The sequence below is a fragment of the Sellimonas caecigallum genome, from assembly GCF_019754295.1.
GTDB classification, from domain to species: Bacteria; Bacillota; Clostridia; order Lachnospirales; family Lachnospiraceae; genus Sellimonas; species Sellimonas caecigallum.
Genome location: NZ_VIRV01000005.1, coordinates 57,672 through 113,111, shown reverse-complemented (window position 1 = coordinate 113,111; position 55,440 = coordinate 57,672). Strand labels below are relative to the sequence as shown.

Below are 55,440 nucleotides of genomic sequence, written 5' to 3'. Positions count from 1 at the left end.
ACGATGTGGCGCGGGTTTATCTTGGAAATACAGGACTGTTATATGCAGGAGTTGATGCGGAATGTTGACGAACACTGACATCACGATCTATAACCGAAAATATGATCCGGAATCCAGGCTTGATACCTGGAACCGGGTCTATGTCCCGGAAGCGTGGTGGTATAAGAATGAGAAAGCGTCTATCACTACAGAAGGATTGAAACAGGCAGATGTCTTTACGATCCGAATTCCGGACACGAGCATTGCTTTGAAAAAGGATGATTATATCGTAAAAGGAAACTGTGATGTGGCAATGGAGACAGTAAAGGATCTTGGCGGCCTGGAGAAGACCCGTGTCACATCCGTAAACTACAATACTTTTGGCGGGAATCCGCACATCAAGGTGGTGGGAGCGTAATGGCAAAGTCAAAAAAGAAATTTGTGATAAAAACTCCAAGAGGGACAATCTATACTCAGGCATCCAAAGGGGGAAAAGTGACAGCAAGGCTGGAATGGAATCCGGGATTTGAGCCGAGCATGGAAAAGGGATTTGAAAATGCCCAGGCGTTTGTTGACTCTGAATGCATCCGCCGGATGAACCCGGAGACCCCGCGCCGGACTGGAGCACTGATCAAGTCAGCTACGCTCGGCACTGTGATCGGTAGCGGAGAGATCAACCAGATCGCGCCATATGCCCGCCGGCAGTATTACGAGCATAAAGAGAAATCCTACTGGTTCGAGAGAATGAAGAACAGGCACAAGGATTCGATTTTGAAAGGAGCAGCGAAGTATGTCAAATCTCATTGACAGTATCCGGAAATTTATCCTGACATGTCCTTTCCTTCAGGATGGGCGCGTGAATGTAGATTACATCGGGGAAGAGATGGGATATTCCATTGATCCGCTTCCGTGCGATCCGATTGTACAGCGATACACGGACGGAGGAGCAAAGAAGCAATTCCAGTTTGCATTTACCAGCCAAGAGGAATATGACCAGGATGCCCGGATCAACATCGAAAACAGTGGGTTCTTCCAGGCTTTTGATGAATGGCTGGAAGAACAAAGCTTTATGGGGAATTTCCCGGATTTAGACGATGGGAAGATCCCTGTTTTGATGGAAACTTTAAACAGCGGCTATCTATACGATATAAATGAAATCAATGCCAAATATCGTATAGAATGCCGCTTGATTTATGTACAGGAGGTATAAATCATGGCAGATACAAAACCGAAAATTGTAAGACGTTCTCAGGTAGTAGCTTTCATGGATGCGGATAAAACTGGCAGCACTCCGAAGCTGGAACGAATGACAGGATTCACGACTATGACAAGCAGCAAGAATCCAAAAGAGTATTCCAGACAGTATGTGGATGAGGATGCGGAACGCTCGGATGTGGTTGGTTATGCACCGTCTATTGAGTTTGCTTATGACAGGCATACAAACACGCCAGTTCATGACAGGTTGTCCGAGATTCACGATAAGGAGCTTCTGGGGGATGATGCTCATGTAGATATTGTGAGAGTGGAACTTTTTACTGAGGATGAGCAGAATCGATGCCTGGCAACAAAACGTACTTATGCGGTCATTCCTGATACAGATGGAGACGGAACAGATGCGATGATCTATTCTGGCACGTTTAAATCTGTGTCTGAGATTGAGGAGGGATATGCTACCTCGGAGGATAACTGGAAGACAGCAACTTATACAAAGGGTGCAATTCCGGAAGCTTAAAAAGAAAAGGAGATGAGCCTATGAGCCTTTGGGAATGGAATGATGTGGAGCTGGAAATCGATATGGATGATGTTGATTTCCTCGAAAAATATGAAAATGCGTTTGCCAATATGGAAGTAAAAGAAAACGAGCTGATGAAAACAGGGAAAAAATCGGAGATTGCACGAGAATATTGCGGAATGTTTTACAGGCTTTTTAATGAAATATTTGGCCCAGGCACAGGAGAGAAACTTTTAGGAGAAAAAATGAATGTCCGGAATTGCGAAGAATGTTATACCTCTTTTATTGCGGAGTGCCAGAAAAATGTTATGGAATCCAATAAAAGAAAAAATGCAATGATGAATAAGTTCAGGCCAAACAGAGCGCAGCGGAGAGCGGCTGGAAAGAAGTGATTTGATGAACTTATTTTATGAGGCATTTCCGGACTCAGTAAAAGTCCATGGCGAAGAGATTGATATTATTACGGATTTCCGGGAGTATATCCGGCTTTTGGATATGCTGAAATGCAAGGAACTGAATGACACCCAAAGAATTATGATTCTTAAGGAATACTTTCTTGCTGATATTTCTATTGACTCGGAAGCTATTCATGCTTTAACCGGTTTCGTCACTATGGACATGAAAGAAAAAGAAAGGGATCCGAATAGTGAAGAGGAAGAAGAAGGGGTAGAAGAGCAGGAAGGGGCAGGGAAGAAAAATCTATTTTCCTATGAGATTGATTATCCCTATATTCTTTCTGGATTCCTGAGGGATTATGATATCGATCTTGAGACAGTGAATTATCTGCACTGGTGGAAATTCCGGATGCTGTTTGACGGCCTATCGGAGGACACAGAGATCAAGCAGAGGATCATGTACCGCGGAATCAATTTATCCGATATCAAGGATAAAGAGGAAAGAAAACGGATATCAAAAATTCAACGATCTATTCAGCTTCCAGCCGAGGAGTTGACCGATTATGAGATCGGGAATGCATTTGCGTAAGGAGGTGGCGCCTTGGAAAAACTGAAGAAACCACCTTTGGAGAGGAAATGGTACTACTGCCCGTATTGCCATACAAAAATTGTAGTGTATGACAATACTGCAAAGGCAAAAGGATTATACATCAAATGCCGTACATGTAAAAAAGAAATTGAAATCAGAATATAAAGCGCTTTAAAGTGAGCCGAAGAGCCTGCGCTATCTACGAAAGGAAGTGGATAGTATGGCGGGCTATGATGGCTCATTAAAATTTGACACAGAAATATCGGAAAAAGGTTTTAACAGCGGAATAACGAAACTCGGAAGTTTAGCAAAAGGCGGACTGTCTGTTTTGGCTGGTGCAATCGGAACGGTTACGGCTGCATTAGGAGCCGGTGCAGTTGCTGGTTTAAAATACAATGCATCGATAGAGACATATCAGACCTCATTCGAGGTTATGACTGGTTCTGCAGAAAAGGCCGCCGAGGTAATTGACCGATTGAAAAAGGTCGGAGCGGAAACTCCATTTGAACTCCCAGAACTGGCTGATACAACCCAGCTACTGATGAACTATGGCCTCACAGCGGATGAGGCTATGGATAAAATGATGATGCTGGGGGACATTTCTCAGGGATCGGCTGATAAGATGTCACGTATTGCTATGGCATACGGGCAGATGTCTTCTGCTGGAAAGGTACAGCTGGAAGATGTCAAGCAGATGATTGAAGCGGGATTCAATCCACTGCAGGAGATCAGTGAATCAACAGGAGAATCCATGGCATCTCTGTACGACCGAATCAGCGAAGGAACACTGTCTGTTGATGAGATTACAGCTTCTATGCAGCGTGCTACTTCTGAAGGTGGAAAGTATTACCAGTCCATGCAGAAACAGTCACAGACTGTTAGCGGCATGATATCTACGTTAAAGGATAATGCCCAGCAGCTTCTTGGAGAAGTGGTGCAGCCAATATCAGACAGCATGGTAAATACGTTGCTTCCAGCTGCGATTGACTCAATCAATCAGATGGCAAAGGCGTTCCAGACGCAGGGCGTAGACGGATTGATTCAGGCGGGAAGTCAAGTACTAGCAAACCTTTTGACAGGCATTGCACAGGGACTCCCAAACGTGATTACAATGGCGTCACAGATCATAACTTCTATTTTGACTAGTCTTAATGCCAATATTCCGCAAATCGTTACGGCAGGCGGTCAGATATTGCAGTCTCTTTTGATGGGAATGCTTCAGGTTTTGCCGCAGATTGGTCTATTCGCTATTAAACTGATACAAGAGCTGTATACGCAGATAAGTTCGGCAGCACCAGGACTGTTGCAGCAGGGATACGAATTGCTGAACAATATTGTAACCGGATTTGCGCAGGCAATCCCGGAGGCATTGCCGAAAATCCTGGATTTTATACAGGGTATTGGCGAGCAGTTGGCGGCAGCAGCTCCGATTATGGTTCAGAAGGGCTTCGAGCTGCTCAGTAAACTAGCAGAAGGAATCGTATCAGCAATTCCTATTCTTGTAACGCGTGTTCCTGAGATTATATCGACGTTTGCCAATATTATCAATGACAATTTCCCAGCTATCCTAATGAAGGGCGTCGAGCTGATCGGGCAGTTGGTTGCCGGAATTATACAGGCAATACCAACAATTATTGCAAATATCCCGAAGATCATCTCAGCCATTGTTGATACACTGATGGCGTTCCAGTGGGTAAATCTCGGTAGAAATATTATAAAAGGTCTTGGCGATGGGATAGGCGCTATGAAAGACTTTGTAAAGCAAAAAGGTAAGGATATTCTGAATGCGATAAAAGGAGCGATTCAGAATCTACCATCTATTTTGCTGAATATAGGGAAAAGCGCTGTTTCTGATTTAGGAAATGCACTTCGAAGTGGGATAGGCATAGTAAAGAGTGCAGCTTCTGGCCTCGTCTCTGGGATTGTGAATACAATTTCATCAATACCTGGAAAAATGTTGTCTATTGGGAAAAATATCGTTCAGGGACTTTGGAACGGCATTTCCGATATGACAGGATGGATCATCGATAAAATAGGTGGATTTGCAAGCAGTGTAGTAGATTCCATTTGTTCTTTCTTTGGTATCAATTCCCCATCCAAATTGATGCGTGATGAGGTTGGAAAATATCTTGCTCAAGGTGTTGGGGTAGGGTTTGTCGAGAATGTCCCAACAGATGATATGTCGAACGAAATGAAAAGATCTGTGCAGACGCTGAAAACCGCAAGTGTAAAAATCACTGCGGCTCCAGTAACCGGAACATTTGCGCTGGCAGGAGGCGGGACATATCGATATGATGACGAAATAAGCGGTCTAAGAGAAGCTATCCTGAAAGTGGCAAAAGCATCAAATAGACCGGTGGTAGCAACATTTAACATTGACGGGAAAAGAATCGCGAAAGTGATGGCGAAGCCTATGACGGAAGAGCAAGAGAGGCTGGAACGACTAAACAGCAGAAAGAGAGGAATCAAGAAGTGAGCCTGTCTGTAAAGTTTAATGATCAAGAATTGAACACGTATATCAAAGTGCTATCCGGATTTACTCCAAGAGTGGGGGCAGAATGGGAACCCACTTTACTTGACCTTGGAGGAGATAGGCGAGGAAGCATTTTTCAGTATACTACATATAAATCAAAAATAATTCCGATGCCATTTGAAATAAGCGGGGAATCTATCGAAGAAAAATATGATGCGCTTATGAAAATCCTGAATGTGGATGAACCAAAACCCCTTGTTTTTGGATGCACGCCATCCAAAGTATACTATGCGATCCCGACCGGATCTCTGGATATGGAAGAAGTTTTGTACTACGGAAGCGGAGTAATCGAGTGGTTAGTGCCAGAAGGAGTGGCGTACTCTATCGCAGAAGTTACAGCTCAGAATAATGGATCAAAAACAATTACGGTAGAAAATAACGGGACGGAAGCAGTTCCCATCTCTTTTGATGTCATTATGAAATCTGATAACGGCTATTTTGCACTTGTACTGGGAGACCGTTACTATCAAATTGGACATACCGAAGAGGTAGACGGAGAAACATACGATGAGTCCATACAGCTTTTTGATGATCATTTTAACGTCGATCGTGGCTGGCGGCAAAATGTTGGCGTTACGCCTCCGGTCACTCCAAAACGAGATCAGGTCGGAACCATCAAGTACAACCAAGAATCTGAAAATGAGGGTTATGCTTATGTATCCACTTATGCAGCCGGGGACAGTTGGCACGGCGCATCTATCTCTAAGGATCTGGCATCCATGTCTGGAGGGTTGCCGACCAATTGGCGCGCAACCTGGCGATTTGACTTTAACGCAGACGGCGCTTCCTCTCCGGAGGCGGGCGTAGGGCATCAGAGCGTGACCTTTTCGGATGAGGACGACAATATTATTGTGTCTGTAGTTTTTGAGGATAATAATCCAAACAAAAACAGCTCTGATATGGCTGTGTATATTGGGCAGCAGCGCATGTGGACAGTGAAAAACACAGATGATTTTTACGTTACGGGCCGTGGAGACAATGGCCCTTGTGTTGTAGTAGAGAAGATCGGCGCCACGATTACGGTGCGGTTTTCTTATGCCGACATCAACAAGAGCTTCGAGGCAGAACTTCCGGGTGCAAAGTTGGCCAAGATTACATGGTATGCAGCTCAATACGGAGAGCGAGTGGCAATGCGGAATAACTTTTTCCGGGCGATCAATATTGTCCGGCACAATGTAGATAAATGGGAGGATATTCCAAATTACTTTTCTGCAGGAGACGAGCTGGAGATGGAAGGAGAGACTGGCAAGCTGTACATTAATGGCGTGTACAACACTGATGTGGTAGATATGGGGAGCAAGACACTGATGCTGCCGCCAGGGCAGCACACGATTGGAATTTTAACATCCGACTTTGCCCAAATCCCGGATGTTACCATCAAATACAGAGAGAGGTGGATATAAATGATATGGTATATCATCGGACGGGACATGCATGTGCTGTGTACCGCGTCCACAGATCTGATCAAGTCCCTGCCTATTGATGACAGCAGCGGCGGGCAGACCATTGCGATCACAAACGACTGCGCTATCGGAACATACGATTTTTCCGTGGATCCGAGACATCCGGACGCGGTGTATATCACGGAAGGGAATTATATCGCTTTCCGGGACAAGTACGGAAAAGACCGGCTCTATACGATCATGGCCGTGGAAGGGGATGAATCCTGGGATGTCCACTGCGAAGATATTGGGATTGACCTTATCAATGAGACGGCGGTGCCGTGGGACTACACAGGCAATCCAAAGACCATCGCTGATACACTGGCTCCGGTTTTGCTGGACTCTGGCTGGGAGATCGGCGTCAATGAGGTGGCCGGATACCAGCGTTCCACAAAGTATGAGGGTACCACGGACAGCCAGCTTACCCGAATCGGGGACGTATGTAATGCCTTTGACGCGGAGTGCGAGTTTGCCATCGAGATGAAAGGTGGCAAGGTCACAAAACAGGAAATCAACATCTATAAGACACTTGGAGAAGACAAGACGCAGCAGCGCTTTGTGGACGGGATTAACCTGATCTCACTGAGCAAGTCAGGAAGTATCGAGGATCTCATAACCTGTGTACGATGCTACGGAAAAGAGGTAGATGGAGTCCGGACGGATATCTCTACCGTCGAGTATGATGACGGGGATTTCTTTACTCCGAAAGGAGACGTCCGAATTTACAGCCGGGAGGCCCGAAAAAAATGGTCCCGATTTAGGGCGTGGAACTACGAAGGGCAGGGAGAGTTTGACGGCTATATCAACGGCACGTTTGAGTATGATACCGACAATGCACAGGAGTTGTTTAACCGCGGCCTTACCGAATTAAAGAGCCGTTGTGACAAGAAGGTATCCTATGAAGCAAACCTGTACGATCTCAGAGCAGATATCGGGGACACGATCCAGATTGCGGATAACCGGTTCGCGGAAAAGGTCTACTTATCTGCGCGGATCCAGAGTGTGACGAACCACTACTCTGTCAAGGGACAGGATACGGGTGTACTGGCCAATTATAAGATTTTGACGGCCAATCCGGCCGACGATATCAGCAAGATCATGGAGCAAATCAGAGATCAGATTGTATCCGTTAAGGGATCTGTGGTGTCTTACCAGGTTGGAGATTCCGGCACAGAGCCGCCGACAGGGGAATGGTCCTTAGACATCCCGGAGCTGCCGGCCGGAAAATTTTTATGGACCAGGACGGAAACTACCTATTCCGATGGCAGTAAGACTACGGCATACAGTGTAAGCCAAAAGGGCGAGGACGGAAAAGACGGGGAAGACGGAACATCGGTTAGGATCCTTGGAAGCTATGAAACAGAAGAAGAGCTGAATCAGGAGCATCCTACTGGCAATCTAGGGGATGCATACATAGTTTCGGGAGATCTCTACGTGTGGAATGGGTCAAATTGGGAAAACGTTGGAAGCATTCAGGGACCACAAGGGACTCCTGGAAAACCAGGGGAAGACGGACGTACATCTTATATACATGTAAAATACTCTAATGATGGAGGATTTACTTTTACTGGAAACAACGGGGAAGATCCGGGAAGTTGGTTTGGACAGTATACGGACTTTACAGAAATGGACAGCAATAGACCAGAGGATTATACCTGGTCAAAAATTCAAGGAGAACGCGGCCCACAAGGATTGCAAGGATTGCAAGGAGAAAAAGGCGAGCAAGGCTTGCCTGGTAATCCGGGGGCGGATGGAAAGAGCAGCTATACCCATATTGCTTATTCCAACAGCACAGATGGACATACAGATTTTTCGGTTTCTGATTCCAATAGAAGTTATATTGGAATGTATGTGGACGACAACATCATTGATAGTCAAAATCCAGATGACTACAGATGGAGCAAAATCAAAGGTGCAGACGGAGCAAACGGGGAAGATGGTATCCCTGGGAAAAACGGGGCAGATGGAAAAACGCCTTACCTGCATATTGCTTACGCCAATAGTGCAGATGGACGAACGGATTTTTCGACAACGGACAGCGATCGCGACTACATCGGACAGTATACAGATTATATTCAGGCGGACAGTAATGATCCGTCTGATTACGCGTGGAGCAAGATAAAGGGTGCAGATGGGCAGCCTGGAAATGATGGGCAAGATGGTCTTCCAGGGGCAGACGGCGTATCCTACATTATTGAATCTACCGTGCCGAACTTAAAAAGATCCGCAGATGGATTTGAGCCGGACAGGGTGGACTTTACTTTCTATTCCCAGGAAGGCGGAAAGGAAAGAGAGCAAATATCCGCCTATGCGCAGGCAGAGCAATATGTAAACGGAGAATGGGCTGTATTTTGGGAATGGACGTCATCGTCAAACCTAAAAACGCTTATAACATCCAACGCAAACAAGGATGCGGAGTTTGTAAAAATCTCAGCTTACAGGCAATATGATATGGATACAGATGCATTTTCCGGGAAATACCAGGAGATGACATTGCCAGTTACATATAACTCAAAAGAAATACCTGGGACATACAGCTCGGATTCGGAGCCGGAAAAACCATTTGTGGGGATGTTGTGGCGCAACACCGGGACATCCGGAGGATACGTGCAGAACGCCATCTATCAATGGGATGGATCAGAGTGGCAGATGTACTATTTTTCTGCCCGCAACATCGAGGCGGAGACGTTATCAGCTATCACAGCAGTATTAGGGGAAGTCATATCCGGAAAGATCACAAACAAGGTGGACGATAAGAAAGCAATAGAAATCCTAGAAAACCAGATTGATTTTTACGACTATACTAACGAAGTTGAGACATTTGCCGGAAGCCTGAGGGGATCACACATTGGCGGATTATCCTCCCGCACATCGCTGGAGCTTGCGCTTGCATATGCATTTCACATCATTGATAGTCATGGCGATGAAATCATGAATATCTATTCCGACGGCGTGGATATCAACAAGACGCTGTACTACAATGGCCGAAATATGGGTAGGGTGTTTGGCAACTTGCCGGATGATACCAAGCTGCAGATCAGCAATCTTAATGATGCTATCAGTTATTCCGGAGAGGAAGAAATGACTAACAAAATGTGGTTCGGCAGCAGGCTGTACAAGAAAACCATCAATGTAGGAGCGATATCCGGAGCGGACAAGACCATCAATCACGGAATCCAGAACGTAAATGTGATCTGGGTGGATCCGGCCGGTAGCTTTTTAATGGCCAGCAACGGCATGATCGCTCCGTTTCCGCGCGTCGCAAAACTGATCAATGAGCAGGTAAGCTGGATCCTTACTAAGACCCAGCTGATCGTGCAGGCCGGAACAAATGCCAATTTTACGGCGTGTTATGTGACGCTCTTGTATACCAAGACGACAAATCCACAGGAGGCAGAAACGAATGAAACGAATACTGAAATTTAAAGTCGAAGGCCAGACGATGCAGAAAGATGGGGATTTTTCTGGCCTTGTCCGTGGCAGTGTTGGATATCTCAGCGCACAGTTTAATTTTTCCTCCGAGTGGAATGGCTGCAAGATTGCGGCCTCCTTTTGGGCGAACGGAAAGGAGTATGCAGTGATGCTGAGACATGGTATGTGTGAGATACCTCCAGAGGTATTGATGCATAGTCGTTTTTATGTGCAATGCACCGGGATGAAACAGGGGTTCTTGATCAAAACCAATAAAACACTTATAAGACAGGATTGATAAGGAGGGATAACATGACAGCAGAAGAACTACTTGCCACAATGGAAGAACCGATTTCGGAAGATGGCACGTACTGTACGATCGATCCAGAGACCAGATTGATTACAATCCCTCCGGAATATCAGATGCTGGGTGTAGAGAACGATAAAAGAGTCGAAAGATTGTACTTCCGGTGTCCGAAGATTGTAGGAGACAATCAGGATTTATCTCAGGGATATCAGCTCTTTATCAATTACCAAAATGCAAACGGCGATCCGGACGCATACCATATTGGAGACATGGAGATTGACGGAGATGATATTACTTTCTCGTGGTTACTAGAAGAAAATGTCACAAAGTATAAAGGCAGCATCCAGATTGCTTTTGGAGCGATTAAACCAGGGGACGAATCCGAAGACCCGGACAAGAATCGGTGGAATACAACGATCAATACAGACTGTACTTGCCTTGTCGGACTGAAAAGCACACAGATGGTCGCAGAGAGCAATCCCGACGCGCTGGCACAGATCTGGGCGTCGATTGACGAGCTGAAAGCCGGCGGCGGTGGAGGAGGAACACCTGGAAAAGATGGGCGTGAAATCGAAATACAGAACAACGGGACAGCAATCCAGTGGCGGTATAAGGGAGACGAATCATGGACAGATTTGGTGCAGCTGTCAGCCCTGAAAGGAGAAAAGGGTGACAAAGGAGATACCGGAGAAACCGGACCGCAGGGTCCAGCAGGCGAAACCGGACCGCAGGGTCCCGTCGGACCTGCGGGGAAGGACGGAGCGCAGGGACCGAAAGGAGATACTGGCGAGCAAGGTCCTCAGGGACCGAAGGGAGAAAAAGGAGCAACACCTAACATCCAGATCGGAACAGTGCAGACGCTTGAACCCGGGCAGCAGGCAACAGCAAGCATGACCGGGACGGCAGAGAATCCAGTGCTTAATCTGGGGATCCCGAAAGGAGAAAAGGGCGATCCCGGAGAAGATGCTGGCGGCGGAGGCTATACTCTCCCAATCATGTCAAACACACAGCTCGGAGGCGGAAAAGCGATATCAAAAACAGATGAAGACGTACCTGTAGCGGTAGACCCAGAAACAGGGCAACTGTTTGTGCCAACATATCCGGAAAGTACCGGCGGTTCCGCAGACATTCTTCGTCAAGAAATGCAGAACACCGATACAACCGTTACCCTTGATCCAAATAAGCTGTATATATTTCCGGAAATGGCGAGCCTCACTGTGACACTGGCGACTCCGAGCAATTCCAATATTGCGAATGAGTACCATTTCTTCTTCACTTCTGGAGCCACAGCCACAACGCTCACACTGAATGACGTGCTGTCTGATGCGTACAGTATTGAAGCCAATATGAAATACGAGGTCAGTATTTTGGAAGGCGTGGCTTATATCAAGGGGGTGGCTGTCGGTGAGACGTAGGATGATAATGAGACAGGATACGCAGACTGATATTCTATACAAGATTCCGGTTCCAACTGAATTTGATGGAGTGGATGATTATATCGATACGGGGATAAAATTGTTTAATGTGGCAGATGATTGGACAATATATTTTGCGGCTGATATCTCTCATAGTGCGGAGCAAACCGGAAATAATATCCCGGTGTTCCACTGCATTTATGAAGCAAATCCTTGGCCCGGAATAGCGTTTCAAGGCGGAAATGAAAAAGCATATGCTGGAAAATATAATGGAGGGGACTGGACAACAAGAGTAGTTACTAGAGACGAAACATATTATCAAGGATGTATTGTTTGCGAAAATAAATTTGTAAAACATATTTACGATAAACAAACTTCTGCATCAGAAATTAGAGAACTAACAGTAAACAACGCCCCAGCATTTAACGAAAATGCTAATAAAGCTACCTTATTACTTGGATGTTATCAGGATTCAGGTGGAATGAAGGGAAGATTTTGGAAAGGTACGTTTTATAATTTTATTGTTTATAACAGGGTATTGTACGAAGAAGAGATAAATAAATTATTTAATGAAAAGGGTTGACACCAGAAAGGAGAGAAAATAGCATGCTGAGAGCAGAGCAGAGCAGAGCAGAGCAGAGCAGAGCAGAGCAGAGCAGAGCAGAGCAGAGCAGAGCAGAGCAGAGCAGAGCAGAGCAGAGCAGAGCAGAGCAGAGCAGAGCAGAGCGAATTGTAATTTGACTTACATAACCTGTCAAGCCTTGGAGGTGGTTTTATGTCACTTCTGAGGAGACGGGCGATGATGGAACTGAACTGTATTATTTTTTCAAACTTAAATACATCAAAATTAGAAAACCCGTTGAATTTTTTTAATATTCCAGAAGGAGTTCGTACGGAATTTGAAGATAAGAGAGACATATATGCAAAAATAAAAAACGTTGTTCTTAAGGCGGGTAAAAAATATCGAATCGAAATGGATGCTAATATGCAAAAGAATCCGTCTGGCTCGAATATTATTTTGAATGCGTATCCTACAAATAACCAATGGTTTTTTGAACACACGTCCATTAAATATACAAATCCCGGACATTATGTGATTGATGTATTCTCTGAATCAGATATGTATGTGGTACTTATTGGGAATATGTTAGGAAACGGAACAGGATATGCTGAATTTACCAACTTAGTGATATATGAAGAATTATAGTGAGGTGTATTAAAATTTTAGCAAAATTGAAAAACGGGGCCCTCTCATATGCTCCGAGAAAAATCATTGTAGACGGTAGGACAATCTTCAACCCACCGGATGAAACTCTCCGGTCACAGGGCTACAAAGATGTGGAGACAACCGAAGCTCCTACAGTATCCACGCAGACACAACAGGCAGCGCCTACATGGCAGGAGCAGGAAGACAAAATTGTACAGTCCTGGGAAATCAAACCAGCCCAGCCAGACCCAACATCGGCTATACAGGAAATCCAGACGCAGGCGGTACTGGCACAAATTGCAGAGAGCGAAGACAAGACGCTGGGTATTCAGTGCATGGCGTTGATACCGACCTATGTACAAAATAAGCAACACGATGTCGGAGAGATTGCCACACACCCGGAAACAGGATATCCGAAAGAGTGTATCTTGTCTTATGACGGCACTGTACAGCAGGACTGGACGATAGACACACCGACTTGTTGGAAGCCTTGGCATAGCCGGAAAGCGGAATACGCTCTGCCGTGGGAAGCTCCAACCGGGGCACATGACATGTACAAGTCCGGGGAATACATGATATGGACGGACAGGTCTATCCAGAAGTGTGTGCAAGACACCAATTTCAGCCCGGACGAATACCCGCAGGCGTGGGAAGACGCAGAATAGGAGGAACATTATGAAAAGAAAGAAGAGAAAAGGAATCATTGCCGCAGCATTGGCGGTGGTATTAGTAGCAGCTACTCCACTTACCACAAAGGCAGCAGACAGACCACACAGCTGGTTTGGGTGGCGTAGTACATGGGCGCAGTGGTTTAACTGGTCGCACCGTACACAGGAGACGCAGCCAGAAACCGCTCAGAAGTTGGAAACGCCGGAGATTACAGACGCATCCTACCGCCACAATGGCGTATACAGCTTTCTGCCTGATCACTTGAGAGCAAGTTGGACTGAGGTAGAGGGTGCAGACCACTATGATGTGGTCGTAACCAAAAAAGATGGTACAAGCAAGACTTACAGGGAGACGGTTGCCGGCCTTTTGAGATACGGCAAAGATGACGAGTTTTTGGCAAAATGTATTGCTGGCGGAACGGTTAGTGTACGGTCGGTGGATAAGGATGGAAACGTGTCCGACTGGAGTGAACCGGAGGAAATCAGTCACAATCAGTTACATTTGGGATAAAAGGCATATATGGAGATTAGAGCGAGACCGTGAACCGGTCTTATTTTTGTGCATAGATTACTATACTGGAAAGGAAAGTGAGGATATGAAAAAAATGAATTTTGCGGAAACATTTATTGATGCATACAATGTAGTGGTAGGAACAATTGTGGCTATCCTTTCTTATGTTTTAGGAGAACACTGGATTCTTTTTGTGGCATTCTTGCTGCTCAACGTGGCAGATTGGATGACTGGCTGGATGAAAAGCCGAATGGCAGGAAGAGAAAACTCGATGGCCGGATGGAAAGGCGTTTTGAAAAAGCTGGGATACTGGCTGATGATCATGGTTGCGTTTGGAGCATCCGCTGTTTTTATTGAGATTGGGAAGGCGATTGGAATTGATTTAGGCGTGACGACTCTTCTTGGCTGGTTCGTCCTGGCTTCTTTGATTATCAATGAGATTCGATCCATTCTGGAGAATTTTGTGGAAGCAGGATACAATGTGCCGACAATCCTTGTGAAAGGGCTGGAGGTCGCGGATAAAGTAGTGAATCAGGAAAATAAAGACAAGGAGGAGTAATCATGGCAGTCTACAACGTACATGCAGGGCATTGCCCACAGGGGAAAGGGGCTTCCGGAGCCGTGGGCATCCTGAAGGAATCCGTTGAAGATCGGATCGTGAAAGACGAGGTCATCCGGCTTCTCCGGGCCGAAGGACACACGGTTTATGATTGTACTTGTGAAGTCAATACTACAAAAGATGGATGTTTGCAGAAGATTGTTGCAAAATGCAACCAGCACAGCGTGGCGCTTGACATATCCATCCATCTCAACAGCGGCCGAAACGACTACAAAGGGGATAAGAGCACCGGCGGGACAGAAGTCTGGAATTATGATACAAGGACGAAGGCGATTTCCGACCGCATCTGTGCCAATATCGCAAGGGAGCTTGGTATCCGGAACAGGGGAACAAAATATGATACAGATCTCTACGTGCTTGCAAATACAAACTCCCCGGCACTTCTTGTGGAGTGCTGCTTTGTGGATGATAAAGACGATGCGGATCACTGGAATGCGAAGAAATGTGCCAAGGCGATTGTAGAAGGGATCCTGAATAAAGAAATCAAAGAAGACATATCAGAAAGAAAGGAAGAATCAGAAATGAAATGTATGTTTAAAGTTGACGGTAACGCAACGGTATACTACTTTGACGGGAATCGGATTGTAGCACTTACGAATTCGGATCAGATGAGGATTTTGCAGGAAATTTACAAAGACAATAACGGACATGACATGCCGTTTTACAATTGGACATCGAGTGCGCCGTGGTACATGAGGTTGAAGCAGGTTATCGACCTGAAACCGGTCAATAAGCTGCCGTAAGACAGAGGGGCGGGATTTCCTACCCCTTTTCTTTTTGTCTTATTATACCCCTATAGGTATATAAAATAACCGAAAAACACATCCAATTTTTGTCTATTATGTCAATAGACATCATACCCCTACAGGTGTATAATATAGACATAAGATAAAGGACGGAGGAAAACAAAATGAGAGGAACTGAAAAGCAAATCAAATGGGCAGAGGAACTTGTAGAAAGATTTAATGAAGAAATGGAAAGCCTTATCGCAATGATCCCGGAAAAAGAAAAACAGGATATTATCCGAGATCTGATTTTAAACAAATATAACAAGCTTTTTTCCGAAGCATACGCCGGAGACATTATCGACGCAATGAAAAATTTAAACAACTTACACGGTAGGGAATACTATTCCATGCTTACAAGTGCTTTTAGGGTCAGTGCAACCGAACTTAGCATGAAAGTAAAAAATGAAATTTTAAAAAAATAAGTACATTACCCGTCCCCGCCGGGTAAAGCGGGGAGAAAGTGAGGACACTATGACAGGTTATTTTAATGTATTAGATGATTGGAGAAAGGAATATCCGAAAGTTTGTTACACAAACAACGACAGAAAAATGCACGGATTACCTATGAGACGCAAGACAGATAAGAGAAAAAGAACTTACACAAGGAACAAAGCGGACGAAGATTTTAAAAGTTTTCATGATACGTTCTGGAAATAAGGATCATTAATAAATCTGACCTATCGGAAATACGGGGAGAAAGAGAGGAAAACAAAATGTTATACATCATCAATCCAGAAAGCAATCAAATCGTAGTTAATACACCGGAAGAAGTAGAGAAGATCACAGGAATTTCCGCAGAAAGAATTGCAGAAATGAAAGACGGAGATTTCTTGACAGATGGAACTGAAAACGGTTCTTGCCCGGCAGATTGGGAAGTTGTAGCAGAAGAAAATAATTAATTACGGAAATGATAGACAAAATAAGTAAAATATTGGATAGATAAAAACAAATGAGGTAGAAAATATGAGTGAAAACAAGCTCAAAAAAATCAGAACAAATAGAGGTATCACACAATGTGGTCTCGCAAATCTAACAAACGTTAATGTACGGATGATACAAAAATACGAGCAAGGAGAAAGGAACATCAACAAAGCCTCTGGAGAGACGCTGTACAAGCTTTCGAAAGCCCTAAACTGTAATATAGAGGATTTGTTAGACGTTGATCCCCTCCGGTAACTCCGGAGGGGAAATATTGTATCATCTTCGTGTTGCAATTCGTGTTGCATAGCTTTGTTTTTTAGTATAAATGATTGTCTTTACGTAGTAGCATGAAATCAAGAAATTGCGTATTTATAAGGGTGTTCGCATATGTATAGTAATGGTAATACTATATTAATACGAAAGAATCCGGTTCAAATCCGGTCTGCGCCTCTTCTAAACTCAGAAGCGAAAGTTTCTGAGTTTTTTTGTGATTCTGATGCAATATGTCATCAGTCAAATAAGGCAATACAGACAGGGGCGAAGCCAGTGATACAGATACATTGACTGCGCCCCTGTTTTGGGAATCATAAAAATACTAAATAGGCATTTTTTGATATGTTTCAGAGGTATTAGACATTTCAAAAGGTGTTTTTTATAATGAAGGTACAATATGAAAGTCAAATAATGAAGCTGAAGCAGTCTGATTTATCAAACTGCAGAGATTATCAGGAGAAGGAGGAGAGATGATGAAGAAACGATGGATGGCGACACTGCTTGCATCAGCGCTTATAGTATCTTTGGCAGGTTGCAGTGGACGAACAGAAGAATCAACGGATGAAAGTCGTCCTGTTCAGATGCAGGAAGATACAGAAAATGGAAACGAAAGCCAAAATACAGCAGAAACACAGAGGAAAGTTCTCATTGCATATTTTTCATGGGCGGACAATGCAATACTTGAGGAGGATGTGGATGCAACGACATCTCCAAGTGTGATCCCACCTGGGAATGTCCAGCAGCTGGCGGGCTGGGTCCAGGAGGAGACAGGAGGCGATCTTTTTTCTATCCGTGTGGCGGATCCGTACCCAAGTGATTGGGATGAATGTTTGGAACGTGCCAACGATGAGCGGGCGGAGGATGAAAGACCGGAACTTGTGGAAAATGTAGAAAATCTGGATCAGTACGATACAGTTTTTCTGGGATATCCTAACTGGTGGTACGGGGTCCCTATGGCATTGCTATCTTTCCTTGAGGAAAATGATTTTGCGGGAAAACAGATTTACTTATTTTGCTCTCACGGAACAGGAGGACTTGCCGACAGCGTGGAGATCATAACAGATACGGTGCCGGATGCCGAGATTTCAGATCAAATTTTTGACTGCTATGAGGAGGATGCGGCATCTTCCAGGGAAGAGATCGTACGGTGGGTACAGGAGTTGGGATACAAAGCGGATTCCCAGGAAGATGGAGATACACTCAATCTTCAGATCGGCGATGCAACTTTGACAGCAACACTGGAGGACAATTCTTCTGCTCAGGCACTGAAGGAGATGTTGGCCGACGGACCGGTAACGCTTAATATGCAGGACTATGAAAATATGGAGAAAGTGGGAAGTCTGGGACAGAGTCTCCCGACCAACGATGAACAGATCACGACAGAAGCAGGGGACTTGATCTTATATCAGGGGAATTCCTTTGTCATTTATTACGCTCCGAATTCATGGAATTTCACACGTCTTGGAAAGATCAATGACGTTAACGAAGAAGAGCTACGGGCAATTCTTGGAGAAGGGGATGTAACGGTTTCTCTTTCACTGGCAGAGTAAGAGGACATCAGTGTAATAAAGAGTCAAAATGAATGAGGAAAGGGAGCACAGTCAAGGATAATGATATGACTGTGCTCCCTTTTAATGATCATTATTTTTTACTGCAATTTTGAATAAGCTTCGTCATCTACTTCTTCCAGCCATTCGTTGTTTGTCTCTGTGCCCGGAACTTCGAAAGCGATGTGAGAAAACCAGCTGTCAGCCTTCGCGCCATGCCAGTGTTTTACTTCCGGTGGAATTACAATAACAGTTCCCGGTTCCAGACTTACAGCGAGCTTTCCCTCTTCCTGATACCAGCCGCTTCCGGCTGTGCAGATGAGGATCTGTCCACCGCCTGTTTTGGCGTGATGGATATGCCAATTGTTACGGCATCCCGGTTCAAATGTGACATTAGCCAGAGCAATGGTGCTTTCTCCCGGCTTTGTGAGTGGATTTAAATAAGAGTTCCCGATAAAATATTGGGCAAAAGCAGAATTTTCCTGCCCGAGACCAAATACGTTTGCCTTGTCGAATGTTTCTTTGTCCTGAATCTTCATAGTAATCTCTCCTTAAACAATCTGATTTTCTTTTTTGTTTTTACGAATACTATAGCGGAGATAATCCAGATGGGTCAGTTGTTTCTCGCGGAAATGGATCTCGTCCAGAAGATTCTGCCGTTTCAGCTCCAGCATCTGAAGGCGCTGATCTTTGCTGCTTTCATTCTCCAGCAGTAATTTCATATATGTCTCTATTTCTGAGATTTCAAAACCGATCTCGTGGAGTGTCATGATCAGACTCAGGCGCTCCAAATCTGTATCGTCGTACTGCCAGGAACCCATCACTTTTTTGACTGCTCCGCACAGTCCCCAGCGCTCATACTCGTGAAGAATTTCAAGAGGTATGTTGTAACGCTCGCTTGCCTCGTCGATCGTCATTTGTTCCCTCCTCTCTGCATGCCGGTTTTCTGTTCGGCGATATAGGAGATACCGTACAAAATGAGTATTTTTTTGAACAATTCTATTGTAGTCGGTATATGAATCTATGTCTAATGCTTATATTCAATTTCAATAAATGCCTGAAAGGTATTTTTGTTTTGCTCAATCATTGCGAAGAGTTGAAAGATACTGGCGGGTATAGTCAATGAATGCATTGCTGGCGCGGGAGAATACCTGAGCCTTTTTCCAGACAAGAACCGTTCCTGATTCAAGTCTTGGATTAAAAGGAATAAACCGCAGACCGTCATAGGAGCAGTTCATCTCCAAGGTAATGACGCTGCCAAGGCGGCATCTGGCAAGAGCGGCGAGATTGTAGAGAAGATTCCCAGACGCGATATTCTGAAGCTGCTCGGAATAGTCTCCAAACCAGTTTAAAAGCTCGTTTCTTACAATTTCACGCTGTGTCATGATCACGGGAAAGCGGACCAGTTCCTGGGCCGTCACTTCTTTCTTTTCAGCAAGATCAGAATCTTCGTTTACGAGGACTCCCCAGCATTCTTTAAACGGTGTTCGGACAAAATTATATTTTAAAATGTCTACCGGCTCTACCAGAAGCCCCATGTCCAGGAGGCCTCGATCGATCCGTTCTTTGATATTATCCGCATTTCCGCTGTAAATTTCGAACTGTACCTGGGGATGTTCTTTATGAAAAGATGTGATCAGTTCCGCAAGAAACTGTGAGCTTTTGAGTTCGCCGCTCCCAATAGAGATCTTGCCTGTAAGCTGACTTGTCTTGTGATGCATGTCTTCCACCGTTTTTTCGGACAGCGAAACAATCTCTTCTGCACGACGGCGCAGAAGCATTCCGGCCTCGGTAAGGATGATGCGGTGTTTGCTTCTCTGGAACAGTTTTACGCCTAATTCCTCTTCAAGCTGGATCAGCTGTCTGGAAAGAGTAGGCTGTGTGATGTGGAGCAGTTCAGCGGCATGGGTAATGTTTTCCTCACGCGCGACCATCAGAAAATATTTTAGTACACGAATCTCCATATTGATACCTCCTCATGATTCTTTCAGTGTAGCACGGGAAAGAAAAGACGGTCAAGAAAGAAATGCTTAAAGAGCATTTATTAAAATCCAATATAAGTATTAGACATTTCAGGATGAGATCGATACACTGAAAATATAGAAAAAAATACAGAAAGCGGAGGAATGAGACGATGAAGCCCAAAATGCTCATAAAAATGACAGTGGATCTTGTTATGGCAGTACTGCTTCTTTTGCTGATGGCTTATATGCTGGTAGGGGAGGAAGTCCATGAATGGCTTGGTTTAGCGATGTTCCTGCTTTTTGTCCTTCATCATCTGCTGAATTGGAACTGGCACAGGAATCTGACAAAAGGCAGGATTACGGGAGTGAGGATCGTACAGACGACAGTAGATTTTTTGCTGCTCTTATCCATGATCGGTTCTATGATAAGTGGAATCATGATGTCAAGGACTGTATTTGCGTTCCTGCCGATATCGGGAGGGATGGGCTTTGCCAGAACGCTTCATATGCTGTCTGCCTACTGGGGATTTATTTTGATGAATATTCATATAGGCCTGCATTGGGGCATGATCATGGGAATGATGAGAAAAATGACGGGAATCAAAAAGACGTCGGCGATTCGGACCAATGCAGCGCGCATACTGGCACTGTCGGTAAGCGTGTTTGGAATTTATGTATTTGTAAAACAGGATATTGCTTCGTATCTGTTCTTACGGAATATGTTTGTGTTTTTTGATATGAGTCAGCCTCTTGTATTATTTCTGGCAGAATACATCGCTATGATGGGGATGTGGGCGTGCCTTGGGCACTATTTGGCGATTTTGTTGTCCAAGACAGGAAAAAGACGGTCAAAATCAGGGGGCAATGTCATTTAAACCATGGAAAACCGCATAAGTTTTACCTATGTATTTCTATCATATATAAGTATTTGCTGTTTTTGTGCGGCGGTTTTAAACTAAAATAAAAAAGGGATGATAAAAAATGAAGAAACGAGTATTGGTAATTTCTACAAGTTTAAGAAACAACAGTAATTCTGAAATATTGGCAGATGCTTTTCTGGATGGCGCACAAAGTGCAGGACATGAGGCGGAGAAGGTAAGTCTCAAAAACAAAACGCTTGCATTCTGCCGTGGATGTCTTGCATGTCAGAAAACAGGAAACTGCGTGATACATGATGATGCCGAGGAGATTCTGGAAAAGATGTCCCATGCAGATGTACTTGTATTTGCAACGCCAATTTATTACTATGAGATGAGCGGCCAGATGAAAACGCTGATCGACCGGGCAAATCCGCTTTTTACTGCGGACTATGCGTACCGGAAAGTCTACCTTCTGGCAACAGCCGCAGAGGATGACACCCATGCCATGGATGGCGCGCTGAAAGGGCTTCAGGGATTTATTGACTGTTATGAGAAGGCAGAGCTTGCAGGAACTGTGTTTGCCGGGGGCGTAGATGCACCGGGAACAGCGGAGGATCATGCGGCGGTAAAAGAGGCTTATGAAATGGGAAGACAGGTATAAAAATGAATACAGAACAGTTTATTAAAGCTATGAATACGCAAGAAAAAGTAAAGGCGGGTTCAGAGACACACAAAGAGATGACCAGGCTTTCCAATGAGGCAATGAAACTTACCGCACGTCTGAATCAGGGGTATCATGAGCCCCACGAGATCAGGAAAATATTTTCAGAACTTACCGGGCGGGAAATAGATGAGACTTTTGGAATGTTTCCGCCATTTTATACTGACTGCGGAAAAAATATCCACGTAGGCAGGAAGGTATTTATCAATTCCGGATGTCACTTCCAGGATCAGGGAGGAATCTATATCGGGGATGGGACGATGATCGGACACAGTGTCGTGCTGGCGACCTTGAACCATGATTTATGTCCGGAATGCCGGGCGGATATGATCCCGAAACCGATCTTCATTGGGAAAAATGTGTGGATAGGCTCCAACGCAACAATAACACAAGGCGTTTCTATTGGCGACGGCGCCGTTATCGCGGCGGGGGCAGTGGTCACAAAAGATGTTCCGGCAGATACAGTGGTGGCAGGAGTGCCTGCGAAAGTGATCAAGACAGTTCAGGACTGCAAAGAAACTGACCATTAAGAAAAAACAGGTTTTCACATATATGGACGGATAGGAGGATGTCATACTATGAAGAAAGAAATGAAAGAAGTCAATCAGGCATATTTAACAGGGGAGCGCCCGCTGTTCCATGAAAACAACTTAAGAATCAACGAAACCATTTTTGCAGACGGAGAGTCTCCCCTTAAAGAATGCAGTGACATAGAGCTGAAGAACAGCATGTTCAAGTGGAAATATCCGCTCTGGTACAGCAAAAATATTGTGGCAGAAGACTGCACCTGGTTTGAGATGGCGCGTGCGGGAGTATGGTATACGGATCATCTGACAGTGAAAAATGCGGTAATCGAAGCGCCAAAGAATTTCCGCAGGTGCCATGAACTTACACTTAGCAATGTGTCTCTTCCGAATGCGGCCGAAACTCTTTGGAGCTGTGATGGCGTGGAGATGGAACATGTGATGGCAAAAGGAGACTACTTTGCCATGAACAGCCAGAACATGAAAATCAATGATTTTCAGCTGGTGGGAAATTATTCTTTTGACGGAGCAAAAAATGTAGAAATCCACAATGCAAAGATGCTGTCAAAAGACGCATTCTGGAACAGTGAAAATGTGACGGTATATGATTCTTTTATTTCAGGAGAGTATCTTGGATGGAATGCAAAAAATCTGACACTTGTAAACTGTACGATCGAAAGCCTTCAGGGAATGTGTTACATCGAGAACCTTGTCATGAAAAACTGTACGTTGCTGAACACGACTCTGGCATTTGAATATTCTACGGTGGATGTGGATATCCGCGGAAAGGTTGACAGTGTGATGAACCCGACAAGCGGGGTTATCCGGGCTGGAGCGATCGGGGAACTCATTATGGAGAAAGATAAGATCAACCCGCAGGACACAAAGATCATATGTCCGGAAATTGGCCGTGAGCTGGAGCATATGTGTGCATAGCAGAAGGGATGGCTGCGATGTTATTTGGCATGGCATAACGGGAGGAGAGAAAGATCATGGATAGTATATTTGACAGGGAAATAAACCGAAGAAACACAGGGAGTATGAAATGGGATGTGCCGGAAGGAGAGCTTCCGATGTGGGTGGCGGATATGGATTTCCAGACCGCACCGGCAGTCACGGAAGCCATAATAAAAAGAGCAGAGCATGGAGTGTTCGGGTACACATTGATCACGGATGAATGGTATCAGGCTTATCAGAACTGGTGGAAAGAGCGTCACGGATTTGAATTACAAAAAGACTGGCTCCTCTTTTGTACCGGTGTGGTCCCGGCCATATCAAGCATTGTTCGGAAAATGACTACTGTAGGGGAGAAGATCGTAGTCATGACACCTGTTTATAATATTTTCTTCAACTCGATCTTGAACAATGGAAGAAATGTTCTGGAGAGCAGATTACAGTATAAAGGCGGAGTATATGATATAGATTTTGCGGATCTGGAAGAGAAATTGGCTGATCCCCAGACTTCTATGCTTATTTTATGCAACCCGCAAAACCCCGTAGGAAAAATCTGGGGCAGTGAAGAACTCAGGAAGATCGGCGAATTGTGCAGCAGATATCATGTCCTTGTATTGTCCGATGAAATTCATTGTGATATCACAAAACCAGGGCGGAAATATACTCCGTTTGCGTCGGTATCGGAGACTTGCCGGGATATCAGCATTACCTGCGTGGCGCCGACAAAAGCTTTTAATCTGGCGGGAATCCAGACAGCGGCAGTCATCATCCCGGATCCGGTACTAAGACACCGGGTAAACAGAGGACTGAATACCGATGAGGTGGCAGAGCCAAACGTATTTGCGGCTATCGCACCGGCAGCAGCTTTTGGCCACGGAGGGGCATGGCTGGATGAACTAAGAACGTATCTTTGGAAGAATCGAGAGTTTGCGGAGGAGTTTATAAAAGAGCAAATTCCTTATGTCTCTCCAGTAGAAGCAGAAGCTACCTATCTTTTATGGCTGGATTGCCGGAAGCTTCAGACAGATTTATCACAATTGTGTCAATTCATCCGAGAAGACAGCGGACTTTACGTCTCCGACGGAAGAGAATACAGAAACGGCGATGGATTCCTCAGAATGAATCTGGCCTGTCCAAGAGCACGGTTGGAAGATGGATTGAGGAGATTGAAAAAGAGCATCGCAGCAATATAGTTACATCAATTTTACTGCCTGGTCTTGTTTTTATGTGTAAGAGCATATAAAATAAGAACCAGGCAATTTTAATTTCAATCGGTTTTCGAAACCGTCTGCATCATTTCATGTTTTCGTTCGAAGTACGAGTTCCAGTACACTGACGTCATGATATTCAAGTAAATAAAAGTATAAATGAGGAAAGATATGGAGTTTTGTGATATTCTGTTAAAAGTCGGATTTTTTGTGATCCTGCTTTTTTTGTCGTGGAAGGATTGGAAGGAGAAGAGGATTCCCGATCGATATGCGGCTGCGGTTTTTACCCTTGGCATGGCTCGGAGTCTGATGGATCCGGACGGTATTGTGGGCGCAGCGGCGGGAATATTTGCGGTAAGCCTCCCGCTGTTTTTGATCACTGTATGGACAAATGGCGCGTTTGGAGGAGGCGATATCAAGCTGGCAGCGGCCGCCGGGTGCTTTATGGGATGGAGAGCGTGTCTGAATGGATTTATATATGGTCTGATGTTCAGCGCCTTCTATGCGTTGGCTCTCATGGCAGGGAAAAAAGGCAGAAAAAGGGGAAAGAACACGTTTCCGCTGGGGCCGTTTCTGGCAGCAGGTTTTATACTGGTGGAAGTGCTTGAGAAAGAGATCTATTTATTTTGATCCAAGAGACACCTTTGCAAAATAAAAAATTTAAAAAATTTCTATAAAGATCTGTAACGAAAGAATGCGAAATCGGATAGATGGGTACAGGAGGTGAGCAAGAGATGAATATGGATGAGGTATACCGGAAGCATGCCGAGACAGTTTTTCGATTCCTGATGACACTTTGCCATGAGGAGGAGACGGCAAGGGAGCTTACTCAGGAGACTTTTTATCAGGCAATCCGGTCATCCGGGCGGTATGACGGGACGTGCAAAGTTTCCACATGGCTCTGTCAGATCGCAAAGCACCTGTGGTACCGGGAGATTGAGAAAAGGAAGAAGAAGGGAACGCTTCCGCTTGATGAGGATGTTGGACAGCCGACAGAAGGAGTCGAGAGGGAGATCGTCATAAGGGAAGAAAAAATGGAACTGTTCCGGAAAGTGCATCTTCTCGACGAGACGTCAAAAGAGGTTGTGCTGCTCCGGATCACGGGGGAATTTTCATTCCGGGAAATTGGAGAGATTTTTGGAAAACAGGAAAACTGGGCCAGAGTAACATTTTATCGTGCAAAGCAGAAACTTGTGAAAGGAAGGGAAGAATCATGAAGTGTGATATCATAAAAGATTTATTGCCAAGTTATATCGATGGGCTGACGAGCGAAGCCAGCAATGAACTGATCCGGGAGCATCTGGAGAGCTGTTCGGAGTGCCGGTCATACTATGAGGAGATGAAGCGTGAGATTACTGCGCCGGAGATCGTAGCCCGGAATAAAAAAGAGATCCGGCCATTTCGGAAGTGGAAAAGAAGGATATGGAAAGCGGTGGGTATTACGGCGGCAGTTTGTGTTCTTGTGTTCGGCGGATGGATGTATCACTTTGAGAAAACATGGCTTGTAGATTCTGGGGATGTGACATTTGAGTATGAAAAGAATGGAGAGGTCGTAACTCTTAAGATCATACCGAAAAATGAGAAGGTGCATTTGAGCGGTGCATTTTACGATAATAAGGAATTCGAGGCAGATATCCAGGCACAGTGGGACAATCCGCTTAACAGACCGCTGCAGAAAAATGCATATGTGGGATACACGTATGTGGATGAGGACACGATCTTGACAAGGTCTGGAGAAGAGATGGATCTGGATGAGGATGACTGTTTCGAAATCCGGTTTGCAGACAGAACGGTAAAAGTTAATCTGCAGGCGTTCGGAAATGAGGAGACGTGGAGACAAGCGTTTGATCCGGCAATCGTAAAATAGAATTGGAAGAAAGATGGTCTTGATTGAAAAAGAAAAAAATGTCATAATATTCCTTAGCGAAAGATAGTGGAGGAAGAGGATTGTACAAACTAAGAGGAAAAATCATTCACGGAAAAGGGAATGGAAGGAAGGTCGGAATGCCGACTGCAAATCTGGACTATGGATCTGAACAGGGACTTCCAAAGCAAGGAGTCTACGGAGTTATAGCAACAGTAGACCAGGTAAGCTATATCGGAGTGACGAATGTAGGGACGAGGCCTTCCGTGGACGATGACTCCCACATTACAGTAGAGACGTATATACCGGAGTTGGATATGGATTTGTACGGAAAAGAGATGGAAGTGGAGTTCCATCTGTTCCTCCGGGGCGTGAAGAAATTCGCCTCATTGGAGGAAGTAAGACAGCAGGTGGAAGAAGATATTTGCCGGACGAGGGCATATTTTCTTTCGGAAGGAGATACAGATGACGAAGAAGACCAGAAAGAGAAGAAAAGGAAGAAAATGGAATAAAAGCCTCCTGATACCGATATGTCTGCTTGGCATATCGGTATTACTTATGGCCGCATCGATCTATATGGAAGGATTTGCAAACTGGTATACAGAGCATATTTACCCGGTTGTATCAGGGGCTATGGGAAGGCTTTTTGGCATGATACCGGTATCGGTGGCGGAGATCGGTCTGTATATGCTCGTGCTGATTCTTGTGTTTGGACTGATCTATATTGTTTTATCGGTTTTTCACAGGGCCTGGACACGACAGAGGAGTAAGAAGACGGCAAAAGTACTGCTCTGGATCGTCTCACTCCTTCTTTTTCTCTATGTGGTAAACTGCGGGATCAATTATAGGAGTGCTTCGTTCTCCGAGAAAAGCGGTATACAGACGAGAAAGTACACAGTGGAGGAGCTGGCAGAAGTATGCCGGATTTTGACGGAGGAAGTGCAGAAGACAGAGCCAGACATTGCAAGGGATGAGGATGGCAGGATGATTTTCGAGACATCTGAGAAGAAGAATGCGGTAAGGGCCATGCAGCATCTTGGGGAGACGTACCCAGATTTCAAAGGATATTATCCGGAGCCGAAAGGACTGTTATTTCCGGATTTCCTTTCGTGGCAAGGACTGACAGGAGTGTACTCACCGTTTACTGTGGAGGCAAATTACAACAATGCCATCACGGAGTACAGTATTCCATTTACGATGTGCCATGAGCTTTCACACCTGAAAGGGTTTATGCAGGAGCAGGAGGCAAACTTTATCGCCTGGCTTGCGTGCGATAGCTCGGATATACCGGGATTTCAGTACAGTGCCGCGCTGTCAGGGTGGGTTTACGCGACAAACATGCTTTGGGATTATGATCCCGATACATACGAGCAGCTTTACGCCGCGCTGCCAGATGGGGCAAAGGCGGATCTGCAGGCGGGAAACGAATTCTGGGACCGCTATGAAGGGAAGATCCAGGAAGTGTCAAATAAGATCAACGACGCCTATCTGAAGACGAACGGGCAGAAGGATGGGGTGGAGAGTTATGATAAGATGGTAGATATGCTGGTGGCATATCTTATCGGGTAGTCTGCCGACGTCATTTATATATTAATAAGAGATTATGAGAGGAACAGGAAGAAATGAGAATTTTGAAACAGCTGATGATCATTTTGTTCATATCATTTTTGGGAGAAATACTGAAGATGGTCATTCCGCTGCCGATTCCGGCCAGCGTATACGGGCTTGTGATCATGGTGGCAGCGTTAAAAACAGGAATTCTGAAACTGCATCAGGTAAAAGATGCATCATCGGTGCTGATCGAGACTATGCCGGTTATGTTTATTCCGGCGGCGGTCGGGCTGATGACCGCGTGGGGAGCGCTCCGGCCGATCTGCGGACCGGTGGCCGTTATCACAGTTACCACGACTGTGATCGTCATGGCAGCCACAGGTGTGGTAACGCAGACTATGATAAGAAGAAAGCGAAGGAGAAGGAAATAAAAACATGAAAGAATTGATTTCAGGGTCTCTGTTTTTCGGACCTGCTTTGAGCCTCCTTGCCTATGAAGCAGGACTGATCGTCAAACGGAAGTTTAAACTGGCGATACTAAATCCTCTTTTGATCGCAACGACGATCATTATTGGAGTGCTGGCAGTTGCGGGGATCGAATATGAGAAGTATAATGAAAGTGCGAAATATATCAGTTATTTTCTCACGCCTGCCACAGTGGCGCTGGCAGTGCCGCTCTATGAGCAGCTGTCTCTTTTGAAGAAACATTTTGCCGCGGTTATGAGCGGGATCATTGCCGGAGTGATGGCCAGTATGATCAGTATTCTGCTGTTGTCAAAGCTGTTTGGACTGACCCATGAGCAGTATGTCACGCTTCTCCCGAAATCTATCACGACAGCTATCGGGATGGGAGTTTCCGAGGAGATGGGCGGCATTGTCACGATTACGGTGGCGGTTATCATCATTACTGGAATCGTAGGGGGAATTACGGCCGAGTTTGTATATATGATTTTTCGTATCACGGAACCGGTGGCAAAAGGACTTGCCCTTGGCACATCCGCTCACGCGATGGGCACATCAAAGGCGATGGAGATGGGAGATGTGGAAGGAGCCATGAGCAGTCTGGCTATAGCTGTGGCGGGTCTTCTTACTGTTGTCGCTGCATCCGTGTTCGCAGAGTTTTTATAGAGAAAAGTCAAGATGAGATGGGAGGAAGAGAGGATGATTTTGTTTAATAACGATTATGCGGAAGGAGCGCATCCGAAAGTGATGGAAAGGCTCCTTCAGACCAATATGGAGCAGACGGTGGGATATGGAGAAGACCCCTACTGTGAGGCGGCCAGGGAGAAGGTACGAAAAGCCTGCCAGGCGCCGGATGCGGATGTCCATTTCCTTGTGGGAGGGACGCAGGCGAACATGACAGTTATCTCCGCAGCTCTGCGCCCGCATCAGGGGGCGGTCTGTGTACAGACAGGACATATCAACGTACATGAGACCGGGGCTGTGGAGGCGACAGGACATAAGGTGCTGGCTCTTGAAGGGACAGACGGAAAGATCAAGGCATCCCAGGTGCAGGAAATGTGGAAAGAGCATTGGGCGGACGGAGCGCACGAACATATCGTGCAGCCGAAACTTGTCTACATTTCCCATCCGACGGAACTTGGGACACTGTACACGAAGCAGGAACTGACAGATCTCAGGGCTGTATGTGACGCGTGCGGGATGTATCTTTTCCTGGACGGTGCAAGGCTTGCATACGGTCTCGCGGCAGAAGGGATGGATGTTACACTGGCAGACATTGCAGCTCTTACGGATGTGTTCTACATCGGAGGGACGAAATCAGGGGCGCTCTTTGGAGAATGCGTAGTCATAAAGAGGCGGGAAATCAAGGAAGATTTCCGTTACATGATCAAGCAGAAAGGCGGTATGCTGGCAAAAGGGCGGCTGCTGGGAGTACAGTTTGATACCCTCTTTGAGGGGAATCTCTATGTGGAAATGGGAAGACATGCGGACCGTCTGGCAATGAAGCTCAAAAACGGTCTCAAGGAAAAAGGATACCACTTTTACATCGACAGTATCACAAACCAGCAGTTTGTCATCGTGGACAATGAAAAGCTCCAGGAGATAGAAAAAAACTTCGGTGTAAACTATGAGAAGAGACTGGATGAGAATCATATGGTAATCCGGATTTGCACTTCCTGGGCAACGAAAGAAGAGAATGTGGATAAATTGTTGGATGTTTTCTGAGGGAGGGGAAATTTGACATGAAAAAGGCGGCAAAAATATGGCAGGTTGTCTGTTGTTTTCTTGTACCTGCCGTCACGCTCTTTTGGAAACTTCCGTCGATTGGCGGAGAACGCTATTTTGCGTTAGGTGCATTTGCAAGGGCCATCGGATCGGGAGATTACTATGGATTCTGGCTTGAGTCGACGGCCGGGCCGATGCTGATGTTTTGTCATGCACTGATGCTTTTAGGGAGTGTCGTGTATTGTGCCCGCGGAATTCTTGCTTTGTTTGACAAAGAAAAGCGATGGCTTAACATCGCCGGAAGAGCTATGGCGATGCTTGCAATGTACACAGCGCTGATCCCTGCACAGAGCCTTCCGGAACAAGAGAGAGCAGGATACTTTACAGTTGTGTGTATATGTGTGATTCCTCTTCTGGAATATATAGGCTTCCGGTTTCTTGATGAGTGGAAAGAGCAGATGGATTCTTACAGAGAAATCCAGAAACGGGAAAGGGAAGAGAAGCTCAGACGTAAAAAGGCGCTTTACTTTCCGGGGAAATATCCAAAAGAACTAAAAGGGCTTATCTGGGAAAACTTCCGGAGCAATTTCCGAAGCGGAGGTCTTCTGATTTTTGGAGGAATCATGTGTGGGATATATCTGGTCCTGATCATCGGCCTGGGCCAGATATCTGTGCCGTTGAAGTACGGGACAGGGATGTCCACAGGGAAAATCCTTTTGACGATGGCAGCAGAATTCGGATGGATGATCATGTTCCTCTGCCTCATATTGATGTATTATACTATTTCCAATTACACGAAGACACGGAAGGAAAATTACAGAGCGTTTCTCGTGCTTGGTATCCGTACAAGAACAATCTACCTGATTTTTGCGGCGGAGTACATCATGAGCCTGCTTGTGGCGTATGTGGCCGGAATGGTCGGGGGATCCGCACTCTACATGCTGATACGGTACTGTTTCCGGGATATGACAAAGGGAATCCAGGTGCCGGGAGTTTTCTCCGTGGAAATATTGGGGATTGGGTCAGCGGCTTTTCTCCTGATCGTGCTGTTAGCCACCATGTTCAACCAGGAAAACATTCTGGATATGGGGAGTTCGACCGTATTTTACGCAGAGAAGAAACCAGAGCCGATACCGGAAAAGGTACTTGGATCCGTAATCTTTGGGCTCCTTTTTTTCGATACTGGAAGAGGAATCTTTGCGATACGGGCATGGACGGACAATCCGGGCAGCTATCTTGCCATTTTGCTGAGTATGTTTTTGCTGCTCTCGGCAGGAATGCTTCTGTATATGAGAAGGCAGAGAAAAAAGCCTGGTGCCTACCAGAAAAATCTGCTGAGAAATAAAAATATTTATTACCGGTTTCGGAGAAACCGCTGGAACACCTTTATTTTTTCGGCTGTCCATTTTTGTGTTTTTGTGATAGTGGGAAGTTCATTTTTGGCGACTGCCATCGCGCCGGCGCCGGAAAAGCTCTACCCGTATGACATTGTATGTATGGGATATGAGCAGGATGTGGAGGAAATCCAGGATATCGCAGCCCGTCATCACGCGAACGGAAGATCATACCCCATGGTAAGGATCACAGCACGGTACGCTTCGGAATCGATGCAGTCGGCACAATCATTGACTTCCGTACTCTGGCCCCAGGGACAAAATGTGGCCATCTCGGAATCGACATACAAAGAGATGAAAAAAGAGCTTGGGAAAAAAGCGAAAGATCTGGATCTGAAAGGAAAAGAGATGCATATTGTCTACCAGGAAGATGTGGCGATGTCTCCGAAAATGATAGAGACAAGCGGAAGCAGGCTTGCTTACCGCATGAGATTTGGCCAGCCGCTTAATCACTACGACAATACGGAGCGCAACGATGTATTTCCGTCGAAAAAGGTCGTGAGTGAGGAGAAAGACATTTTAACCGGAGTCTTCTTTGAAGGACAGCAGGAAAATCTCGTCGTCTTGTCAGACGAATGGTTTGATGAAGTGTATTCTGAGATCATGGAATGGAACAGCAAAAATATGGAGCTTCGTATGGAAACTCAGGATGCCCAGTGGGATGCATATCTGGAGGAACACGGAAAGAACATGACGGAAGGCCAGACAACCCTTTTTGTATGGGATGTTCCGGAGGAAGAGTATGACAGCATGATGGAGGAGCTGGGATTTCTCAAAGAGAAGTATCCGATGGATACATCCTGGGATGCGACGGCAGGCCCGCTGTATGGGGCAAGGTCTTACGTAGGGGACATCGAACCGGTTCGCCTGGAAAATCAGATTGTAAGTATCCTGACTATCGTCATTCTGCTTTCATTCGGACTTCTGCAGGCATATATCAAGACAGAGAGCGAGATGGAAGAGATCATATGGCAGGATCTGTTCCTCCAGAGAGTCGGGATGAAAGGAAAAGAGAGGAGAAAGCTGGTTCGAAGCCAGGTACAGATGAATTTTCGCATTTCCATCTTTGTGGCAGGAGTGATCTCTGTGATCATGTGGGCGACCATGTGTGCGGTAAGATACTATAATGGAATGGAGACCTTGGCCTTTTTTGGAGCAGGCTTTCTTTTCCTTGCAGTGTATGTGCTGATATGGGAAGGCTGGCTTTACCTCATGGAAAAACGGATTTTGAAGGAGACAGAACGGCAATAATGTAAAAACTGCGGAATCATGCTGGGAGGTGGATGGGATGTCAATCTTTAGAAGCTATCGGACGAAGGAGAAAGTATCGGTTGGACTCATGTGGGGCATTAATCTGGCCACATTGCTGTATGTGATGATAGAGTATCCGAATCTTCCGGATATCATTCCCCACCATTACGGGTTCTTTGGAGAGCCGGATGAGTGGGGAGGAAAGTGGATGCTATGGATTATGACAGGTGTCCAGATTTTTATTTCAGCGGTCGAGCATGCAGCGCTGCACAAGGCGATAAAGGATAGTGAGAGGACCGGATTTTCCGATATGACGGGCAGGGATGCGCTGTCATCTATGGGACCGGTTGTAGCCGGCGGGATTGGATGGATTACATTTGCCGGGACTTACTGGGGAAGGCTTGGAAAAGGTTTTCTGATCGTTTTTCTTGGCGCGACAGCGGCAGTGATCATCTATGTATGTGTGAAAGCCAGGAGTAACGCCGGGCAGATAGCCGGGGAGGCAAAAAAACTGGAGAAAAGCACCTGTGAAAGCGGCGGGTATGCTGTCGAAACAGGAGATTTGACATTCCAGGGAAAGATCGCTGTCTGGATGTGGGCAGTCCTGCTTTTCATCAACGGTGCGATGCTTGTGGCAGCTGCTACAGAAGCAGAACAAGGGGAGATCGTGTTCATGGCGATCACGTTGATTTTGATCGACATATTTTTAGTACCAATGTATTTCCGAAACCGTATCCTTCTGAAAGACAAAGAGATGGTCATCTTTTTCGGACTTTTTAAAAAACGGATCGCATATGAAAACATCATATTATTAAAGGAGACACACAATCCGCTTTCTTCTCTGGCCATGTCTCTTGACAGGATTTATATCTATACATTGTCAGGCGATAATGTGATGGTGTCTGTAAAAGATAAAAAAGGCTTTATGCAGGAAGTGTACCGGCGGAAAAGGCTGCAGTAGAACAACAATGTGAAAGGATGGATTTCAAATGTACACAGCAAAAAAAGGCAGATATGAGACAATGTCATACAGAAAATGCGGTAAGAGCGGTCTGAAGCTTCCTGCTGTCTCACTGGGGCTCTGGCACAATTTCGGGAGCAATGCATCCTACGACAATATGAAGGAACTGTGTTTTACCGCTTTTGACAATGGAATTACCCATTTTGACCTGGCAAACAATTACGGTCCGGAAGCCGGAAGCGCGGAGGAAAACTTTGGGCGGATCCTGAAAAAAGATCTGATGAGTCATAGAGACGAACTCATCATCAGCTCGAAGGCAGGATATGATATGTGGGATGGCCCATACGGGAAAGGCGGCAGCAGAAAATATCTGATTGCCAGTCTGGATCAGAGTCTGATGCGGATGGGAATCCCTTACGTGGATATTTTCTACCACCACTGTATGGACTCAGAAACCCCTCTGGAGGAATCGATGGGAGCGCTCGCTTCTATTGTACAGAGCGGGAAAGCACTGTATGTCGGGCTCTCGAACTATAACGGAGAGACTATGGAGAAAGCGGCAAGCATCTTGAGCGAGCTGCATTGTCCATTTGTGATCAACCAGAACCGGTATTCTATATTCGACCGGACTATTGAGAAAAACGGTCTGAAAATGTCCGCAGAGAGGTTTGGAAAAGGCATCATTGCGTTCAGTCCCTTGGCTCAGGGAATGCTCACAGACCGTTATCTGCACGGGATCCCGGAAGACAGCAGGATCCGGACAGACGGGCGTTTCCTGAAAGAAGAGGCGCTGACGGATGCAAGGATGAAAAAGATCTGTGCGCTCAAGGATCTGGCAGAACAAAGAGGACAGACATTGGCACAGATGGCTCTGAATTGGGTTGTAAAAGACAGTGCGGTAACAAGCGTCCTGATCGGAGCGTCCAAGCCTTCTCAGATCGAAGAAAATGTAAAGATGCTGGGCGGATCGCCGTTTACGGAAGAAGAACTGAAAAAGATTGATGAGATCAGTGAAGGGTAAAGAGCCTTTCGACTGATTATAGAAAGGGGCAGCAGCTTCTCGATTTAGATCGTTGAAGCTGCTGCCCCTTTGAGGGTTTATTTTGGCAATTCTTTTGTGAGACATTCTTTCACAAACTGTTCTGCGTGTGATAAGTCAGCTTTGGTAGGATGAATCATCGCCTCGTCAAAATTCAACATCTGCATTTTCAGATGATAATCATGCTTTTCATCTCCGGTCAGCATAGACTCGTATTTCTGCCGTACCATCTGCGGCATCTTTCCCTGACAGAAAAATCCGCCCAGATAGTGATTGTCGTCTTCCAGCCAGATGCGGGCGCTGTTTTCGATATTTTGATAATAATTGTCCTGGTTTGCTGCGCCGCATGTGCCAAACAGGGCAACGTTTTTTAATGAGATCGAAGAGAGGAGATTCCCGACTTCCAGGCTGCAAGTCCCCCGATGTACACAAAAACCGATAAAATAGGTCCGGGCTTCCGGCAGATCAGAGAGCTCGTCAATGCTTCTTAAATCTTTGGACATACCAGGGAGGGCGGAAAAAATAGCTGTTGCAAGCTTTTTTGTATTCCCCGTATTGCTCTGGTATAATACCATGTAATCCAGCATGGTCTGCATCCTCCTTTCCGCTAAAGATATGCAGCTGACCGTTGGGATCAGCTGTTTTTAATAAATTTCGTGCCGCATTTCGGACAGCGGATCTCGATACGCCCTTTCCCGCGAGGGATACGGATCTTTTGGCTGCAGGACGGACACTTGTAGATATGGTACGATTTCATGTGTCGCACGCGGTATCGGAGATTTCCGAAAGCGCGCCGAAAGCGGGATGTATACTTAAGCCATGTCTGGTTCTCGGCATATCTTCTGGAATGATTTTTGGAAAATATGCGGAAATAGGAATATGCAAGCAAAACGAGGGAAAGAAGATATAAAATCCATCCGTACTCGAAGAAGCCGGACAGCGCAAGAAGGATGATGCCTGCGATCACAAGAAATTTGGAGAAAGAATCCACTCCATACCGTCCGTACATAAACCGCATAAATTTGTCTTTCATGTAAAAAACCTGCCTTTATTGATTCTATGTGTAATATATTTTACCTTATTTTTTTGAGGAATCAATAAAAGGATTATAAAAATTATATAAAATTGTTTTGCTCCGTCCATTTTTTGGCAAACATTCGAAACGTCTGAACTGCGTGATCCGGGAGGATACCCGGAGGAAATGCCATACCAAGTGTGCGGTAGTATTTGTCTGGGAGAGGAAGGGAGGCGATATCAAAGGAGGCGTGATCCACAAGAAGTCTTGGAAGAATCGTGATGCCAAATCCTTTTTCGACCATTTTCAGGACAGCAAGATCGTCGTTGAGCTTATAACGTATCCGAGGTACGATGTGATGCTCCTGGAAGAGTTTCCCGGTCTCATATTCCAGACCATCTGCGGATAAGATAAAGTCCTCGTTGTTCAGGTCGGTAAGCTGAATAGACCGGGAAGAGACAAATGGATGATCTTTTGGAGTCACAAGCATCAGTTCATCTTTCCCGAGAGGGAGGAACGGCATATCCGGAACGGAATATTCCGAGACGAAAATACAGTCGAGACGGTTTTCTTTCAGCAGTTGTCTCAGCGGACTGAATCCGTCCACGGAGAGCTCAAAGCGGATGTTTGGGTACCGGTCGGAAAAAGCCTTCATGATATCCGGAAGCCAGTAGTATGAAATGCTTTGGACAGCGCCGATGCGCACATAACCGCTTTCCAGTCCGGCAAGGGAGGAGGCAATGTTTGAGATGCGCTTCTCTTCCCGGCAGATAATGCGCAGAGAATCCAGTATTTCGGCTGTATAAGGCTTTGGCTCCATACCGTTTTTGGAACGGGAGAAGAGCTCAATGCCAAGCTCTCTTTCGAAATTTTTGATTGTCTGACTGACTGCAGACTGTGTATAATTGAACAGAGCAGCAGTCCGGGAAATGCTGCGAGTTTCAAATACACTTAAAATGGTTTCGTATTTATTCATATAGTTGCACCTGCCATTAGAAAAATTGAAGGATGTCATTAGGAAATATTGCTTTTGTAATTCAAAATTGCATCCTATTATAAACATATATGCTAAAATAATGTCAAGAAGCTGGAGAAAAGAGATCTCCGGAAAATATCAAAAACAGGAGGGTTCTAACATGGGAACAGAATATTGGAACGGCGCCGAGGCGGCGCACAGAAGAGTAATGATGAAAGCAGCCGGATACTCCGATGAAGATATCCGTAAAAAACCACATATCGGTGTGCCGAACTCTTATATGTCCGGATCACCTGGATCTGCACATTTAAGACAGATAGCAGAAGCGGTAAAAGAAGGAATCTGGGCTGCAGGAGGAGTGCCGGTGGAATTCGGAATTCCGGCTACATGCGGAAATATCGCAAACGGAGCAGAAGAGCTCAAATACGAACAGGTAGGCCGTGACATTGTGGCCATGTCTGTGGAATTTGTCACACGTGTACATAATTTCGACGGGCTTGTCATGATCGCATCCTGCGACAATATTATTGCCGGATGCTACCTTGCTGCTATGCGCCTTGACATTCCGTCCATGATTGTGACAGGAGGATCCATGCAGCCAGGACAGTACTGTGGGAAGACAGTAGTGGAGGCTGATCTTGACTCTGCCAGATTTTCTGGTGTAGGAGAAGAGGAACTTATGGAAATGGAAGACAGTGTCTGCCCATCCTTTGGAGCATGTCCGTCTATGGGAACTGCAAATACCATGCAGATGCTCGGGGAAGTGCTGAATCTTGTTCTGCCTGGCACATCCACGATCCCAGCATCAGACAATGCGAAGCTTAGAAGAGCCAGAGAAGCAGGTAAGTATGCTGTGCGCCTTGTGAAAGAAGGAAGAAAACCGTCTGAACTTATCACAAAAGAAGTGCTCATGAATGCTATCATGTTTGACATGGCGGTGGCAGGTTCTACCAATGCTGTGCTCCACATCCTATCCTACGCATATGAACTTGGTATCAAACTTACATTGAATGATTTTGAAAAATACGCAAAAGAGATTCACTGTATCAACGCGGTAGTGCCAAGCGGTCCGTACACCGTAGTGGATTTCCACTATGCAGGCGGCGTCATGAATGTCATGAAGATGCTGGAGAGCAAGCTTTTTACAGATGTGCCGACCATGTACGGTTCTACATGGAAAGAGCTCCTTTCCAAAGTAAAACCGCAGGAAAACAAAGTTATCCATTCGCTGGAACGTCCGCTCTTTGAGGAACCGGGACTTAAGATCTTAAGAGGGAATCTTTCCCCGAACGGTGCTATTGTGCGTCCGACAGCTGTCTATGACGAAGTGAAATATATGAAGGGCAAAGCAAAAGTATTTGATGGCGACAGAGCGGCTTTCGAGGCTATTTCATCCGGAAAGATCGTGCCGGGAGATATCATTGTTATTCGTTATGAAGGATGCAAAGGTGCTCCGGGAATGAAAGAGCTGATGCTCAGCATCGACGCACTGATCGGTCTTGGTCTTCACAAGAGTGTGGGCTTGATCTCAGATGCGAGATTTTCCGGATTTAACTACGGTGCCATCATCGGACATGTATCTCCGGAGGCGTACGATGGGGGAACAATCGCCCTTGTGAAGGATGGAGATGAAATCGTTATCGATATTCCAAACGGGGAAGTCAATCTTCTCGTATCAGATGAAGAACTGGAAAAAAGAAGAGAAAATTGGGTATGTCCTCCGCTGAAAGAAGAAAAAGGCTGTCTGAATATTTTTGCAAGAATGTGCCGCCCGGCTGAAGAAGGCGGAGCAATGCAGCCTTGGGATCTCGACGCAAAATTTCATTAAAATAGAAAACAGTTCAAGTGCATAGATGCAGAACAGGAGGAAACAACATGTTATTATTGTCAAAAGAAGATATCAAAAAAGTGTTTACGATGAAGGACGCCATTGAAGCGGACAAAAAAGCATTTCAGCTTGTAGTGGAAGGGAAATGCGATTCTCCGATCCGGACGAATATACAGGCGCCGAAGTATGATGGAAGCTTTTTGTTTATGCCGGCGTACGTTGAAGAGATGGATGCGGCATCACTGAAAATTGTCAATATTTTTCCACACAACATTGACAATGGAATTCCATCTTCCCCTGCTCAGGTGCTTCTCATCGATGGAACAAATGGATTGGTTCAATCTGTCATGGACGGAACATATGTGACACAGCTGCGTACAGGCGCGGCATCCGGTGCAGCTTTCGATCTGCTGGCTAAGAAAGACTGTCGGATCGGGGCTCTCATCGGGACAGGCGGACAAGCTGCGACACAGCTGGAAGCGATGCTTGCAGTGAGAAATCTGGAAGAAGTGCGGGTGTATGACCTGAATTATGAAAGAACCCAGGAATTTGCAGCGAGGATGCAGGAGGAGCTGAAAGAATACGGAGCAAAAATTGTGGCTGCAAAATCCTCAGACGAGGCTATTGACAATGCAGATCTTTTGATCACGGTAACACCTTCTTCGAAACCGGTTTTTGACGGAGCGAAAGTCAAAAAAGGAGCAACTGTAAGCTGTGTGGGAGCTTACCAGCCTCATATGCAGGAAATGGATCCGGTCATCCTTACCCGTGCTTCCAAGATCTACTTTGACTCTGAGGAGGCGGTTCTTTCCGAATCCGGAGACATTCTGATTCCATTAGGCGACGGAACAATCACAAAAGAAGATTTTACCGGCGACCTGGGAGATGTCATAAGAGGAAAGATTGTGGGACGTGAAAACGACGAAGAAATCATCGTGTTTGAGACGGTCGGCGTGGCTACTCAGGATCTGATCGCTGCAAAAGCAATTTATGACAAGGCAGTGGAAGCTGGAATCGGAACACACTGGAACTAGCTTTACTTTTTATAGAGATTTTCCTTTTGCTTACCGAAGAAATGAGTTATACTTATACTTACTACTTATACTAAGAGAAAAGTTTCAGGAGAGCAAAATGGAAACAAAACAAATAGAGAAGAGGCGGCGTGTCAGAGACGAAGAGATACGGCAAGCCGGAAAAGAGAGAAAACCTCGAACCCGGCCGGACCAGCAGAAAAGACCGGAGCCGGCCGGGGGACAGATTAAGAAGCACAGAGAACGTGTAGAAGAAGCAAAGAAGCGCAGAGAGCGTGCAGAAGAAGCAAAGAAGCGCAGAGAACGTGCAGAAGAAGCGAAGAAGCGCAGAGAGCGTGCAGAAGAAGCGAAGAAGCACAGAGAACGTGCGGCACAAGAAAGAAAGAGCAGGCCCCGCCCAGAGGAAGGAAATAGGAAAAAACTGGAAACGGAGGGAGTAAAACACTCCCAGGGAGCAAGGCACGCAGAAGTGACAAAGAAAAAACGACCGCAGGGAGAAAGACCAAGACGTACGCGGGAAACAGGACCGAGCCGACCACAGGAAGAAAGAGCGAAGCATCCGCAGAAAACGGGACGTGCACAAGAAAGGCAGGTTTCCCAGCAGAACATAGAAGAAAAGTCAGTAAAGGCGAAAAAAGGGAAGAAAATGAAGAGAAGAAAGCGCCAAGAAAAGAAACGATTTGGGATTGTAAGTATTCTGATTTTACTCCTTGCTATTATTGTGTTCTGCGTATCCGGATATAAACTGTTTTCCATTTACTACGGATATCACAAAGGAGATCAGGAGTACGATCAGTTGATCAAGGTAGGAATCAAGCCGAATAACGATGACAATGCAAGTGATGCAGAAGAAACTCCAAAGTATACGGTTGATTTTGAAGAATTGTGGAAAATAAACGAGGATATCATTGCATGGATTCGCTTTGATGAGCCGTCCATCATCAATTATCCGGTCGTACAGGGGAAAGATAACCAGGAATATCTGGACAAGACGATTTCCGGGTATCCGAATACATATGGTGCGATATTCCTGAATGTATATAACAATAAAGATCTAAGTGACAAAAACAGCGTTATTTACGGGCACCGCATGAACAGCGAGTCTATGTTCGGGAAGCTGGAAGAGTATAAGGAACAGAGCTTTTATGAAAAATATCCATATTTTTATCTCTATACACCGGATGGGAAGGAGATAAAATATCAGATCTTTGCCGTTGGGGAGGTCAAAGATACTTCGGAAGCTTATAAGACCACCTTTGCGGATACTTCGGAGTTTCAGAGTTTTGTACAGTTTGGAAAAGACCATTCTTTCTATGATACAAAAGTGGAAGTGCCGGATGACGCTCAGGTTGTGACGTTATCTACCTGTACAAAGGCCAATAACGAAGACCGCTTGATCGTGCAGGCATACAAGGCCGAAGAACAGCAAAATTAAAGAGGAAGAAAAAATGATGGATGTAAATTTTGAGGTTGGGGATACCATAAAGATGAAAAAAAAGCATCCCTGCGGAAGTTATGAATGGGAAATTCTTCGGGTTGGAGCGGATTTCCGGTTGAAATGTAAAGGGTGTGGGCACCAGATCATGATTGCCAGGAAGCTTGTAGAAAAAAATACAAAAGAAATTCAAAAAAAGCTTGAAACACCGGAGAAATCATGATATAATATCAAATTGTGATATATTATAATAATCCTTGTCCCCGGCGTTAAGCAGGACCGGGAGCCAAAAGACCATAAGGAGGTGCAAACGACATGAACAAATATGAATTAGCTGTTGTTGTCAATGCAAAAATCGAAGACGACGCCAGAGCAGAAGTGATCGAAAAGGTAAAAGCATTAGTTACACGTTTCGGTGGAAATGTTACTGACGTTGATGAATGGGGCAAGAAGAGACTTGCTTATGAAATTCAGAAGATGAAAGAAGGATACTATTATTTCATCCACTTCGAATCTGATACAACAACTCCAGGCGAAATCGAAGAAAGAATTCGCATCATGGACAACGTGATCAGATATTTATGCGTGAAACAGGAAGCATAAAGAAGAAAAGAGGAAATTTATGAATAAAGTAATTTTAATGGGGCGCCTGACAAGAGATCCTGAAGTGAGATATTCTCAAGGTGGAGAAAATCCGCTGGCTATTGCGCGGTACACCCTTGCGGTAGACAGGAGATTCAGACGTGACGGAGAGCAGACAGCAGACTTTATAAGTTGTGTATCTTTTGGAAGAACAGCTGAGTTTGCGGAAAAGTATTTCCGTCAGGGAATGCGCATCACAATCTGTGGTCGCATTCAGACAGGTAGTTATACGAATAAAGATGGCGTAAAAGTCTATACGACAGAAGTTGTCGTAGAAGAGCAGGAATTTGCTGAAAGCAAGAGCGTGAGTGAAGCAAATCAGAGCCATTATCAGGCAAGCCCGGTTTCGTCAGCTCCACAGGCTCCGAGTATGGATGCAGGAGACGGGTTTATGAATATCCCGGACGGAATTGATGAGGAATTACCATTTAATTAGTATTGGAGGTAAGAACGATGGCTTACGATAAAACAAACAAAGCTGATTCTCAGATGAGAAGAAGACCGAGCCGCAGAAGAAAAAAAGTATGCGTATTCTGTGGTAAAGAAAACAACGAAATTGATTACAAGGACGTTGCAAAATTAAGAAAATACGTTTCTGAAAGAGGAAAGATCCTTCCGAGAAGAATCACAGGAAACTGTGCAAAGCATCAGAGAGCTCTGACAGTAGCAATCAAGAGAGCAAGACATATTGCCCTGATGCCGTACGTTCAGGAATAATCATTCCAAAATGCGGAGATATAAGCCGTCACTGCGAAAGGCAGTGGCGGTTTTTTTATGCGGGAAAAACTTTTTCTGAAAGCGGCGAAGAGGCTTTAGACATTTTGTTAAAATGTGATGGAAATATTACGTTAGTGTGACAAAGCGTAGTCTAGTATTTTTGAAAAAAACAGGTGCGAGAAAGAAAAAACATAGTAATAAGAGAAGTTGTCTGAAAATATGAAATGTGCATTACGAATAAAAATAGATATAAAATATGACAAATAACTGGTAAAAATGACGTAAATAAGAAGAAAAGTTGACAAGACAATGAAATTTTGCTAAGATAATCCTCGTTGCAAGGTTATGTAACAAATTTGTAATATTTGTAATAAAATAAAACTAAAATGCGTATTATTTATTACATACAAAAGATGGCGAAGAGAGCAGAGTGTTACATAGACATAACTGTATCAGGTAAGAAGGAGGATTATATGAAACCCAATTTTGGTCATAAAAGACATTTTGAGAAAGGAATGCTGGCAGGAATTCTTTCTGCGGTAGTTCTCACGGCAAGTGTGAATGTACAGGTTATTGCCGCAGACGGAGGACTTATAGCAGAAGCGCCTCAAGGAGCTGTTGTGGAAGCAGCAGCGGCTGAGAATGTACAGGCGTTATCCCAGACAGTTTCCGGATATACGGAACAGATAAAGACGAAAAGAAATGAAGCAGTAAAGAAAGCAGAAGAGATTCGAAAAGCTGAGGAGGCAAGAAAAGCTGAGGAGGCAAGAAAAGCCGAAGAGGCGAGAAAGGCCGAAGAAGCAAGAAAAGCCGCGGAAGCTGCGAAGGCTCAAAAAGCTGCCCAAGCAGCTCAGGCAGGAGATGAAAATCTTCTTGCAGCACTGATTTATTGTGAGGCAGGAAACCAGCCGTACCAGGGGCAGGTTGCAGTGGGAGCTGTGGTTATGAACCGATTGAATGCCGGATATGCAAGTTCTATCAGAGGAGTTATTTATCAGAGAGGACAGTTTGGACCAGCCATGACAGGAAAGCTTGACAGAGTCCTTGCATCCGGAAACATTCCGGCGTCTTGTTATCAGGCTGCACGCGAAGCGCTTGCCGGAGTAAGCCCGGTTGGAAATGCACTTCATTTCGGGGATGGAAATAATACAGGAATCAAAATTGGGGCACATTGGTTCCACTAAGGGGTTAGAAAGAATATATAAATTGTATAATTATTCAGAAAGAGAAAGGGAGCACTTTACATGGTAAGTGCTCCCTTTACATTATGTGAGAATTCGGTGTATACTGAATCTATAGCGATTAACATGTGTGATAAGACAAAACCGAGAAAACTCAGAGAGTATAGCTTGTTGAACACAGACGAAGATCTTTTTTGTAAAAAACAAGAAAAATGGATTGTAATTTTATGCAAAAAAGAGTAATATAATGCATAAGGAGTGAAGACATGAAGCCTGTAATCGATTTATCAAAGGAATATGGACTCGTATTGGACGGAGGCGGCGCAAGAGGCGCGTACCAGATTGGAGCGTGGAAAGCGATGGCTGAAGCCGGTATTAAGATCAAGGCAGTGGCAGGTACATCGGTAGGAGCTTTGAACGGAGCTCTGATCTGCATGGGAAGCGTTGATCAGGCAGAGCGCATCTGGGAAAAAATGACATTTTCAAGAATCATGGATGTTGATGATGATTGGATGGAAAGGCTGTTTCAGAAAGAGACGCCTGTCAAAGAACTTTTCAGAGAAGTATGGGCAAAAGTAAAGGAGGGCGGGATTGATATTACCCCGCTTAGAAATCTGATCCACGAAGTCATCGATGAAGAGAAAATCCGAAATGCAGGGATCGACTTCTCACTTCTTACCTTTTCGCTTTCTGATATGAAAGAACTGGATCTTACATTGGACGATATTCCGGAAGGACTTTTGGAAGATTTTCTTCTGGCAAGCGCATATCTGCTTGGGTTTAAAAATGAACCTCTGCATGGAAAAACGTATCTGGACGGAGGCGTTATCAATAATGTACCCCTCAACTCGTTGATAAATCGAGGATACAAAGATATCATCACAGTCCGAATATATGGGCCTGGGAGAGAACCAAAAGTAAAGCTGGATGAAAACACGAAAATATGTGAGATCGCCCCGAGGGTCAATCTCGGAAGCATTCTGGAATTTCACGGAAAAAGGAGCCGGCAGAATCTAAAGATCGGATATTACGATGCGAAACGGATGATCTACGGACTTAAAGGCCTCATTTATTATATCGACAGCTCCTATCCGAAAGAAGCGTATGCAGAGCGGATGAAAGGGATCAGCGAAAAGGAAAAACGGGAAATTAAGTTTGTGCTGAAACTCCCACTAGGGGCAGACGATGAACTTCTGTATCTCTCCATGCTGGAAGCCGGTGCAAAATATTTTCATATACCTAAATATCAAATTTATAAAGAAAGGAAACTGCTGGAACTGGTGCTGAAAAAATATGCGGAACTGGAAGGTAAAGTAGCAATACCGCGTTTTCTTCGTGTGCTGGCAGAAATCAGGGAGGATTTGGACATGAATTTAAAAGGAAGAAGCTTTTTAACATTGAAAGATTATACACCGGATGAAATCCGATATCTGGTTAATCTCGCTGCAAAGCTGAAAGCGAAAAAGAAACAGGGAATCAAAGGGCATGCGCTGGAAGGGAAAAATATAGCACTGATATTTGAAAAACCATCTACAAGAACACGGTGCGCTTTTACTGTCGCAGCCAACGATGAAGGAGCATTTCCCACTTATCTGAGCGGAAATGAGATACAGCTCGGCCATAAAGAAAGTATCGAAGATACGGCAAGAGTATTAGGAAGAATGTTCGACGGCATCGAATTCCGCGGATTTCGCCATTCACACGTAGAGGCACTGGCAGAATACAGCGGCGTACCTGTCTGGAACGGGCTGACCGATGACTACCATCCGACACAAGTCCTGGCAGACCTGCTCACGATCCAGGAAAAATTCGAATATTTTGAAGGCCTGAAATTTGTATACATCGGAGACGGAAGAAATAATATGGCAAACAGCCTTATGATAGGGTGCGTAAAAGTTGGAATTGACTTTACACTGATTGCACCAAAAGAACTCTGGCCGATGCGCTCACTCGTCAACGCATGTCAGAAATACGCACAAGAATCAGGAGCAGCCATAACCATCAGCGATAATACGGACGATGTAGAAGGCGCAGATATTATCTATACAGATGTATGGATCTCCATGGGAGAAGAAGAAAAAACGGCCGAAAGAAAAGCAATCCTGCACAAATACCAGGTAAACAGAAAACTCATGGAAAAAACCAAAAAAGAAAACACTATATTTATGCATTGCCTCCCGGCAGTAAAAGGATATGAAGTAACAGAAGATGTATTCGAAAGCAAAGCATCGGTTGTCTTCGACGAAGCTGAAAACAGATTACATACGATAAAAGCTGTTATGGTCGCAACACTCGGGGAAGAATAAAGAAAAAATTGATCACAAGATGAAAAACAAGAAAAAATCAAAATAGAAAGAAAACGACAGAAATAAAAAAGTTGCATAAGAAACGCAACCGAAAGGTACGGGGACGTGTTCCGACTTGTCGGAACACGTCCCCGTTTTATTTTTCAACATAGTATGCTATAATATCACACAGTGGTTGATTGGAGGCGTTTTGTGTGATGAAGAGGGGACTGATTTCTCTTTTGCTTTGTTCAGACAGGTTTGGCCGTGAGTTGGTTGTATATGAGGAGACAGATTCGACAAATATGCGGGTTAAGGAAGCTGCCAGGAGTGGGGCCGGCGAGGGCTTGGTCGTTTTGGCGGAGCAGCAGACCGCAGGGCGTGGGAGACGGGGGCGTTCGTGGTTGTCTTTGCCGGGGGAGAATATTTATATGACAGTGCTTTTGCGGCCGGATTTTCTGCCGGACAGGGCTCCGATGCTGACGCTTTTGATGGCATGTGCTGTAACCCGTGCAGTACGCAGAGTCTGCCATGTGGAGGTTGGAATCAAGTGGCCGAATGACCTCGTGATTGGGGGCCGAAAGATCTGCGGTATTCTTACAGAAATGAGTGTCGTACAGGGAGCGGTGGACTATGTGCTGATCGGAGTTGGTATCAACTGTAACCAGAGAGAGTTTCCGGAGGAGCTTGCAGAGAAGGCGACTTCCATTTGGCTGGAGACGGGACAGGCCGTGCCCAGGGAAACACTGGTGTGTCGTGTCCTTGAAGAATTTGAACAACTTTACATACAATTCTGTAAAGAGCAGTCGCTTGCTTTCATAAAAGACGAGTACGAAGCTGCTCTTGTGAACAGGGGAGAGACTGTCTGTGTTCTGGAGCCGGGGCATGAATGGAAAGGAACAGCGCTCGGTATTTCAAAGACAGGAGCTTTGATCATAAAGACCGACGGAGGAGATCTTCGGGAGGTGGATTCCGGAGAAGTTTCCGTTCGAGGAGTTTATGGATATATTTGAGAATAATCTAAAGAATGTAAGAATAGAAAATAGAGGAGATGGATATGTACGAAGAGAAAATTGTATTGTGTGGCGCAAACTCATATGAAGAAAAGTATTATTTAAATCCGGATTTTGACAATCTGCCGGATCATATCAAAGATGAGCTCAAGATTATGTGTGTGCTTTATGTACACGATGTGGGCGGTATCCTCACACTTGTATATGAAGAGGATGGTTCTCTTTGCTTTGAGGTAACTTCCAAGGAGGGGGACGCCATGTTTGACGATATCGGGAGCGCGTTAAAGATCAAAGAGCTTCAGAGGACGAAGGCAGATTTGCTGGAATCCCTTCAGCTTTACTACAAGGTATTTTTCCTTGGCGAAGACCTGGATGAAAAACAAGAGTAGGGGAAGTACGCGATGAAAAAACTGAAAATCGGAAATGTGGAACTGGAGAACCGTTATATTCTGGCGCCGATGGCGGGAGTGACGGATCTTCCTTTTCGTCTGCTCTGTAAGGAGCAGGGCGCAGGTCTTTTATGCATGGAGATGGTAAGCGCCAAAGCGATTTTATATAAAAACAGGAATACGAAAAGTCTTCTCGAAATTCATCCAAAAGAGCGCCCGGTGTCACTCCAGCTTTTCGGATCGGATCCGGATATCATGAGTGAGATCGCAAAGCAGATAGAAGAACTGCCGTTTGCAATTTTGGACATCAATATGGGCTGCCCGGTGCCTAAAATTGTGAAGAATGGCGAGGGATCCGCGCTGATGCGAAATCCAGCCCTTGTCCATGAAATCGTATCTAAGGTGGCGAAAGCGATAGAAAAACCGGTGACAGTCAAGATACGGAAGGGATTTGATGATGACAGCGTCAATGCGGTGGAAATCGCCAGGATCATCGAAGACGCAGGTGCGGCGGCGGTGGCCGTACACGGCAGGACAAGAGAACAATACTATTCCGGCAAGGCAGACTGGGATATTATAAGGCAAGTTAAAGAAGCTGTGTCTATACCGGTCATCGGAAACGGAGATGTCTCTTCCGGGGAAGATGCAGAGCGAATGGTAAGCGAAACCGGGTGCGACGGAATCATGGTAGGACGTGCGGTGCAGGGGAATCCGTGGATTTTTCAGGAGCTGATCCACTATGAAGAGACAGGGGAGAAACTTGCCAGGCCATCTGTGACAGAAGTAAGAGAGATGATGCTGCGCCATGCAAAACTCCAGATGGAATGCAAAGGCGACTATACAGCGATTCGCGAAATGAGAAAACATGTGGCGTGGTATACTGCAGGCTTCCCGAACTCAGCGAGATTGAGAGCGGAGATCAACCAAGTGGAAAGCTACGAAGAGCTTGAAAAACTGCTCTTTGAAAAACTGCATGAATAGCGGCAGAATCCTGCGTAAATCTTGACATGCCGGAGATGGTTATGTATAATATTGAAATTACGGAAGTAGAATATTTTATGAAATTTTGCAGCTAAAAGCTGCCTATATCCATTTGTAAGGAAGGTAATTGTGATGGAAGAAAAGAAAACGATTTTGACGTATGCCGGCTTAAAAGCGCTGGAAGACGAGCTGGAAAATCTGAAGGTTGTAAAACGAAAAGAAGTGGCAGGAAAGATCAAAGAAGCCAGAGAGCAGGGTGACCTGTCTGAAAATGCAGAATATGATGCAGCGAAAGATGAGCAGAGAGATATCGAAGCGCGTATCGACGAGCTGGAAAAAATTCTGAAAAATGTAGAAGTAGTTGTAGAAGAAGAAGTGGATCTCGAAAAGATCAATATCGGATGTACAGTTCTTGTACACGATGATGAATTTGATGAAGAGATCGAATTTAAAATCGTAGGGTCCACAGAAGCGAACAGCCTGCAGGGAAAGATTTCCAATGAATCACCGGTCGGACAGGCACTGATGGGTAAAAAAGTCGGAGATGTTGTTACAGTGGAGACACCGGCAGGAGAAATCAAATACAAAGTATTGAAGATCGAACGTTCGATTTAAGAATGAATGATCCGGACAAACTTTTTCTTACAGTATATATAAATTCATATGTATAGAAGGATTGAATGCGAAAAGGAGTGAAAGAAGTGGCAGAACAGCAGAAGAATGTACAGGAGCAGGACATTAACCATTTGAGAAAGGTACGCCGTGAAAAACTGGCTGATCTTCAGGCAAGAGGAGCTGATCCGTTCCTTATCACAAAATACGATGTGACACATCACAGCCAGGAGATCAAGGACAATTTTGAGGAGCTGGAAAATAAACAGGTATCGATAGCAGGACGTATCATGCAGAAACGTGTTATGGGAAAAGCTTCTTTCTGTAATGTTCAGGACCTGGAGGGAAATATCCAGTCTTATGTTGCAAGAGACAGTATCGGAGAAGAGGATTACAAAGATTTCAAAAAGTTTGATATCGGCGATATCGTAGGTATCAAAGGTTTTGTGTTCAAGACAAAGACAGGGGAAATCTCCATCCACGCCGAGAAGGTGCAGCTTCTCTCCAAGAGCCTTCAGATTCTCCCGGAAAAATTCCATGGACTTACTGATACAGATACAAGATACAGACAAAGATATGTCGATCTTATCATGAACAGAGAAGTAAAAGATACATTCATCAAGAGATCAAAGATCTTGAGCAGCATCCGTAAATATCTGGATGGACAGGGATTTATGGAAGTGGAGACACCGATGCTTGTTGCCAATGCAGGTGGAGCAGCAGCCAGACCGTTCGAAACACATTTCAATGCGCTGGACGAAGATTTTAAGCTCCGCATTTCTCTGGAATTGTATCTGAAACGTCTCATCGTAGGCGGAATGGAACGTGTATATGAGATTGGACGTGTGTTCCGAAACGAAGGGCTTGATACGCGCCACAATCCGGAATTTACCTTGATGGAACTCTATCAGGCATATACGGATTATCACGGCATGATGGATCTTACAGAAAATCTTTACCGCCATGTTGCGCAGGACGTGCTCGGTACGACAAAGATCACATACAACGGAGTAGAGATGGATCTCGGAAAGCCGTTTGAACGTATTACTATGGTAGACGCAGTTAAGAAATACGCAGGCGTTGATTTCAATGAGATCAAAACGACTGAAGAAGCAAAAGCATTGGCAAAAGAAAAGGGAATCGAATTTGAAGAAAGACATAAGAAAGGCGATATCTTAAGCCTCTTCTTTGAAGAATACGTGGAAGAACATCTGATCCAGCCTACATTTGTCATGGATCATCCGATTGAGATTTCTCCGCTCACAAAGAAAAAACCGGAAAATCCGGAATATACAGAGCGTTTCGAATTCTTTATGAACGGATGGGAAATGGCGAACGCTTACTCAGAGCTGAACGACCCGATCGATCAGAGAGAACGTTTCAAAGCGCAGGAAGAACTTCTTGCACAGGGAGACGAAGAAGCCAACACGACAGACGAAGACTTCCTCAATGCGCTGGAGATCGGAATGCCGCCGACAGGTGGAATCGGATTTGGAATCGACAGAATGTGCATGCTGCTTACAGATTCCGCAGCCATCAGAGACGTACTGCTCTTCCCGACAATGAAGACTCTGGGCGGTTCCCCGGCGCCGAAGAAAACAGTGCAGGCTGACAAGACAGAAGAAGTGAAGGCAGAAAAAATTGACTTTTCCAAAGTAAAGATCGAACCTCTTTTTGAAGAAATGGTAGATTTTGAGACATTTGCGAAATCAGACTACCGTGCAGTGAAGATCAAAGAGTGTGAGGCAGTGCCAAAAAGCAAGAAACTTCTGAAGTTTGTTCTGGATGACGGATCAGGCACAGACCGTGTGATCCTGAGCGGAATCCATGAGTATTATGAACCGGAAGAACTCATCGGAAAGACGGCAATCGCTATCGTGAACCTTCCGCCGAGAAAGATGATGGGGATTGATTCCTGCGGAATGCTGATCTCAGCAGTCCATGAAGAAGACGGACATGAAGGCCTGAACCTTCTGATGGTAGATGACCGCATTCCGGCAGGTGCGAAGCTGTACTAGAAAGCAAAGACAGCAGTCAATCCAGTTTAAGTAAATAGAAGATATTATGAGGACACTTTTTCTAAAAGAAATTTTAGAAAGGTGTCCTTTTCATATAGTTGACAAGAAAAAGTGTTAGTTATATCATATTGGATAAATTTATTATACAGAAGGAAGAAGGAAATTTATGTTTAAAGGTAAAGTTGTCGCGATCACAGGAGCCGCACAGGGAATCGGAAAGTGTATTGCCGATGAATTTGTAAAAAATGGGGCGCATGTGTGCGTGATCGATAAACAGCCAAATGAATATTTTACCGGAGATGTGGCAGAGGAAGCGATCTTGCGGGCTTTTGCAGAAAAGGTAATCCATGATTATGGGAAAGTGGATTACCTCATTAACAATGCGCTGCCGCTGATGAAAGGTATTGAGTCCTGTACGTATGAAGATTTTAATTATGCACTTCAGGTGGGAGTGACTGCGCCGTTCTACCTTTCCAAATTATTTTTGCCGTATTTCACACCTGAGTCTGCGATCGTCAATATCTCATCTTCCAGAGATCGGATGAGCCAGCCTCAGACAGAGAGTTATACTGCGGCAAAGGGTGGAATCTCTGCGTTGACGCACGCCCTTTCTGTAAGCCTTGCAGGGAGAGTGCGGGTCAATTCTATTTCTCCAGGGTGGATCGATACCGACTTTACTCCATATGAAGGAGCGGATGCAAGACAGCATCCGGCGGGGCGTGTGGGAACCCCGCTGGATATCGCCAATATGGTGCTGTTTTTATGTTCGGAGAAAGCTGGTTTCATAACAGGAGAGAATATTTGTATCGACGGCGGCATGACGCGGCAGATGATCTATCACAATGACCATGGGTGGACGCTGGAGGAAAAATAAAAGCCAGTTTCTAATTTCTGAGCACCCAGAGGTTGCGGATCTGTCCGCTGATCTGATCATAGTCCCACAGTTTTTCGGAATTCTCCTTGCTGTTTGGATCGTTGACTTTCAGCTGGCCGTCTTTGTATGCAGTCAGGACGATGAAATGTCCGGAAGTCGTAAAGTCGCCTTTCCCCATGGAAGCAACGATAGGGTTGCCTACGTTTAAATTGTCGGCTATACGCTGCTCGTCCAGAGGGATCTCAGTCACGTCCAGTCCAAGCTTACGGGCGCCTTCCGAGAAGAGAGTCCACGCGGATCCATTTCCTTCGGAGGCATACCCGTAGGAAGTGGCAAAATCGGCCATCCATTTTGGGTCCATGGAAGTATCGCCGGTCAAGTAAATCGCTGCCATGGACAGGCAGGTTGGGCCGCAGCCGGTAAGGCCAAAGAGATCTCCGGCGTATTTTTCATACCCCCAGCGCTGATCCCATTGCATCAGGAGCGGTACAGAAGAGGTGGAAAGTCCGCCAAGATCGATGGATGGAGATGTATCTTTTTTGAGCGGATATTCGAAGACGAAGTCTTTTGTCTCCGGATTACGTTCGTACAGATCGATGAGATTCTGAGGATAATCCGAAAGGCTCAGCCCATTTCTTTCAGCGTAGCGCCGTACCTGATTGGATGGATTTCCGCCAAAGAAGGAACTTTTAAGGAAGCTTGTGCCCGTGTTCAGACTGTGTTCCAGGATGAAGGAGGCGCAGGCAGAGAGAAGCAGGATCAGGCAGAGCATCGGAAAGATAAAGTGCAGGAACCGATGCCGGCGGTGTTTGATGCGTTTGCGGCGGATATCGGAAGTGGGACGTCTTCGGTCGGAATCCTTTCTATAATTTGGATGGTAGTCGTAATAAGAATGTTTGGTACTCATAAATGTGTTTCCTTTCTGTGTATTTGGATCGCCTCAGATGGAAAGGCGAAACTTTTTGAATTTCATAATTTTGATAGAAAAAGCGTGTCTAAAGATCGGTTTTTAAAGGATCTTCAGAGCACGCTTTTACTATATCAGAATGCTGTATTTTATTTTCTCAGATTCATAAAAGGAAACACGTCTTTTTTCCTGCGAAATTCTCACGATTTTCTTAAGAACATGGCAGGACGACACGGAAGATGATGAGTTGGTCATGGCTTTCTGCCGTGATCGTACCGTTATGAAGCTCTACGATTTCACGGGCGATGGCAAGGCCGAGACCGGAACCTCCGTTTCGCGAAGTACGGGCGCTGTCCAGACGGAAGAACTGTTCGAAGATTCGTTCCAGTTTTTCTGGAGGAATTGTAGGGCCTTCATTCTGTACGGTCAGGATCAGTGTATTGTCTTCCTGGGTCAGGCTGATCTGTATGACAGTGTCTGAAAAACTGTAATTGACCGCATTGCGCAGGAGATTATCGAAGACTCGCTGCAGTTTATCGGGATCACACACAAAAGACAGATTTGGTGGAGCCGAAAGTGTATAGTCGAGATGTTTTTCCGAAAACATCGGCGCAAATTCGTAGACGGTCTGCTCCAGCATCCGTGTCAGATTGATCCGGCTCAGATCAAGGGAAAGATGAGTAAGATTGAACCGGGTAATGTCAAAAAATTCGTTGATCAGATCTTCCAACCGTTCGGCTTTCTCAAGTGCGATGGAGAGGTACTTGTCCTGGAGTGCAGGGGAAATCTCTTTCTCATCGTGCAGGAGAGTCAGATATCCGATGACAGAGGTCAAAGGGGTCTTCAGATCATGCGCCAGATAGACGACAAGGTCGTTTTTCCGCTGCTCGGCTTCCGTCGCGGCCTGCTGGCTGTTTTTGATATTCATTCTGACTTCGTTCATATGCAGTGCGGCCTCGCGCAGGTCGTCCGACATAGTGACAGGTGTGTCCGAATCCCGCCAGAGTAAGTCGGAGGCATTGAGAAGTTCTGTGAGGTAAGCGCAGGACTTGGACAGGTAATACGTTCCGAAAATCAGCGCGCCTACTGACAAATAGAGAAACAGCAGGATTTCCCGAAAACGTTCCAATGTGGAGACAAACAGGTAAAATGGTTCCCAACCCATCCAGATGACCGTATGGTAATACCAGTACACAAGAAGAAATATGAGGCCGCCTGCGCCTACATACAATATGTAGGAAAAGATAAACCGGTTCAGCAGCCGGCGGCGGAGCTGACTTGCCAGAGTCGTTGTGTTTTGATTATTCAATTTGATACCCCACTCCCCATACAGTTTTGATATATTTTGGCCTGCGCCCGGAATCATTCATCTTTTCCCGGATGCGCCCGATATGCGACATGACCGTATTGTTGCTGTCCAGAAATTTCTCTCCCCACACATGTTCGAAAAGCTCCTCCGAGGAGATGACACGTCCCCGGTTCTGACAGAGATACCAGAGTATGGAGAATTCACGGGGAGTGAGGGAGAGCGGATTTCCATTCAGAGAACATTTGTGGGAATCTTTGTCTATACTTAAACCCCGGATGTCAATGCAGTGATCTTCCGGAGGCTGTGTTCCCATGGTTTCCGCGTGATTATATCGTTCGTAGCGGCGAAACTGAGTTTTCACACGGGCAACCAGCTCAAGCGGATTGAACGGTTTCGTGATGTAGTCATCGGCCCCGATTGTCAGACCCAGGATTTTATCTGTATCTTGGGATTTGGCAGTCAGCATGATGACCGGGTAGAAATGATGTTCCCGGATTTTTCGGAGAAGTTGATATCCGTCCACACCCGGCAGCATGACATCCAGGATTGCCATGGACAAATCTTCTTTCTCGATACAGGCCAGCGCATCGTTTCCGTTATAGTATTTTAAGATTTGATAGCCTTCGTTGGCGAGGTACAGCTCCACGAGGTCGGCGATGGCCTGTTCGTCGTCCACGATCAAAATCTTCTTGTCCATAAATTTTAACCCTCCTGAGATAACATTACGAAATAAGGATATCAAATCTTTGTTTTCTTGTCCAGAATCTTACAGTATGAGGGGGACAGATGGGCCATCCAAAATAGTGGTTGCATTTTCAGTGGAAAGTTGTATGATTAAGTATATCGGCAATTCATACAAAAAGGAGGCTTTTTATGGATTCTGTAATTGACAAACTGACAGAAATCGAGGTGGCTGCTTCGGCCATCGTTTCCCATGCGGAGAAGGAGAAGGAAGAGCTGGACAGAGAGTTTGAAGAGCGCCGGAAAGAATTTGACCGCGAACTTGAGGAAAAGACAAACGAGAAGATAAAGAAGATCCAGGAGGAACTGGAAAGAGATAAAAAGGCGATGCTGGATGGACAGGAAAGCGCAAGCTCAGATCTTATCATGTCGCTTCAGGACGAATATGAGACGCGGCATACAGAGTATGCGAAGGAGATCTTACAGCGGATCACAGAGGTGTAGCCTATGGGAAATTTACTTGCTTACAGTGGGATTGTCACAAAGCTCCGGGCCATGGAGGCAAAGCTCATAAAGAAAGAGCAGTTTGATGAAATTATGGCCATGGGAAGTGTTCCCGAAGTTGTGGCATATCTGGTTCAGCATTCTACTTATGGCCAGGTACTGGAGACAATGGATCCATCCCTGATCCACAGAGGAAATATAGAAAAGATGCTCGTCTTGTCCTTGTA

66 protein-coding genes (2 of these 66 running past the window's edge) are annotated in these 55,440 nt (G+C 45.3%); 57 read left to right on the top strand and 9 right to left on the bottom strand.

Annotation, left to right across the window (positions count from 1 at the left end):
* From FLB61_RS05375 to FLB61_RS05265, 24 genes are all read left to right on the top strand, one after another.
* Positions 1-68 carry the final stretch of a head-tail connector protein gene (locus tag FLB61_RS05375; RefSeq protein WP_221919583.1) on the top strand. 289 nt of this gene lie to the left of the window's left edge, so only the last 68 of its 357 coding nucleotides appear in the window; its start codon lies off the left edge, out of view; it ends in the stop codon at positions 66-68.
* Positions 62-397, top strand: coding sequence for a DUF6751 family protein (locus FLB61_RS05370; protein ID WP_221919582.1), 336 nt, complete (start codon positions 62-64; stop codon positions 395-397). Before FLB61_RS05375 ends, FLB61_RS05370 begins: the two co-directional genes overlap by 7 nt.
* Positions 397-786: a minor capsid protein gene (locus FLB61_RS05365; protein ID WP_221919581.1), complete on the top strand. Its 390-nt coding sequence runs from the start codon at positions 397-399 to the stop codon at positions 784-786. Before FLB61_RS05370 ends, FLB61_RS05365 begins: the two co-directional genes overlap by 1 nt.
* The gene (locus tag FLB61_RS05360; protein WP_221919580.1) at positions 770-1,189 is read left to right on the top strand and encodes a hypothetical protein; all 420 of its coding nucleotides are present in this window, start codon (positions 770-772) and stop codon (positions 1,187-1,189) included. Before FLB61_RS05365 ends, FLB61_RS05360 begins: the two co-directional genes overlap by 17 nt.
* 3 nt (positions 1,190-1,192) lie before the next feature.
* Positions 1,193-1,711, top strand: a complete 519-nt coding sequence (locus FLB61_RS05355; RefSeq protein WP_221919579.1) for a hypothetical protein — start codon at positions 1,193-1,195, stop codon at positions 1,709-1,711.
* Between the two features lie 20 nt (positions 1,712-1,731).
* Positions 1,732-2,103 carry a DUF6673 family protein gene (locus FLB61_RS05350; protein WP_221919578.1) on the top strand — a complete coding sequence of 124 codons (372 nt, stop codon included), beginning with the start codon at positions 1,732-1,734 and terminating at the stop codon, positions 2,101-2,103.
* A 4-nt stretch (positions 2,104-2,107) separates the two neighbouring features.
* A complete protein-coding gene (locus FLB61_RS05345; RefSeq protein WP_221919577.1) occupies positions 2,108-2,695 on the top strand; it encodes a Gp15 family bacteriophage protein in 588 nt (195 codons plus the stop codon).
* A 12-nt stretch (positions 2,696-2,707) separates the two neighbouring features.
* On the top strand, positions 2,708-2,860 hold the full coding sequence (locus FLB61_RS05340; protein ID WP_221919576.1) for an MJ0042-type zinc finger domain-containing protein: 153 nt from the start codon (positions 2,708-2,710) through the stop codon (positions 2,858-2,860).
* A 55-nt stretch (positions 2,861-2,915) separates the two neighbouring features.
* Positions 2,916-5,171: a tape measure protein gene (locus tag FLB61_RS05335; RefSeq protein ID WP_221919575.1), complete on the top strand. Its 2,256-nt coding sequence runs from the start codon at positions 2,916-2,918 to the stop codon at positions 5,169-5,171.
* Entirely contained in the window at positions 5,168-6,631 is a 1,464-nt protein-coding gene (locus tag FLB61_RS05330; protein WP_221919574.1) for a distal tail protein Dit, read from the top strand. Before FLB61_RS05335 ends, FLB61_RS05330 begins: the two co-directional genes overlap by 4 nt.
* Complete coding sequence (locus FLB61_RS05325; RefSeq protein WP_221919573.1) at positions 6,632-10,096, top strand: phage tail protein; 3,465 nt, start codon at positions 6,632-6,634, stop codon at positions 10,094-10,096.
* On the top strand, positions 10,074-10,379 hold the full coding sequence (locus FLB61_RS05320; RefSeq protein WP_221919572.1) for a hypothetical protein: 306 nt from the start codon (positions 10,074-10,076) through the stop codon (positions 10,377-10,379). Before FLB61_RS05325 ends, FLB61_RS05320 begins: the two co-directional genes overlap by 23 nt.
* 14 nt (positions 10,380-10,393) lie before the next feature.
* Positions 10,394-11,803 carry a collagen-like protein gene (locus FLB61_RS13135; protein WP_221919571.1) on the top strand — a complete coding sequence of 470 codons (1,410 nt, stop codon included), beginning with the start codon at positions 10,394-10,396 and terminating at the stop codon, positions 11,801-11,803.
* Position 11,804: 1 nt separating this feature from the next.
* Positions 11,805-12,386: a hypothetical protein gene (locus FLB61_RS05310; RefSeq protein WP_221919570.1), complete on the top strand. Its 582-nt coding sequence runs from the start codon at positions 11,805-11,807 to the stop codon at positions 12,384-12,386.
* A gap of 23 nt (positions 12,387-12,409) precedes the next feature.
* The gene (locus tag FLB61_RS13130) at positions 12,410-12,544 is read left to right on the top strand and encodes a hypothetical protein (protein ID WP_275952201.1); all 135 of its coding nucleotides are present in this window, start codon (positions 12,410-12,412) and stop codon (positions 12,542-12,544) included.
* A 58-nt stretch (positions 12,545-12,602) separates the two neighbouring features.
* Positions 12,603-13,010, top strand: coding sequence for a hypothetical protein (locus tag FLB61_RS05305; protein WP_221919569.1), 408 nt, complete (start codon positions 12,603-12,605; stop codon positions 13,008-13,010).
* Positions 13,010-13,675 carry a hypothetical protein gene (locus FLB61_RS05300; RefSeq protein WP_221919568.1) on the top strand — a complete coding sequence of 222 codons (666 nt, stop codon included), beginning with the start codon at positions 13,010-13,012 and terminating at the stop codon, positions 13,673-13,675. The genes FLB61_RS05305 and FLB61_RS05300 overlap by 1 nt, the downstream gene beginning before the upstream one ends.
* 10 nt (positions 13,676-13,685) lie before the next feature.
* Positions 13,686-14,189, top strand: a complete 504-nt coding sequence (locus tag FLB61_RS05295) for a hypothetical protein (protein WP_221919567.1) — start codon at positions 13,686-13,688, stop codon at positions 14,187-14,189.
* A gap of 85 nt (positions 14,190-14,274) precedes the next feature.
* Complete coding sequence (locus tag FLB61_RS05290; protein WP_221919566.1) at positions 14,275-14,748, top strand: phage holin family protein; 474 nt, start codon at positions 14,275-14,277, stop codon at positions 14,746-14,748.
* A gap of 2 nt (positions 14,749-14,750) precedes the next feature.
* On the top strand, positions 14,751-15,551 hold the full coding sequence (locus tag FLB61_RS05285; protein ID WP_221919565.1) for an N-acetylmuramoyl-L-alanine amidase: 801 nt from the start codon (positions 14,751-14,753) through the stop codon (positions 15,549-15,551).
* 167 nt (positions 15,552-15,718) lie between these two features.
* Complete coding sequence (locus FLB61_RS05280; protein WP_087203289.1) at positions 15,719-16,018, top strand: hypothetical protein; 300 nt, start codon at positions 15,719-15,721, stop codon at positions 16,016-16,018.
* A 291-nt stretch (positions 16,019-16,309) separates the two neighbouring features.
* A complete protein-coding gene (locus FLB61_RS05275) occupies positions 16,310-16,495 on the top strand; it encodes a hypothetical protein (RefSeq protein ID WP_221919564.1) in 186 nt (61 codons plus the stop codon).
* Positions 16,496-16,559: 64 nt separating this feature from the next.
* On the top strand, positions 16,560-16,772 hold the full coding sequence (locus FLB61_RS05270; RefSeq protein WP_221919563.1) for a helix-turn-helix domain-containing protein: 213 nt from the start codon (positions 16,560-16,562) through the stop codon (positions 16,770-16,772).
* Positions 16,773-17,260: 488 nt separating this feature from the next.
* Complete coding sequence (locus FLB61_RS05265) at positions 17,261-18,340, top strand: cyclophilin-like fold protein (protein WP_221919562.1); 1,080 nt, start codon at positions 17,261-17,263, stop codon at positions 18,338-18,340.
* A 98-nt stretch (positions 18,341-18,438) separates the two neighbouring features.
* On the opposite strand, the gene FLB61_RS05260 is transcribed toward FLB61_RS05265, so the two are convergent.
* The 3 genes from FLB61_RS05260 to FLB61_RS05250 form a co-directional block, all read right to left on the bottom strand.
* On the bottom strand, positions 18,439-18,876 hold the full coding sequence (locus tag FLB61_RS05260) for a cupin domain-containing protein (protein ID WP_087203130.1): 438 nt from the start codon (positions 18,874-18,876) through the stop codon (positions 18,439-18,441).
* Between the two features lie 12 nt (positions 18,877-18,888).
* Positions 18,889-19,254 (bottom strand): MerR family transcriptional regulator, encoded by a 366-nt coding sequence (locus FLB61_RS05255; protein WP_087203131.1) that lies wholly within the window; start codon positions 19,252-19,254, stop codon positions 18,889-18,891.
* 162 nt (positions 19,255-19,416) lie between these two features.
* Entirely contained in the window at positions 19,417-20,301 is an 885-nt protein-coding gene (locus FLB61_RS05250) for a LysR family transcriptional regulator (RefSeq protein ID WP_087203132.1), read from the bottom strand.
* Between the two features lie 170 nt (positions 20,302-20,471).
* Between FLB61_RS05250 and FLB61_RS05245 the strand changes: the two genes are divergently transcribed.
* The 16 genes from FLB61_RS05245 to FLB61_RS05170 all read left to right on the top strand — a co-directional run bounded on the left by FLB61_RS05245 (position 20,472) and on the right by FLB61_RS05170 (position 34,797).
* Positions 20,472-21,176: a DUF4405 domain-containing protein gene (locus FLB61_RS05245; protein ID WP_221919561.1), complete on the top strand. Its 705-nt coding sequence runs from the start codon at positions 20,472-20,474 to the stop codon at positions 21,174-21,176.
* Between the two features lie 106 nt (positions 21,177-21,282).
* Positions 21,283-21,822, top strand: a complete 540-nt coding sequence (locus FLB61_RS05240; RefSeq protein WP_221919560.1) for a flavodoxin family protein — start codon at positions 21,283-21,285, stop codon at positions 21,820-21,822.
* A gap of 2 nt (positions 21,823-21,824) precedes the next feature.
* Complete coding sequence (locus FLB61_RS05235; RefSeq protein ID WP_221919559.1) at positions 21,825-22,412, top strand: sugar O-acetyltransferase; 588 nt, start codon at positions 21,825-21,827, stop codon at positions 22,410-22,412.
* A 60-nt stretch (positions 22,413-22,472) separates the two neighbouring features.
* Positions 22,473-23,342 (top strand): DUF3737 family protein, encoded by an 870-nt coding sequence (locus FLB61_RS05230; protein WP_087203162.1) that lies wholly within the window; start codon positions 22,473-22,475, stop codon positions 23,340-23,342.
* Between the two features lie 56 nt (positions 23,343-23,398).
* On the top strand, positions 23,399-24,553 hold the full coding sequence (locus FLB61_RS05225; protein ID WP_221919558.1) for a MalY/PatB family protein: 1,155 nt from the start codon (positions 23,399-23,401) through the stop codon (positions 24,551-24,553).
* Between the two features lie 186 nt (positions 24,554-24,739).
* A complete protein-coding gene (locus FLB61_RS05220) occupies positions 24,740-25,198 on the top strand; it encodes a prepilin peptidase (RefSeq protein WP_221919557.1) in 459 nt (152 codons plus the stop codon).
* A gap of 104 nt (positions 25,199-25,302) precedes the next feature.
* Entirely contained in the window at positions 25,303-25,785 is a 483-nt protein-coding gene (locus FLB61_RS05215) for an RNA polymerase sigma factor (protein WP_087203138.1), read from the top strand.
* Positions 25,782-26,435, top strand: coding sequence for a zf-HC2 domain-containing protein (locus FLB61_RS05210; RefSeq protein WP_087203139.1), 654 nt, complete (start codon positions 25,782-25,784; stop codon positions 26,433-26,435). The genes FLB61_RS05215 and FLB61_RS05210 overlap by 4 nt, the downstream gene beginning before the upstream one ends.
* Before the next feature lie 80 nt (positions 26,436-26,515).
* Positions 26,516-26,944, top strand: a complete 429-nt coding sequence (locus tag FLB61_RS05205; RefSeq protein WP_087212049.1) for a riboflavin kinase — start codon at positions 26,516-26,518, stop codon at positions 26,942-26,944.
* Complete coding sequence (locus FLB61_RS05200; protein WP_221919556.1) at positions 26,898-28,001, top strand: DUF3810 domain-containing protein; 1,104 nt, start codon at positions 26,898-26,900, stop codon at positions 27,999-28,001. Before FLB61_RS05205 ends, FLB61_RS05200 begins: the two co-directional genes overlap by 47 nt.
* 53 nt (positions 28,002-28,054) lie before the next feature.
* On the top strand, positions 28,055-28,414 hold the full coding sequence (locus FLB61_RS05195; protein WP_087203142.1) for a CidA/LrgA family protein: 360 nt from the start codon (positions 28,055-28,057) through the stop codon (positions 28,412-28,414).
* A gap of 4 nt (positions 28,415-28,418) precedes the next feature.
* Complete coding sequence (locus tag FLB61_RS05190; protein WP_221919555.1) at positions 28,419-29,111, top strand: LrgB family protein; 693 nt, start codon at positions 28,419-28,421, stop codon at positions 29,109-29,111.
* Between the two features lie 33 nt (positions 29,112-29,144).
* On the top strand, positions 29,145-30,170 hold the full coding sequence (locus FLB61_RS05185; RefSeq protein WP_221919554.1) for a threonine aldolase family protein: 1,026 nt from the start codon (positions 29,145-29,147) through the stop codon (positions 30,168-30,170).
* A gap of 17 nt (positions 30,171-30,187) precedes the next feature.
* Positions 30,188-32,815 (top strand): ABC transporter permease, encoded by a 2,628-nt coding sequence (locus FLB61_RS05180; RefSeq protein ID WP_221919553.1) that lies wholly within the window; start codon positions 30,188-30,190, stop codon positions 32,813-32,815.
* Positions 32,816-32,852: 37 nt separating this feature from the next.
* Positions 32,853-33,776 (top strand): DUF1648 domain-containing protein, encoded by a 924-nt coding sequence (locus FLB61_RS05175; RefSeq protein ID WP_087212041.1) that lies wholly within the window; start codon positions 32,853-32,855, stop codon positions 33,774-33,776.
* 28 nt (positions 33,777-33,804) lie between these two features.
* Entirely contained in the window at positions 33,805-34,797 is a 993-nt protein-coding gene (locus tag FLB61_RS05170) for an aldo/keto reductase (RefSeq protein ID WP_221919552.1), read from the top strand.
* A gap of 77 nt (positions 34,798-34,874) precedes the next feature.
* On the opposite strand, the gene bilS is transcribed toward FLB61_RS05170, so the two are convergent.
* From bilS to FLB61_RS05155, 3 genes are all read right to left on the bottom strand, one after another.
* Positions 34,875-35,402 (bottom strand): flavodoxin family protein BilS, encoded by a 528-nt coding sequence (bilS, locus tag FLB61_RS05165; protein ID WP_087203148.1) that lies wholly within the window; start codon positions 35,400-35,402, stop codon positions 34,875-34,877.
* Positions 35,403-35,449: 47 nt separating this feature from the next.
* Complete coding sequence (locus FLB61_RS05160; RefSeq protein WP_087203149.1) at positions 35,450-35,848, bottom strand: zinc ribbon domain-containing protein; 399 nt, start codon at positions 35,846-35,848, stop codon at positions 35,450-35,452.
* 82 nt (positions 35,849-35,930) lie between these two features.
* Positions 35,931-36,806, bottom strand: coding sequence for a LysR family transcriptional regulator (locus FLB61_RS05155; RefSeq protein WP_087203150.1), 876 nt, complete (start codon positions 36,804-36,806; stop codon positions 35,931-35,933).
* 160 nt (positions 36,807-36,966) lie between these two features.
* Here FLB61_RS05155 and ilvD point away from each other — a divergent pair, with 160 nt between their 5' ends.
* The 15 genes from ilvD to FLB61_RS05080 all read left to right on the top strand — a co-directional run bounded on the left by ilvD (position 36,967) and on the right by FLB61_RS05080 (position 51,812).
* Entirely contained in the window at positions 36,967-38,634 is a 1,668-nt protein-coding gene (gene ilvD / locus FLB61_RS05150; RefSeq protein ID WP_087203151.1) for a dihydroxy-acid dehydratase, read from the top strand.
* A 47-nt stretch (positions 38,635-38,681) separates the two neighbouring features.
* Positions 38,682-39,668: an ornithine cyclodeaminase family protein gene (locus FLB61_RS05145; protein WP_087203152.1), complete on the top strand. Its 987-nt coding sequence runs from the start codon at positions 38,682-38,684 to the stop codon at positions 39,666-39,668.
* A 97-nt stretch (positions 39,669-39,765) separates the two neighbouring features.
* Positions 39,766-41,100, top strand: a complete 1,335-nt coding sequence (gene srtB / locus FLB61_RS13000) for a class B sortase (protein ID WP_246599121.1) — start codon at positions 39,766-39,768, stop codon at positions 41,098-41,100.
* 13 nt (positions 41,101-41,113) lie between these two features.
* Positions 41,114-41,323: a DUF951 domain-containing protein gene (locus FLB61_RS05135; RefSeq protein ID WP_204244078.1), complete on the top strand. Its 210-nt coding sequence runs from the start codon at positions 41,114-41,116 to the stop codon at positions 41,321-41,323.
* Positions 41,324-41,415: 92 nt separating this feature from the next.
* On the top strand, positions 41,416-41,703 hold the full coding sequence (gene rpsF / locus FLB61_RS05130) for a 30S ribosomal protein S6 (protein ID WP_087203153.1): 288 nt from the start codon (positions 41,416-41,418) through the stop codon (positions 41,701-41,703).
* A 19-nt stretch (positions 41,704-41,722) separates the two neighbouring features.
* Entirely contained in the window at positions 41,723-42,178 is a 456-nt protein-coding gene (locus FLB61_RS05125; protein WP_087203154.1) for a single-stranded DNA-binding protein, read from the top strand.
* 17 nt (positions 42,179-42,195) lie between these two features.
* Positions 42,196-42,459, top strand: a complete 264-nt coding sequence (gene rpsR, locus FLB61_RS05120; protein WP_087203155.1) for a 30S ribosomal protein S18 — start codon at positions 42,196-42,198, stop codon at positions 42,457-42,459.
* A 473-nt stretch (positions 42,460-42,932) separates the two neighbouring features.
* Positions 42,933-43,643 carry a cell wall hydrolase gene (locus FLB61_RS05115; protein WP_246599120.1) on the top strand — a complete coding sequence of 237 codons (711 nt, stop codon included), beginning with the start codon at positions 42,933-42,935 and terminating at the stop codon, positions 43,641-43,643.
* A gap of 263 nt (positions 43,644-43,906) precedes the next feature.
* Positions 43,907-45,946, top strand: a complete 2,040-nt coding sequence (gene argF, locus FLB61_RS13350) for an ornithine carbamoyltransferase (RefSeq protein WP_087203156.1) — start codon at positions 43,907-43,909, stop codon at positions 45,944-45,946.
* A gap of 197 nt (positions 45,947-46,143) precedes the next feature.
* Positions 46,144-46,938: a biotin--[acetyl-CoA-carboxylase] ligase gene (locus FLB61_RS05105; protein WP_246599126.1), complete on the top strand. Its 795-nt coding sequence runs from the start codon at positions 46,144-46,146 to the stop codon at positions 46,936-46,938.
* Between the two features lie 44 nt (positions 46,939-46,982).
* Positions 46,983-47,327, top strand: coding sequence for a DUF6145 family protein (locus FLB61_RS05100; RefSeq protein ID WP_087203158.1), 345 nt, complete (start codon positions 46,983-46,985; stop codon positions 47,325-47,327).
* A gap of 12 nt (positions 47,328-47,339) precedes the next feature.
* Positions 47,340-48,308, top strand: a complete 969-nt coding sequence (dusB, locus tag FLB61_RS05095) for a tRNA dihydrouridine synthase DusB (protein WP_087212027.1) — start codon at positions 47,340-47,342, stop codon at positions 48,306-48,308.
* Between the two features lie 132 nt (positions 48,309-48,440).
* Positions 48,441-48,923, top strand: a complete 483-nt coding sequence (greA, locus tag FLB61_RS05090) for a transcription elongation factor GreA (protein WP_087203160.1) — start codon at positions 48,441-48,443, stop codon at positions 48,921-48,923.
* Between the two features lie 65 nt (positions 48,924-48,988).
* Positions 48,989-50,938 carry a lysine--tRNA ligase gene (gene lysS, locus FLB61_RS05085; RefSeq protein ID WP_246599119.1) on the top strand — a complete coding sequence of 650 codons (1,950 nt, stop codon included), beginning with the start codon at positions 48,989-48,991 and terminating at the stop codon, positions 50,936-50,938.
* A 166-nt stretch (positions 50,939-51,104) separates the two neighbouring features.
* Entirely contained in the window at positions 51,105-51,812 is a 708-nt protein-coding gene (locus tag FLB61_RS05080; RefSeq protein ID WP_221919550.1) for an SDR family oxidoreductase, read from the top strand.
* A 10-nt stretch (positions 51,813-51,822) separates the two neighbouring features.
* Here the strand turns inward: FLB61_RS05080 and FLB61_RS05075 are convergent, their stop codons facing one another.
* The 3 genes from FLB61_RS05075 to vanR form a co-directional block, all read right to left on the bottom strand.
* Entirely contained in the window at positions 51,823-52,719 is an 897-nt protein-coding gene (locus tag FLB61_RS05075) for a C39 family peptidase (protein ID WP_221919549.1), read from the bottom strand.
* A 211-nt stretch (positions 52,720-52,930) separates the two neighbouring features.
* A complete protein-coding gene (locus FLB61_RS05070) occupies positions 52,931-54,028 on the bottom strand; it encodes a sensor histidine kinase (protein WP_405121541.1) in 1,098 nt (365 codons plus the stop codon).
* On the bottom strand, positions 54,021-54,725 hold the full coding sequence (gene vanR / locus FLB61_RS05065; RefSeq protein ID WP_087200629.1) for a VanR-ABDEGLN family response regulator transcription factor: 705 nt from the start codon (positions 54,723-54,725) through the stop codon (positions 54,021-54,023). The genes FLB61_RS05070 and vanR overlap by 8 nt, the downstream gene beginning before the upstream one ends.
* A gap of 176 nt (positions 54,726-54,901) precedes the next feature.
* Here vanR and FLB61_RS05060 point away from each other — a divergent pair, with 176 nt between their 5' ends.
* Both FLB61_RS05060 and FLB61_RS05055 read left to right on the top strand, forming a co-directional pair.
* Entirely contained in the window at positions 54,902-55,213 is a 312-nt protein-coding gene (locus tag FLB61_RS05060; protein WP_087200631.1) for a hypothetical protein, read from the top strand.
* A 3-nt stretch (positions 55,214-55,216) separates the two neighbouring features.
* Positions 55,217-55,440 carry the beginning of a V0D/AC39 family V-type ATPase subunit gene (locus FLB61_RS05055; RefSeq protein WP_087200634.1) on the top strand. 823 nt of this gene lie beyond the right edge of the window, so the window shows 224 of its 1,047 coding nt (coding positions 1-224); its start codon is at positions 55,217-55,219; the stop codon falls past the right edge of the window.

What these genes read in the sequence shown, in the direction of transcription:
- FLB61_RS13130 (WP_275952201.1), top strand. Translation starts at nt 12,410, where the DNA reads ATGCTGAGAGCAGAGCAGAGCAGAGCAGAGCAGAGCAGAGCAGAGCAG.
- FLB61_RS05105 (WP_246599126.1), top strand. Translation starts at nt 46,144, where the DNA reads ATGAAGAGGGGACTGATTTCTCTTTTGCTTTGTTCAGACAGGTTTGGC.
- FLB61_RS05360 (WP_221919580.1), top strand. Translation starts at nt 770, where the DNA reads ATGTCAAATCTCATTGACAGTATCCGGAAATTTATCCTGACATGTCCT.
- FLB61_RS05185 (WP_221919554.1), top strand. Translation starts at nt 29,145, where the DNA reads ATGATTTTGTTTAATAACGATTATGCGGAAGGAGCGCATCCGAAAGTG.
- FLB61_RS05190 (WP_221919555.1), top strand. Translation starts at nt 28,419, where the DNA reads ATGAAAGAATTGATTTCAGGGTCTCTGTTTTTCGGACCTGCTTTGAGC.
- FLB61_RS05210 (WP_087203139.1), top strand. Translation starts at nt 25,782, where the DNA reads ATGAAGTGTGATATCATAAAAGATTTATTGCCAAGTTATATCGATGGG.
- FLB61_RS05275 (WP_221919564.1), top strand. Translation starts at nt 16,310, where the DNA reads ATGTTATACATCATCAATCCAGAAAGCAATCAAATCGTAGTTAATACA.
- bilS (WP_087203148.1), bottom strand. Translation starts at nt 35,402, where the DNA reads ATGCTGGATTACATGGTATTATACCAGAGCAATACGGGGAATACAAAA.
- FLB61_RS05100 (WP_087203158.1), top strand. Translation starts at nt 46,983, where the DNA reads ATGTACGAAGAGAAAATTGTATTGTGTGGCGCAAACTCATATGAAGAA.
- FLB61_RS05245 (WP_221919561.1), top strand. Translation starts at nt 20,472, where the DNA reads ATGAAGCCCAAAATGCTCATAAAAATGACAGTGGATCTTGTTATGGCA.
- FLB61_RS05345 (WP_221919577.1), top strand. Translation starts at nt 2,108, where the DNA reads ATGAACTTATTTTATGAGGCATTTCCGGACTCAGTAAAAGTCCATGGC.
- FLB61_RS05145 (WP_087203152.1), top strand. Translation starts at nt 38,682, where the DNA reads ATGTTATTATTGTCAAAAGAAGATATCAAAAAAGTGTTTACGATGAAG.
- FLB61_RS05365 (WP_221919581.1), top strand. Translation starts at nt 397, where the DNA reads ATGGCAAAGTCAAAAAAGAAATTTGTGATAAAAACTCCAAGAGGGACA.
- dusB (WP_087212027.1), top strand. Translation starts at nt 47,340, where the DNA reads ATGAAAAAACTGAAAATCGGAAATGTGGAACTGGAGAACCGTTATATT.
- FLB61_RS05290 (WP_221919566.1), top strand. Translation starts at nt 14,275, where the DNA reads ATGAAAAAAATGAATTTTGCGGAAACATTTATTGATGCATACAATGTA.
- FLB61_RS05285 (WP_221919565.1), top strand. Translation starts at nt 14,751, where the DNA reads ATGGCAGTCTACAACGTACATGCAGGGCATTGCCCACAGGGGAAAGGG.
- ilvD (WP_087203151.1), top strand. Translation starts at nt 36,967, where the DNA reads ATGGGAACAGAATATTGGAACGGCGCCGAGGCGGCGCACAGAAGAGTA.
- greA (WP_087203160.1), top strand. Translation starts at nt 48,441, where the DNA reads ATGGAAGAAAAGAAAACGATTTTGACGTATGCCGGCTTAAAAGCGCTG.
- FLB61_RS05215 (WP_087203138.1), top strand. Translation starts at nt 25,303, where the DNA reads ATGAATATGGATGAGGTATACCGGAAGCATGCCGAGACAGTTTTTCGA.
- FLB61_RS05240 (WP_221919560.1), top strand. Translation starts at nt 21,283, where the DNA reads ATGAAGAAACGAGTATTGGTAATTTCTACAAGTTTAAGAAACAACAGT.
- FLB61_RS05060 (WP_087200631.1), top strand. Translation starts at nt 54,902, where the DNA reads ATGGATTCTGTAATTGACAAACTGACAGAAATCGAGGTGGCTGCTTCG.
- FLB61_RS05335 (WP_221919575.1), top strand. Translation starts at nt 2,916, where the DNA reads ATGGCGGGCTATGATGGCTCATTAAAATTTGACACAGAAATATCGGAA.
- FLB61_RS05115 (WP_246599120.1), top strand. Translation starts at nt 42,933, where the DNA reads ATGAAACCCAATTTTGGTCATAAAAGACATTTTGAGAAAGGAATGCTG.
- FLB61_RS05310 (WP_221919570.1), top strand. Translation starts at nt 11,805, where the DNA reads ATGATAATGAGACAGGATACGCAGACTGATATTCTATACAAGATTCCG.
- FLB61_RS05260 (WP_087203130.1), bottom strand. Translation starts at nt 18,876, where the DNA reads ATGAAGATTCAGGACAAAGAAACATTCGACAAGGCAAACGTATTTGGT.
- FLB61_RS05235 (WP_221919559.1), top strand. Translation starts at nt 21,825, where the DNA reads ATGAATACAGAACAGTTTATTAAAGCTATGAATACGCAAGAAAAAGTA.
- FLB61_RS05195 (WP_087203142.1), top strand. Translation starts at nt 28,055, where the DNA reads ATGAGAATTTTGAAACAGCTGATGATCATTTTGTTCATATCATTTTTG.
- argF (WP_087203156.1), top strand. Translation starts at nt 43,907, where the DNA reads ATGAAGCCTGTAATCGATTTATCAAAGGAATATGGACTCGTATTGGAC.
- FLB61_RS05250 (WP_087203132.1), bottom strand. Translation starts at nt 20,301, where the DNA reads ATGGAGATTCGTGTACTAAAATATTTTCTGATGGTCGCGCGTGAGGAA.
- FLB61_RS05180 (WP_221919553.1), top strand. Translation starts at nt 30,188, where the DNA reads ATGAAAAAGGCGGCAAAAATATGGCAGGTTGTCTGTTGTTTTCTTGTA.
- FLB61_RS05160 (WP_087203149.1), bottom strand. Translation starts at nt 35,848, where the DNA reads ATGAAAGACAAATTTATGCGGTTTATGTACGGACGGTATGGAGTGGAT.
- FLB61_RS05280 (WP_087203289.1), top strand. Translation starts at nt 15,719, where the DNA reads ATGAGAGGAACTGAAAAGCAAATCAAATGGGCAGAGGAACTTGTAGAA.
- vanR (WP_087200629.1), bottom strand. Translation starts at nt 54,725, where the DNA reads ATGGACAAGAAGATTTTGATCGTGGACGACGAACAGGCCATCGCCGAC.
- FLB61_RS05270 (WP_221919563.1), top strand. Translation starts at nt 16,560, where the DNA reads ATGAGTGAAAACAAGCTCAAAAAAATCAGAACAAATAGAGGTATCACA.
- rpsF (WP_087203153.1), top strand. Translation starts at nt 41,416, where the DNA reads ATGAACAAATATGAATTAGCTGTTGTTGTCAATGCAAAAATCGAAGAC.
- FLB61_RS05325 (WP_221919573.1), top strand. Translation starts at nt 6,632, where the DNA reads ATGATATGGTATATCATCGGACGGGACATGCATGTGCTGTGTACCGCG.
- FLB61_RS13135 (WP_221919571.1), top strand. Translation starts at nt 10,394, where the DNA reads ATGACAGCAGAAGAACTACTTGCCACAATGGAAGAACCGATTTCGGAA.
- FLB61_RS05225 (WP_221919558.1), top strand. Translation starts at nt 23,399, where the DNA reads ATGGATAGTATATTTGACAGGGAAATAAACCGAAGAAACACAGGGAGT.
- FLB61_RS05135 (WP_204244078.1), top strand. Translation starts at nt 41,114, where the DNA reads ATGATGGATGTAAATTTTGAGGTTGGGGATACCATAAAGATGAAAAAA.
- FLB61_RS05170 (WP_221919552.1), top strand. Translation starts at nt 33,805, where the DNA reads ATGTACACAGCAAAAAAAGGCAGATATGAGACAATGTCATACAGAAAA.
- FLB61_RS05265 (WP_221919562.1), top strand. Translation starts at nt 17,261, where the DNA reads ATGATGAAGAAACGATGGATGGCGACACTGCTTGCATCAGCGCTTATA.
- FLB61_RS05230 (WP_087203162.1), top strand. Translation starts at nt 22,473, where the DNA reads ATGAAAGAAGTCAATCAGGCATATTTAACAGGGGAGCGCCCGCTGTTC.
- FLB61_RS05305 (WP_221919569.1), top strand. Translation starts at nt 12,603, where the DNA reads ATGATGGAACTGAACTGTATTATTTTTTCAAACTTAAATACATCAAAA.
- FLB61_RS05220 (WP_221919557.1), top strand. Translation starts at nt 24,740, where the DNA reads ATGGAGTTTTGTGATATTCTGTTAAAAGTCGGATTTTTTGTGATCCTG.
- FLB61_RS05355 (WP_221919579.1), top strand. Translation starts at nt 1,193, where the DNA reads ATGGCAGATACAAAACCGAAAATTGTAAGACGTTCTCAGGTAGTAGCT.
- FLB61_RS05200 (WP_221919556.1), top strand. Translation starts at nt 26,898, where the DNA reads ATGACGAAGAAGACCAGAAAGAGAAGAAAAGGAAGAAAATGGAATAAA.
- srtB (WP_246599121.1), top strand. Translation starts at nt 39,766, where the DNA reads ATGGAAACAAAACAAATAGAGAAGAGGCGGCGTGTCAGAGACGAAGAG.
- FLB61_RS05125 (WP_087203154.1), top strand. Translation starts at nt 41,723, where the DNA reads ATGAATAAAGTAATTTTAATGGGGCGCCTGACAAGAGATCCTGAAGTG.
- FLB61_RS05350 (WP_221919578.1), top strand. Translation starts at nt 1,732, where the DNA reads ATGAGCCTTTGGGAATGGAATGATGTGGAGCTGGAAATCGATATGGAT.
- FLB61_RS05370 (WP_221919582.1), top strand. Translation starts at nt 62, where the DNA reads ATGTTGACGAACACTGACATCACGATCTATAACCGAAAATATGATCCG.
- FLB61_RS05075 (WP_221919549.1), bottom strand. Translation starts at nt 52,719, where the DNA reads ATGAGTACCAAACATTCTTATTACGACTACCATCCAAATTATAGAAAG.
- FLB61_RS05255 (WP_087203131.1), bottom strand. Translation starts at nt 19,254, where the DNA reads ATGACGATCGACGAGGCAAGCGAGCGTTACAACATACCTCTTGAAATT.
- FLB61_RS05295 (WP_221919567.1), top strand. Translation starts at nt 13,686, where the DNA reads ATGAAAAGAAAGAAGAGAAAAGGAATCATTGCCGCAGCATTGGCGGTG.
- lysS (WP_246599119.1), top strand. Translation starts at nt 48,989, where the DNA reads ATGCGAAAAGGAGTGAAAGAAGTGGCAGAACAGCAGAAGAATGTACAG.
- FLB61_RS05155 (WP_087203150.1), bottom strand. Translation starts at nt 36,806, where the DNA reads ATGAATAAATACGAAACCATTTTAAGTGTATTTGAAACTCGCAGCATT.
- rpsR (WP_087203155.1), top strand. Translation starts at nt 42,196, where the DNA reads ATGGCTTACGATAAAACAAACAAAGCTGATTCTCAGATGAGAAGAAGA.
- FLB61_RS05080 (WP_221919550.1), top strand. Translation starts at nt 51,105, where the DNA reads ATGTTTAAAGGTAAAGTTGTCGCGATCACAGGAGCCGCACAGGGAATC.
- FLB61_RS05320 (WP_221919572.1), top strand. Translation starts at nt 10,074, where the DNA reads ATGAAACGAATACTGAAATTTAAAGTCGAAGGCCAGACGATGCAGAAA.
- FLB61_RS05175 (WP_087212041.1), top strand. Translation starts at nt 32,853, where the DNA reads ATGTCAATCTTTAGAAGCTATCGGACGAAGGAGAAAGTATCGGTTGGA.